At 60.5% G+C, this 57,671-nt stretch carries 50 protein-coding genes and 2 tRNA genes (1 of these 52 only partly in view); 22 read left to right on the top strand and 30 right to left on the bottom strand.

All coding sequences use genetic code 11. The features are described from left to right. Positions 1–222: 222 nt before the first annotated feature. From AACY30_RS07970 to AACY30_RS07960, 3 genes are all read right to left on the bottom strand, one after another. Entirely contained in the window at positions 223–699 is a 477-nt protein-coding gene (locus AACY30_RS07970; protein WP_339417283.1) for an FxsA family protein, read from the bottom strand. Positions 700–765: 66 nt separating this feature from the next. Beyond that, positions 766–1,497: a HugZ family pyridoxamine 5'-phosphate oxidase gene (locus AACY30_RS07965; RefSeq protein ID WP_339540114.1), complete on the bottom strand. Its 732-nt coding sequence runs from the start codon at positions 1,495–1,497 to the stop codon at positions 766–768. 116 nt (positions 1,498–1,613) lie between these two features. After that, positions 1,614–2,621: a DUF481 domain-containing protein gene (locus tag AACY30_RS07960; protein WP_339470078.1), complete on the bottom strand. Its 1,008-nt coding sequence runs from the start codon at positions 2,619–2,621 to the stop codon at positions 1,614–1,616. A 141-nt stretch (positions 2,622–2,762) separates the two neighbouring features. Between AACY30_RS07960 and AACY30_RS07955 the strand changes: the two genes are divergently transcribed. The 4 genes from AACY30_RS07955 (at position 2,763) to AACY30_RS07940 (ending at position 7,602) form a co-directional block, all read left to right on the top strand. Further along, positions 2,763–3,125 (top strand): MGMT family protein, encoded by a 363-nt coding sequence (locus AACY30_RS07955; RefSeq protein ID WP_339540113.1) that lies wholly within the window; start codon positions 2,763–2,765, stop codon positions 3,123–3,125. A 43-nt stretch (positions 3,126–3,168) separates the two neighbouring features. Beyond that, entirely contained in the window at positions 3,169–4,701 is a 1,533-nt protein-coding gene (locus tag AACY30_RS07950) for an AmpG family muropeptide MFS transporter (RefSeq protein ID WP_339470075.1), read from the top strand. A 211-nt stretch (positions 4,702–4,912) separates the two neighbouring features. Then, a complete protein-coding gene (locus AACY30_RS07945) occupies positions 4,913–6,628 on the top strand; it encodes a proline--tRNA ligase (protein WP_339470074.1) in 1,716 nt (571 codons plus the stop codon). 20 nt (positions 6,629–6,648) lie between these two features. Beyond that, positions 6,649–7,602: a hypothetical protein gene (locus AACY30_RS07940; protein WP_339540112.1), complete on the top strand. Its 954-nt coding sequence runs from the start codon at positions 6,649–6,651 to the stop codon at positions 7,600–7,602. 129 nt (positions 7,603–7,731) lie between these two features. On the opposite strand, the gene dinB is transcribed toward AACY30_RS07940, so the two are convergent. Then, positions 7,732–8,790 (bottom strand): DNA polymerase IV, encoded by a 1,059-nt coding sequence (gene dinB, locus AACY30_RS07935; protein ID WP_339470072.1) that lies wholly within the window; start codon positions 8,788–8,790, stop codon positions 7,732–7,734. 278 nt (positions 8,791–9,068) lie between these two features. Here dinB and AACY30_RS07930 point away from each other — a divergent pair. The 4 genes from AACY30_RS07930 (at position 9,069) to AACY30_RS07915 (ending at position 13,624) form a co-directional block, all read left to right on the top strand. Continuing rightward, a tRNA-Met gene (locus AACY30_RS07930) sits at positions 9,069–9,145 on the top strand. A 195-nt stretch (positions 9,146–9,340) separates the two neighbouring features. Continuing rightward, positions 9,341–9,417, top strand: a tRNA-Met gene (locus tag AACY30_RS07925). A 278-nt stretch (positions 9,418–9,695) separates the two neighbouring features. Further along, the gene (gene mprF, locus AACY30_RS07920) at positions 9,696–12,338 is read left to right on the top strand and encodes a bifunctional lysylphosphatidylglycerol flippase/synthetase MprF (RefSeq protein WP_339470071.1); all 2,643 of its coding nucleotides are present in this window, start codon (positions 9,696–9,698) and stop codon (positions 12,336–12,338) included. Then, positions 12,338–13,624 (top strand): virulence factor family protein, encoded by a 1,287-nt coding sequence (locus AACY30_RS07915; RefSeq protein WP_339470070.1) that lies wholly within the window; start codon positions 12,338–12,340, stop codon positions 13,622–13,624. Before mprF ends, AACY30_RS07915 begins: the two co-directional genes overlap by 1 nt. A gap of 153 nt (positions 13,625–13,777) precedes the next feature. Here AACY30_RS07915 and recJ read toward each other — a convergent pair whose 3' ends face one another. Together recJ and AACY30_RS07905 are read right to left on the bottom strand one after the other, a co-directional pair. Next, entirely contained in the window at positions 13,778–15,487 is a 1,710-nt protein-coding gene (gene recJ, locus AACY30_RS07910) for a single-stranded-DNA-specific exonuclease RecJ (protein WP_339470068.1), read from the bottom strand. Between the two features lie 92 nt (positions 15,488–15,579). Beyond that, on the bottom strand, positions 15,580–16,119 hold the full coding sequence (locus tag AACY30_RS07905; RefSeq protein WP_339470067.1) for a YaeQ family protein: 540 nt from the start codon (positions 16,117–16,119) through the stop codon (positions 15,580–15,582). 148 nt (positions 16,120–16,267) lie between these two features. Here AACY30_RS07905 and AACY30_RS07900 point away from each other — a divergent pair, with 148 nt between their 5' ends. Both AACY30_RS07900 and AACY30_RS07895 read left to right on the top strand, forming a co-directional pair. After that, positions 16,268–17,467: a CaiB/BaiF CoA transferase family protein gene (locus tag AACY30_RS07900; protein WP_049711684.1), complete on the top strand. Its 1,200-nt coding sequence runs from the start codon at positions 16,268–16,270 to the stop codon at positions 17,465–17,467. Beyond that, complete coding sequence (locus AACY30_RS07895) at positions 17,467–18,354, top strand: TIGR02285 family protein (protein WP_339470065.1); 888 nt, start codon at positions 17,467–17,469, stop codon at positions 18,352–18,354. Before AACY30_RS07900 ends, AACY30_RS07895 begins: the two co-directional genes overlap by 1 nt. A 170-nt stretch (positions 18,355–18,524) precedes the next feature. Here AACY30_RS07895 and AACY30_RS07890 read toward each other — a convergent pair whose 3' ends face one another. From AACY30_RS07890 to xerD, 5 genes are all read right to left on the bottom strand, one after another. Continuing rightward, positions 18,525–18,809, bottom strand: a complete 285-nt coding sequence (locus AACY30_RS07890) for a DUF3509 domain-containing protein (RefSeq protein WP_339470064.1) — start codon at positions 18,807–18,809, stop codon at positions 18,525–18,527. A 248-nt stretch (positions 18,810–19,057) separates the two neighbouring features. Then, complete coding sequence (thrC, locus tag AACY30_RS07885; RefSeq protein ID WP_339470063.1) at positions 19,058–20,467, bottom strand: threonine synthase; 1,410 nt, start codon at positions 20,465–20,467, stop codon at positions 19,058–19,060. Between the two features lie 103 nt (positions 20,468–20,570). Beyond that, positions 20,571–21,875: a homoserine dehydrogenase gene (locus AACY30_RS07880; RefSeq protein WP_339470061.1), complete on the bottom strand. Its 1,305-nt coding sequence runs from the start codon at positions 21,873–21,875 to the stop codon at positions 20,571–20,573. Positions 21,876–22,004: 129 nt separating this feature from the next. Continuing rightward, entirely contained in the window at positions 22,005–22,736 is a 732-nt protein-coding gene (locus AACY30_RS07875) for a thioredoxin fold domain-containing protein (RefSeq protein WP_064053737.1), read from the bottom strand. A 141-nt stretch (positions 22,737–22,877) separates the two neighbouring features. After that, entirely contained in the window at positions 22,878–23,774 is an 897-nt protein-coding gene (xerD, locus tag AACY30_RS07870; protein WP_339540111.1) for a site-specific tyrosine recombinase XerD, read from the bottom strand. 107 nt (positions 23,775–23,881) lie between these two features. On the opposite strand from xerD, the gene AACY30_RS07865 reads away from it, so the two are divergent. Beyond that, positions 23,882–25,681 carry a cation:proton antiporter gene (locus AACY30_RS07865; protein WP_339417308.1) on the top strand — a complete coding sequence of 600 codons (1,800 nt, stop codon included), beginning with the start codon at positions 23,882–23,884 and terminating at the stop codon, positions 25,679–25,681. Between the two features lie 87 nt (positions 25,682–25,768). Here AACY30_RS07865 and rplS read toward each other — a convergent pair whose 3' ends face one another. From rplS to ffh, 5 genes are all read right to left on the bottom strand, one after another. Beyond that, the gene (gene rplS, locus AACY30_RS07860) at positions 25,769–26,119 is read right to left on the bottom strand and encodes a 50S ribosomal protein L19 (RefSeq protein WP_003175895.1); all 351 of its coding nucleotides are present in this window, start codon (positions 26,117–26,119) and stop codon (positions 25,769–25,771) included. 45 nt (positions 26,120–26,164) lie between these two features. Further along, positions 26,165–26,938 carry a tRNA (guanosine(37)-N1)-methyltransferase TrmD gene (gene trmD / locus AACY30_RS07855; protein ID WP_339417309.1) on the bottom strand — a complete coding sequence of 258 codons (774 nt, stop codon included), beginning with the start codon at positions 26,936–26,938 and terminating at the stop codon, positions 26,165–26,167. Continuing rightward, positions 26,920–27,456: a ribosome maturation factor RimM gene (rimM, locus tag AACY30_RS07850; RefSeq protein ID WP_339417310.1), complete on the bottom strand. Its 537-nt coding sequence runs from the start codon at positions 27,454–27,456 to the stop codon at positions 26,920–26,922. The genes trmD and rimM overlap by 19 nt, the downstream gene beginning before the upstream one ends. Before the next feature lie 5 nt (positions 27,457–27,461). Continuing rightward, the gene (gene rpsP / locus AACY30_RS07845; RefSeq protein WP_003175899.1) at positions 27,462–27,713 is read right to left on the bottom strand and encodes a 30S ribosomal protein S16; all 252 of its coding nucleotides are present in this window, start codon (positions 27,711–27,713) and stop codon (positions 27,462–27,464) included. Positions 27,714–27,964: 251 nt separating this feature from the next. After that, the gene (gene ffh, locus AACY30_RS07840) at positions 27,965–29,341 is read right to left on the bottom strand and encodes a signal recognition particle protein (RefSeq protein ID WP_339417311.1); all 1,377 of its coding nucleotides are present in this window, start codon (positions 29,339–29,341) and stop codon (positions 27,965–27,967) included. A 234-nt stretch (positions 29,342–29,575) separates the two neighbouring features. Here ffh and AACY30_RS07835 point away from each other — a divergent pair, with 234 nt between their 5' ends. The 3 genes from AACY30_RS07835 to AACY30_RS07825 all read left to right on the top strand — a co-directional run bounded on the left by AACY30_RS07835 (position 29,576) and on the right by AACY30_RS07825 (position 33,339). Next, positions 29,576–30,388: a cytochrome C assembly family protein gene (locus tag AACY30_RS07835; RefSeq protein WP_370467834.1), complete on the top strand. Its 813-nt coding sequence runs from the start codon at positions 29,576–29,578 to the stop codon at positions 30,386–30,388. A 12-nt stretch (positions 30,389–30,400) separates the two neighbouring features. Next, positions 30,401–31,642: a transporter associated domain-containing protein gene (locus tag AACY30_RS07830; protein ID WP_339470055.1), complete on the top strand. Its 1,242-nt coding sequence runs from the start codon at positions 30,401–30,403 to the stop codon at positions 31,640–31,642. Positions 31,643–32,028: 386 nt separating this feature from the next. Then, positions 32,029–33,339, top strand: a complete 1,311-nt coding sequence (locus AACY30_RS07825) for an MFS transporter (protein ID WP_339470054.1) — start codon at positions 32,029–32,031, stop codon at positions 33,337–33,339. Positions 33,340–33,445: 106 nt separating this feature from the next. Here the strand turns inward: AACY30_RS07825 and purT are convergent, their stop codons facing one another. From purT to AACY30_RS07800, 5 genes are all read right to left on the bottom strand, one after another. Continuing rightward, positions 33,446–34,627, bottom strand: coding sequence for a formate-dependent phosphoribosylglycinamide formyltransferase (purT, locus tag AACY30_RS07820; RefSeq protein ID WP_314567802.1), 1,182 nt, complete (start codon positions 34,625–34,627; stop codon positions 33,446–33,448). A gap of 70 nt (positions 34,628–34,697) precedes the next feature. Further along, positions 34,698–35,165, bottom strand: coding sequence for a VUT family protein (locus tag AACY30_RS07815; protein WP_339540110.1), 468 nt, complete (start codon positions 35,163–35,165; stop codon positions 34,698–34,700). A gap of 163 nt (positions 35,166–35,328) precedes the next feature. Continuing rightward, the gene (locus AACY30_RS07810; protein ID WP_065874560.1) at positions 35,329–35,544 is read right to left on the bottom strand and encodes a DUF1289 domain-containing protein; all 216 of its coding nucleotides are present in this window, start codon (positions 35,542–35,544) and stop codon (positions 35,329–35,331) included. Further along, positions 35,541–36,065 (bottom strand): gamma carbonic anhydrase family protein, encoded by a 525-nt coding sequence (locus AACY30_RS07805; protein ID WP_339417316.1) that lies wholly within the window; start codon positions 36,063–36,065, stop codon positions 35,541–35,543. The genes AACY30_RS07810 and AACY30_RS07805 overlap by 4 nt, the downstream gene beginning before the upstream one ends. A 36-nt stretch (positions 36,066–36,101) precedes the next feature. Continuing rightward, a complete protein-coding gene (locus AACY30_RS07800; protein WP_339470767.1) occupies positions 36,102–36,704 on the bottom strand; it encodes a CoA pyrophosphatase in 603 nt (200 codons plus the stop codon). A gap of 149 nt (positions 36,705–36,853) precedes the next feature. Here AACY30_RS07800 and AACY30_RS07795 point away from each other — a divergent pair, with 149 nt between their 5' ends. From AACY30_RS07795 to nagE, 7 genes are all read left to right on the top strand, one after another. Next, a complete protein-coding gene (locus AACY30_RS07795) occupies positions 36,854–37,402 on the top strand; it encodes an NUDIX hydrolase (protein WP_339540109.1) in 549 nt (182 codons plus the stop codon). A gap of 20 nt (positions 37,403–37,422) precedes the next feature. Beyond that, positions 37,423–37,926, top strand: coding sequence for a L,D-transpeptidase family protein (locus AACY30_RS07790; protein ID WP_049711666.1), 504 nt, complete (start codon positions 37,423–37,425; stop codon positions 37,924–37,926). 262 nt (positions 37,927–38,188) lie between these two features. Then, entirely contained in the window at positions 38,189–38,947 is a 759-nt protein-coding gene (locus AACY30_RS07785; protein ID WP_339540108.1) for a GntR family transcriptional regulator, read from the top strand. Positions 38,948–38,957: 10 nt separating this feature from the next. Further along, positions 38,958–40,064, top strand: a complete 1,107-nt coding sequence (nagA, locus tag AACY30_RS07780; protein WP_339417321.1) for an N-acetylglucosamine-6-phosphate deacetylase — start codon at positions 38,958–38,960, stop codon at positions 40,062–40,064. Beyond that, positions 40,045–41,067: an SIS domain-containing protein gene (locus tag AACY30_RS07775; protein WP_339540107.1), complete on the top strand. Its 1,023-nt coding sequence runs from the start codon at positions 40,045–40,047 to the stop codon at positions 41,065–41,067. Before nagA ends, AACY30_RS07775 begins: the two co-directional genes overlap by 20 nt. 36 nt (positions 41,068–41,103) lie before the next feature. Then, positions 41,104–43,614: a phosphoenolpyruvate--protein phosphotransferase gene (gene ptsP / locus AACY30_RS07770; protein WP_339540106.1), complete on the top strand. Its 2,511-nt coding sequence runs from the start codon at positions 41,104–41,106 to the stop codon at positions 43,612–43,614. A 25-nt stretch (positions 43,615–43,639) separates the two neighbouring features. Further along, positions 43,640–45,337: an N-acetylglucosamine-specific PTS transporter subunit IIBC gene (gene nagE, locus AACY30_RS07765; RefSeq protein WP_339540105.1), complete on the top strand. Its 1,698-nt coding sequence runs from the start codon at positions 43,640–43,642 to the stop codon at positions 45,335–45,337. Positions 45,338–45,385: 48 nt separating this feature from the next. On the opposite strand, the gene AACY30_RS07760 is transcribed toward nagE, so the two are convergent. From AACY30_RS07760 to purL, 5 genes are all read right to left on the bottom strand, one after another. Next, a complete protein-coding gene (locus tag AACY30_RS07760) occupies positions 45,386–45,649 on the bottom strand; it encodes a DUF6124 family protein (protein WP_339540104.1) in 264 nt (87 codons plus the stop codon). Between the two features lie 358 nt (positions 45,650–46,007). Then, the gene (locus tag AACY30_RS07755; protein WP_010207958.1) at positions 46,008–46,295 is read right to left on the bottom strand and encodes a HigA family addiction module antitoxin; all 288 of its coding nucleotides are present in this window, start codon (positions 46,293–46,295) and stop codon (positions 46,008–46,010) included. A 14-nt stretch (positions 46,296–46,309) separates the two neighbouring features. Further along, positions 46,310–46,588, bottom strand: a complete 279-nt coding sequence (locus AACY30_RS07750; RefSeq protein ID WP_015885715.1) for a type II toxin-antitoxin system RelE/ParE family toxin — start codon at positions 46,586–46,588, stop codon at positions 46,310–46,312. 242 nt (positions 46,589–46,830) lie between these two features. After that, a complete protein-coding gene (locus AACY30_RS07745; RefSeq protein ID WP_339417325.1) occupies positions 46,831–47,142 on the bottom strand; it encodes an NGG1p interacting factor NIF3 in 312 nt (103 codons plus the stop codon). Positions 47,143–47,146: 4 nt separating this feature from the next. After that, positions 47,147–51,043, bottom strand: a complete 3,897-nt coding sequence (gene purL, locus AACY30_RS07740; RefSeq protein ID WP_339540103.1) for a phosphoribosylformylglycinamidine synthase — start codon at positions 51,041–51,043, stop codon at positions 47,147–47,149. 286 nt (positions 51,044–51,329) lie between these two features. Here purL and mltF point away from each other — a divergent pair, with 286 nt between their 5' ends. After that, on the top strand, positions 51,330–52,790 hold the full coding sequence (gene mltF / locus AACY30_RS07735) for a membrane-bound lytic murein transglycosylase MltF (RefSeq protein ID WP_339540102.1): 1,461 nt from the start codon (positions 51,330–51,332) through the stop codon (positions 52,788–52,790). Between the two features lie 152 nt (positions 52,791–52,942). Here the strand turns inward: mltF and AACY30_RS07730 are convergent, their stop codons facing one another. The 4 genes from AACY30_RS07730 to treC form a co-directional block, all read right to left on the bottom strand. Then, positions 52,943–53,224 carry a PTS transporter subunit EIIB gene (locus AACY30_RS07730; protein WP_339470756.1) on the bottom strand — a complete coding sequence of 94 codons (282 nt, stop codon included), beginning with the start codon at positions 53,222–53,224 and terminating at the stop codon, positions 52,943–52,945. A gap of 2 nt (positions 53,225–53,226) precedes the next feature. Further along, complete coding sequence (ptsP, locus tag AACY30_RS07725) at positions 53,227–55,743, bottom strand: phosphoenolpyruvate--protein phosphotransferase (RefSeq protein ID WP_339540101.1); 2,517 nt, start codon at positions 55,741–55,743, stop codon at positions 53,227–53,229. Positions 55,744–55,884: 141 nt separating this feature from the next. Next, positions 55,885–57,105 (bottom strand): maltoporin, encoded by a 1,221-nt coding sequence (locus AACY30_RS07720; RefSeq protein WP_339470753.1) that lies wholly within the window; start codon positions 57,103–57,105, stop codon positions 55,885–55,887. Positions 57,106–57,175: 70 nt separating this feature from the next. Further along, positions 57,176–57,671: the 3' portion of an alpha,alpha-phosphotrehalase gene (gene treC / locus AACY30_RS07715; protein WP_339540100.1), read on the bottom strand. 1,151 nt of this gene lie beyond the right edge of the window; 496 of the gene's 1,647 nt are visible here — the last part of the coding sequence; the start codon falls outside the window, past its right edge; the stop codon is at positions 57,176–57,178.

Genomic DNA, 57,671 nt, shown 5'->3' with positions numbered 1-57,671 from the left:
TCATCGGCCGGTATCAGTACCGGCAGGTTGTATTCCGGCAGTGCCGGTCGCGCCTCGCCAAGCAAGACGCGGAAGTCTGTCTGGTGTCACCACCAGAAACCTTGCGGTGACCGTTACATAAGGGCGCATAAGCTTATTACAAGGGGCCCCGACGGAAATTTTTTGCGTGTGTCGACGGCTCAAAGCAACACGGCACCCTGAGGTGCCGTGCCAGTGAAGCGGTTATTTGCTGTCGCGCTGTTCGAATTCGCCTTCGATCACATCACCTTCACGCCCCAGTGGCTGGCGCGGAGCCGGACCGCCACGGGGTTGCAGGTCATCGGCGAACGCACGCTGGCGAATCGCCGCCTCTTCGGCACGCTGGCGCATCTTGCCGGCCAGCAGCTTGCGAGTGACTGGCAGCAACATCACCAGGCCGACCACATCGCTGATAAAGCCCGGCAGGATCAACAGGCCACCGGCCAGGGCCATCATCAGGCCTTCAAGCATGGTCTGTGCGGGCAGCTCGCCACGATTCAGGCTTTCACGGGCACGCAGTGCCGTGGCCAGGCCGGCGACGCGCAGCACCAATACGCCGAGCATCGAGCCGAGAATGATCAACAGCAGGGCCGGGAAAAAGCCGATCGCACTGCTGACTTGAACGAATACGAACAGCTCCAACACCGGGAACAGCAGAAAGAGCAATAAAAAAGGGCGCATCAAATGGTTCCTCAACGCAAGAATGCCTTGCCAGTCCACTTTAGATGACGTCGCCATTTCGTGAATTCAAGCGTCAGCCGCTTCTTTTTTTGGCCAGACGTCAGCGTGAGCCAGTGAAACCAGAGCTTCGCGCACTTGTGTCGGAGTGTTGCAAGGCTCCGCGAACGGTAACCAATATAAGGATTGGCCGATACGCAGGTGCATGCCTTCGCTGTCGATACCGGCCAACTGCGCAGGCTCGGAGGTCGGCAAACCGGCCAAGTCGACGTAGTGGGCGATGGCCTTGGTGTGATCGCTGTTCATGTGTTCGATCATGTTGCGCTCAGCCGTGCCCGCGAACGGGTTGGCCAGGGTCAACTGGTCGACCCAGTGAATCGCCCCAAAGCCGCCGATGTAACGGTGGCGCACCGGCTTGAGCACCCAGAAGTCGAAGTCGTGGGCTTTGTGGTAGTTGGCCGAATCGGGAAAGTAGCGGTAATAACGCTCGGCCGCTGCCTCTATGGCAGCGCCCTCCTCGAGTTTTACGGCCTCAGCCAGGTAGGTCAGGCGCCCGACGGACTGCACGTCATCCGCCTCACGCTCACCCACCAGCAACGAACACTTAGGGTCTTTTTGCAGGTTGTGGGTGTGCTGGGCAATACGGCTGATGAGGATCAACGGACGGCCCTGCTCATCCAGGCAATACGGCACGACCGAACCGAAAGGGAAACCCGGCATGGCTTTGGACTGTGTGGCGAGAGCCCCACGGTATTCCTTGAGCAACAGCTCTCGGGCGTTCTTGGCAACCTGTGCGCTCAACGTTGACTCCTCGGGTATTCAGCCGCCCATGACTCATGGGAATGGATCTCAACACAAGGTAATCAATCTACGCGCCGGTTGCCAGAGGCGCCCCTGCCGGGATTTGTCGAAGGGTGTTACCAGGCCACGCCGAACCCTGCGGTATAGCGGGTTTTGCTCAGGCTGCTTTCCGAGTCGCCACTGATGACGTCGCGTTCAGCCTTGAGGTTGAGCGAAGCCCACTCGGTAACTTTGTAGCGCAGGCCCATTTCCGCATCCAGGGAGTACTCCGCTGGGCCATCGATAGGTTTGCCCACTTCGCCATTCGTAAAGAATTCAACGGTCTTGCCCACCAGGTAGCGGTTGTAGTTCCACTTCATGGCCAGGGAATAGAAGTTGTCCTTGCCGCCTTCGGCGTATTCGTAATCGGTGCGGTTGACGAGCGACCCCAGGGAGAATGCGCCCAGCTCATCATCCCAGAACTGGTAGCCCGGGCCGGTACCGACGGTACGCTGTCGAGCCAAGTCTTCAACCTTGTCACGCTTGTAAGTCAAGCGTCCCTGCCAGAACCAATGCTCGGTCAGGAAGCGGTCCAGGTCATATTCCAACGCCCAGTTGTCGGTGGTGGTCACGTCGTCCTGGAACTCGCGGTTGTACTGGCCCTGCCCGGTGTGGCGCCATTGGCCATGCCGCGCGGTGGTCTTGAAGTCGATGTCGTAGTCGTTGGTATCTTTTTCGGCGCGCTTGTAGTCCAGGGCCATGTCGACATTGCCCTTCCACACCAAGTCTTCGATCACAGGCTTGGGCTTGAGGATCTGCTGGATGCTTGCCAGCTCGACGGTCTTTGGCGCCTCGCCATTGGCCAGCACCACCTTGCCTTCATCCGCCGGCTTCAGGGACTTGGCCTTTTCGCCGGTGTAGGCATCTTGCTTGACCAGCAGTTCCTGGTCGCTTTCCAGGGTTTTCACCTGTTTCCAGTCCACAGGAATGGCGCCCGCGTAATCGGTCTGGATCAGCAACTTGCCACCGTCGAAGACCTTGATCTTGCCCGTCAGACGGTCACCGTTCTTCAACCAGACGGTATCGGCCATCAGGGGCGTGGAGGCGCTGAAAACAGCGAGGCACAGCAGAGTTCTGGACAACATAAGCGGATTCAGGGCTCGAGGTTGGCGAAAAGAGGGCATTATCGTGTTAGATACGACTGACTCAAGGATTTATATTCAGTTCAATCCTCGATGCCATGCTTACAGACGTTTCTTACAATAAGTCAGCCGATCTCAACGGATATGCCCACAGTGAATCCACCCGCCGAGCCCCCGCAAAGCCCTGCCGAAATGCGCCGCACTGCGCTGTACCTGACCCTGGCGCAAGTGCCCGCAGGGTGCGTGGTCAGCTACGGCGAGCTGGCCCACCTGGCTGGGCTGGGGCGTGCGGCGCGCTGGGTAGGCCGCACCCTGAGTCAACTGCCTGCAGACACCAAACTTCCCTGGCATCGCGTGCTGGGTGCCGGTGGTCGGATAAGTCTGCCAGTGGGCAGTGCCTCGGGTGACGAGCAACGCGCGCGTTTGCGCGAAGAAGGCGTCACGGTCCGCAATAATCGCGTGGATATTCAGCGCCATGGCTGGCGCCCGGTAGAGCACAGCGGTTAGAGTGCGCGCTTTGTTTCCGCAAACCTGAGGCAGACTCCAGCCCATGCCCCGTAAAACCTGGCGCGCCGCGCTCGCTGCCTATGCCAGCCCCTCGACGTTAGTGCTGTTGTTGCTCGGCTTTGCCGCCGGCTTGCCTTACATGTTGGTGTTCTCGACGCTTTCGGTGTGGTTGCGGGAGGCCGGTGTGGCCCGCGAGACCATCGGCTATGCAAGCCTGATTGGTTTGGCGTATGCCTTTAAGTGGGTCTGGTCGCCGCTGCTCGACCAATGGCGCCTGCCGTTGCTCGGTAAACTCGGGCGACGCCGTTCCTGGCTGGTCCTTGCCCAGTCGCTGGTGATCCTCGGATTGATCGGCATGGGCTTTTGCGACCCGCAGAAACATTTGTCCTGGCTGATCGCTATCGCCGTCGTCGTTGCCTTCGCGTCCGCCACCCAGGATATCGCGGTAGACGCCTACCGCCTGGAAATCGCCGATGACAGCCGCCAGGCCGCGTTGGCCGCCAGCTATATGTCCGGCTATCGCATCGCCGCCCTGCTGGCCACGGCAGGTGCACTGTTTTTCGCTGAAGGTTTCGGCTCCACCGGTTTCAACTATAAACACTCGGCCTGGACCGGCACCTATGTGCTGTTCGGCGTATTGATGGTTCCTGCGTTGCTGACCACGCTGTTCATGCGCGAACCCAATGTGCCACTGCGCACCCAGCTGCAGGCCGGGCGCTACAGTTTCGTGCATCAACTGGTCTCGGTATTTGTGCTGATCGTATTGCTGGTGTCGGTGCCCGCGATGTTCACCCAGCTGTTCAATACTGATTTCGCAAGCGTGCTGTTCCACGGTATGAGCCTATGGGACCTGCTGATGGACGACCGTGCCTTCCTGCGCGCCATTCTCTATATCACGCTCACCGCACTGTGCCTCTCGGCCATGGGTCGCCGGGGCCTGGCGCCGGTGCTGACGCCGGTCAACGACTTCATCCTGCGCTACCGCTGGCAAGCTTTACTGCTGCTGGGGCTGATCGCCACCTATCGCATGTCTGACACCGTGATGGGCGTGATGGCCAACGTGTTCTACATCGACCAAGGCTTTACCAAGGACCAGATCGCCGGGGTCAGCAAGATCTTCGGCCTGATCATGACCCTGGTCGGCGCCGGCATGGGCGGCCTGCTGATTGTGCGCTTCGGCATCCTGCCGATCCTGTTTATCGGCGGCGTGTTCTCTGCCGGCACCAACCTGCTGTTCGTGACGCTCGCCGACATGGGCCCGGACCTGCAGATGCTGATTTTCACGATTTCCCTGGATAACTTCAGCTCGGGCATGGCCACATCGGCATTTGTGGCCTACTTGTCGAGCCTGACCAACCTCAAGTTCTCCGCCACCCAATACGCGCTGCTCAGCTCAATCATGCTGTTGCTGCCGCGCTTGATCGGCGGGTATTCGGGGGTGATGGTGGAGAAGTTCGGCTACCATAATTTCTTCCTGATCACCTGCATGCTGGGTGTACCGACATTGCTGCTGATTGCACTGCATTGGTACCAGGAGAATCGGCGGATTCGGTTGAATCCACCCGCTGACGACTGACACACCTCAGTCAATATGGGCGCTGGCTTGCCTGCAATAGCATCACCAGGGTGCAACAGATACACCGCGCCGCTCCCATCGCAGGCAAGCCAGCGCCCACACAAGCACGGTTCCGACAGAAACACCCCGCAACCTGATGCCTGTACTCCGGCGGCAACCGCCCGTACAATCCAGCGTCATTTCAAGTCCAAGCAACCGACAACGGCCTACCATGCGCACCAGTCAATATTTGCTCGCCACACAGAAAGAAACGCCTTCCGATGCGGTCGTAATCAGCCATCAGCTGATGCTGCGCGCCGGCATGATCCGCAAACTGGCCTCGGGCCTGTATACCTGGCTGCCCATGGGCTTGAAGGTGATGCGCAAGGTCGAAGCCATCGTTCGTGAAGAAATGAACGCTGCCGGCTCTCTGGAAGTGTTGATGCCGAGCACCCAACCGGCTGAACTGTGGCAGGAATCCGGGCGCTGGGAAGAGTACGGCCCTGAGTTGCTGCGCTTCAAGGACCGTCATGGCCGCGACTTCTGCGCCGGCCCGACCCATGAAGAAGTGATCACCGACCTGATGCGCAACGAGCTGAGCAGCTATAAACAGCTGCCGCTGAACCTGTATCAGATCCAGACCAAATTCCGTGATGAAATCCGCCCACGCTTCGGCTTGATGCGCGGTCGTGAATTCATCATGAAAGACGCGTATTCGTTCCACGCCGACCAGGCGTCGCTGCAGGTCACTTACGACCGCATGCACCAAGCCTACTGCAACGTGTTCACCCGCCTGGGCCTGAAGTTCCGTGCGGTTGAAGCGGACAACGGTTCCATCGGCGGTGCCGGCTCCCACGAATTCCACGTACTGGCCGAATCCGGCGAAGACGATATCGTGTTCAGCAACGGTTCGGACTACGCAGCAAACATCGAGAAAGCCGAAGCCGTGCCACGGGAAACGTCCCGCCCCGCACCGGCTGAAGAGCTGCGCTTGGTGGATACACCAGAGACCAAGACCATCGCGGCCCTGGTGGAAAAATTCAATCTGCCGATTGAAAAGACCATCAAGACCCTGATCGTGCACGCCGAAGAAGAAGGCAAGCTGATCGCCCTGGTGATCCGTGGCGACCACGAACTCAACGAAATCAAAGCGGCCCAGCAACCTGGCGTGGCCAACCCACTGGTCATGGCCAGTGATGCCGAACTGCGCGACGCCATTGGCGCCGGTGCGGGTTCCCTGGGCCCACTGAACCTGCCGCTGCCAATTATCATCGACCGTTCGGTCGAGCTGATGAGCGACTTCGGTATTGGCGCGAACATCGACGACAAGCATTACTTCGGCGTGAACTGGGAGCGTGACCTGCCGGTTCCGACCGTGGCCGACCTGCGTAACGTGGTCGCTGGTGACCCGAGCCCGGATGGCAAAGGTACCCTGGAGATCAAGCGCGGCATCGAAGTCGGGCACATCTTCCAGCTGGGCAATAAGTACAGCAAGGCGATGAAGTGCGAAGTGCTGGGCGAGAACGGCAAGCCGATCACCCTGGAAATGGGCTGCTACGGCATTGGCGTTTCGCGCGTGGTTGCAGCTGCCATCGAGCAGAACAACGACGAGAAAGGCATCATCTGGAGTGACGCCCTGGCGCCGTTCCAGGTCGCCCTGGTACCGCTGCGCTATGAAACCGAGCAAGTACGCGAAGCCACCGACAAACTGTATGCCGAACTGACGGCCGCTGGTTTTGAAGTGTTGCTGGATGACCGCGACAAGAAAACCAGCCCGGGCATCAAGTTCGCCGACATGGAACTGATTGGCATCCCGCACCGGATCGTGGTCAGCGACCGCGGCCTGGCGGATGGCAATCTGGAATACAAGAGCCGGACCGAAGCCGAAGCCCAACCGTTGCCGGTGGCTGACGTGCTGTCTTTCCTTCAGGCGCGTATTCGTCGCTGAAAACCAGATCAAGAGAAGTCATGTTCAAGCGAAACACCAGAGCCCTGGGGGGCGCCGCCGTGTGCGGCGCCCTGCTGGTCAGCGGCTGCGCCAACCAGATGTCGCAACGCAGTGAGCACGAGGAGCGGGTCGAGCGTAAGTTGCTCGACCACGGCCTGCAGATCGATGTAGGCGACCCCAAAGTGCTGGAGCTGCCTCAACGCCGAGTGCGCATTCACGAGCAAAAGACCTTCGAGGTCACCGAGTTCGAAGTCACCCGTCGTTACGACCGCTACACCCCCTACCAACCCTGGCGCGAACTCTATGAAGTGCCTTTGGGTACGGTCGCCCTGGTCGCGGGTGCGGGGGCTAACGTGGCGAATATCTTCGCCCTCGGCAACCTGCCTACCAGCATGACCCACGACTGGCTGACCTACGGCGTGGACGGCCTCAACCCGTTCATGAACGTGCAATCCCATGGCCGTGCGCAACAGAATCTGGCAGGTATCGATGAAGTCCAGCGCGACAAGCGTGTGGAGTATTCGAGCCTGCCCTGGAGCGAACGCCCGGTGCAGGTTACTGCGGGCAAGCACGTGCATGAGTTGACCACCGACCGCAACGGCGTCTTGCGCCTGAACCTGTTGGACAGCCCGTTTGCCGAGCAGGACCTTAACCGCGTCACGACCTTGAAGATCAGCGTGGAAGATGGCCAGGACGACGTGCATTCGGACTCGACACTGGCGATCAGCAACACGCTGCGCGGCAAGTTGCTGGAAGCCCACGGCCTGATCTACGACGACCTGGAAGACGACGAAGTCAGCCAGTGGGTGCACCGGGTCAAGCGTCTGTCAGAGCTGGGCCTGGAAGAAGAAGCCAGCGAACTGGAACAAAGCCTGATCGAACTGACCCGCAATGATCCCGAGTTGCAGCAGGAATTCCTGCAGGCGCTGACCAAGGATGCGGGGCGGTTGGTGGCGGATCCTGGCGCGCGCTAAGACTTCAAGAATATCGTAGATCTAAATGTGTGCGTGCTTGCTCGCGCATACGGAGTGTCAGTCACCAGATGCATTGACTGATCTACCGCATTCGCGAGCAGGCCCGCTCCCACATAGCGCTCTCGGTTTCTACCAGGAGAACTCGAGCTGTTCGTTGCCGTTGCTTAAATCCAGCAACCGCACCCCAATCCCCAACAACCGCACCGGCTTCGCACCCCGTTTAAACGCCTGGGTCAGCAGCTGTTGATAACTTTCCAAATCCCTCCCCGCCCCCGCCTGCTCCAGTGTCGTCTGGGTAAAGTCATGAAACTTCACTTTAACGAACGGCTTGCCCGCCCGGTAACTGCTGTCTATACGCGCCATACGCCCGGCCAGGGTTTCCATCAGCTCGGGAAGCTTTGCCAGACAGCTTGAAAGATCCGGCAGGTCCACATCGTAGGTATTTTCCACACTGATGGATTGCCGACGGCTATCGTTGTGCACTGCGCGGTCATCAATCCCACGCGCCAGGCTCCACAGTCGCTCGCCAAAGCTGCCAAATTCCCGCACCAGCGCCAGCTTGTTCCACTCACGCAGTTGCAGGCAGTCTTCAATTCCCAGGCGCGCCAGCTTTTCTGCCGTGACTTTGCCCACACCGTGCAATTTGCTCACACGCAACTGCGAGACAAAGTCTTCGACCTGGTCCGGGGTAATCACAAACAATCCATTGGGTTTCTTCCAGTCGCTGGCGATCTTGGCCAGGAATTTATTCGGCGCGACACCAGCGGACACGGTGATGTGCAACTGGTTGGAGACGCGGCGGCGAATGTCCTGGGCGATGCGCGTGGCACTGCCACCAAAATGCGTACAGTCAGACACGTCCAGATAGGCTTCATCCAGCGACAGCGGTTCGATCAGGTCGGTGTAGTCGCGAAAGAGCGTCTGGATTTCCTTCGACGCTTCTTTATAGGCGTCCATGCGTGGCTTGACGATGGTCAGGTCCGGACACAGCTTCAAGGCGTGGCGTGACGACATGGCCGAGCGCACGCCATAGGCCCGCGCCTCATAGTTGCAGGTAGCGATCACCCCGCGCCGGTCCGCCGAGCCACCCACCGCCAGCGGCTTTTGCGCCAGGCTCGGGTCATCGCGCATCTCGATGGCGGCGTAGAAGCAATCACAGTCAACGTGGATGATTTTGCGCTGCGTCATATAAACAGGATGTGAAACTACGGGTGGCCAGTATCGCACTCACACCTGTACATAGCACCAGTAGTTTGATTCTTCCGTTTGAACGGTAGGAAAATTCGCACATGAATTTATTTTCTCAATCGAATCTGGTATTCCGATAGAGCTGAAACCCTTGGCCGGACTGGCTTGCAGCGCTTCCACGTACAGCGGTGGAGAGCTAACCAATTGAACCACAAGCGCTTTTCTTCAGAACACGGGTTGACAAGCTCGCGATCCTCTGTAGAATGCCGACACACAGACGCGGGATGGAGCAGTCTGGTAGCTCGTCGGGCTCATAACCCGAAGGTCGTCGGTTCAAATCCGGCTCCCGCAACCAAACATCAAAAAAGGCTACTCGAAAGAGTGGCCTTTTTTGTGCCTGTCAGTTTTTTGATTGTCTGACAAAAATCCAAGCCTATCGCGCACTTACCGTTATCGGTGACCACTCAGTGGGTTAATTCACACTTATTTGACCGATACATCCATTAACGGTTGACACCCCGCCGTTGGGCTGTAGAATGCCGCCCACAGACGCGGGATGGAGCAGTCTGGTAGCTCGTCGGGCTCATAACCCGAAGGTCGTCGGTTCAAATCCGGCTCCCGCAACCAAACATCAAAAAAGGCTACTCGAAAGAGTGGCCTTTTTTGTATCCGGTAAAAAAGTTCTTTTGAAACAATGGCATGGCATCTTTCATGAAACCGTACACGGTTTGCAGAGTCCATCTCATTGCAAGCTATGCTCAATGCTCAGCGCTTCCCTCTACGACCAATGGCCGCTGTCGCCGCCCCCGGTGATACGCGTTAATATTTGTAATTATTTTGTCCATAGGGATTGGTAACTTGGCTGGATACCTCCATCCTGTCGCGCACAATCCACGAGGTGATTGATGCGCGCCAACTCGTCTGAACCACAAGACACCGTTACAGCAGAACAACCGATCCCTCCCGCTCGTTTGCGCTGGCTGGATCGCGTAAGCAAATACCGGCAACCCATCGGGCTGGCCGTCACACTATTGCTGTTCGCCATCGCGTTGATCGCCTGCCGACACCTGCTGCTGGAGCTGGATCTCTACGCCCTCCACGATTCGATTCTGGAAGTACCCAGGCCCGCCCTGCTCGGTGCGTTTACCGCAGGTGTCGCCGGCTTCGTCATTCTATTAGGCTATGAATTTTCCGGCGCGCGCTACGCGGGGGTACAACTGCCCGCCAAGACCCTGGCCCTGGGTGGCTTTACCGCGTTTGCCATCGGCAATGCGATTGGCTTGTCGATGCTCTCGGGCGGTTCGGTGCGTTACCGTTTATATGCACGCCATGGCATCGGGGCTTCAGAAGTGGCGCACATGACGGTGTTCGCCAGCCTGGCCCTGGGCTGCGCCCTGCCGCCGCTGGCGGCACTGGCCACCTTGAGTAACTTGCCGGCGGCGTCCACTTATCTGCATCTGTCGCAAGGTTTGCTGGGCGGCATTGCCGGCGCCGTGCTGCTGTTGTCGGCCGCGCTGTGCATCGGCATTTATCGTCGTCGCCTGCCGGAGCAACCCTACCCGGATAATCTGCTGGTAAAAGCTGGCCGCCGTACCCTGCGTCTGCCGGGCCGGCGTTTGACCTTCCTGCAACTGATCATCACCGCGCTGGACGTCGCCGCCGCTGCTACCGTCCTTTATCTGTTGCTGCCAGAAGCGCCGCCCTTCGGCCCCTTCCTGTTGGTGTACCTGCTGGCGCTGGCCGCTGGCGTGCTCAGCCATGTACCGGGCGGGGTTGGCGTATTCGAAGCAATTCTGCTCGCAGCCTTCGCCGACAAACTGGGCGCCGCGCCACTGGCCGCTGCCCTGCTGCTGTACCGCATGATCTACGTGGTGCTGCCCCTATTGATCGCCTGTGTGTTCCTGCTGATCAACGAAGCGCAGCGTCTGTTCCAGACCCAGCAAAGCCTGCGGGTCGCCTCGGGGCTGGCAGCGCCAGTACTGGCCGTACTGGTTTTTTTGTCCGGCGTGGTCCTGCTGTTTTCTGGCGCCACGCCCGAAATCGACTCACGCCTGGAAAACATCGGCTTCTTGATTCCCCACCGCCTGATTGACGCCTCGCACTTTGGCGCCAGCCTGATCGGCGTGCTGTGCTTGTTGCTGGCCCAGGGCCTGCGTCGACGCTTGTCGGCCGCCTGGATGCTGACCATGGTGCTGCTGCTGACCGGTGCGTTGCTCTCGCTGCTCAAGGGCTTCGACTGGGAAGAAGCCTGCTTGATGACCATGACCGCGATCCTGCTGGCGATCTTCCGACGCTCGTTCTACCGCGCCAGCCGCCTCACCGAGCTGCCCTTCTCGCCGCTGTACCTGGTGGCAAGCGTGTGCGTGCTAGGGGCTTCGATCTGGCTGCTGCTGTTCGCTTATCAAGACGTGCCTTACAGCCACCAGCTGTGGTGGCAGTTCACCCTGGACGCCAACGCGCCCCGTGGTTTGCGCTCGCTGCTGGGCGCCGCCGTCCTGCTGGTGATCGTCTCCCTGACCTGGCTGTTGCGCACCGCGCGCCCGGTGATCCACCTGCCGACGCCCGACGAACTCGAGCGCGCCAGCAAGATCCTGATGGCCTCGTCCCAACCCGACGGCGGCCTGGCGCTCACCGGCGACAAGGCGCTGCTGTTTCACCCCAATGATGAAGCTTTCCTCATGTACGCCCGTCGCGGGCGCAGCCTGGTAGCCTTGTACGACCCGATTGGCCCGACCCAGCCACGCGCCGAGATGATCTGGCAGTTCCGCGACCTGTGCGACATCCACCACGCGCGCCCGGTGTTCTATCAAGTGCGCGCAGAGAACCTGCCGTACTACATGGACATCGGCCTCACCGCGATCAAACTGGGTGAAGAAGCCCGCGTCGACCTGAAACGCTTTGACCTGGAAGCCAAGGGCAAAGAGATGAAGGACCTGCGCTATACCTGGAACCGCGGCACCCGCGATGGCTTGTCCCTGGAGATCTTTGAACCGGGCACGGCACCGATGGACGCGCTCAAAGTGATCTCGGATGCCTGGCTGACCGGCAAAAACGTGAGGGAAAAAGGCTTTTCCCTGGGACGCTTCAGCGACGACTACCTCAAGCACTTTCGCATTGCGATCATTCGCTTCGAAGGGAACCCGGTGGCCTTCGCCAACTTGCTCGAGACCTACAACCACGACTTGGCCAGTCTCGACCTGATGCGCGCCCATCCTGACGCGCCCAAGCTGACCATGGAATTCATGATGGTCGGCCTGATTCAGCATTATAAGAGTCACGGCTACGCCCGCTTCAGCCTCGGCATGGTGCCGTTGTCGGGCCTGCAACCACGCCGCGGCGCGCCGTTGACCCAACGCCTGGGTTCGATGGTGTTCCGCCGTGGCGAACAACTGTATAACTTCCAAGGTTTGCGCCGCTTCAAAGACAAGTTCCAGCCTGACTGGGAACCCCGTTACATGGCCGTGCCTGCGGGACTTGATCCGCTGGTGGCACTGGCCGATACCGCCGCCCTGATCGCGGGCGGCTTGACTGGATTGGTGAAACGCTGATGATTCGACGTTCCTGGCGGTATGTATTGGCCTCTGTAGTGCTGCTCGCCTTGATCGCAGGCGGCGGCTTTTGGTACTGGAACCGCCCTGCCCCACAGCCGACCCTGGAGCAATTGCCCCAGGCCGATGGATCGGTGATGACCCGCGTGACGCCCAATGGCACGCCGAAAGCCCGTGTGGCTGTGGCCGTAATGGCCGACGAAATCCTGACCGACAGCCAGCTGATCGCTCTGAGCCAAGGCGGCAAGGCGCAGATTGTCCAGGTGATCCTGCCCAAGGACGATTGCAAGCTGCAGGAACAAGCGCTGCAAAGCGCCTTGGTCCAGCTCAAGGGCCCGGCCACCCTGGTCAGCGGCATCGGCCCAGGCGCAGCGCTCGCCTGGCGCTGGCTGGCAACACAGGATGACGACAAGGCCAATGCCATCTCCGTCGGCTTCGCCCTGGTGCAGGAAGGCTGCAAGGACCCACTGCCGAAAACCGCCGCGCACGGCAATTGGCTGGTGGCCTGGAATGACAACCCTGACGATGAAAGCGCCAGTTTCGTACGCGATACACCACGCGCCACCACCAGCATCAGCGACTACGACATTCACTACCCGCAAGTGCTGAACAACGAGCTGCGCAAGCAACTGGTAGGTTCGGACAATGGCGGCCTGGCGATTCCAGTGGTTGAAGTGCCGGCAGGCCAGGCCAAGGACACCGTCACCCTGTTCCTCTCTGGTGATGGCGGCTGGCGTGACCTGGACCGCGACGTGGCCGGCGAAATGGCCAAGATCGGCTACCCCGTCGTCGGCATCGACACGCTGCGCTACTACTGGCAGCACAAGACCCCGGAACAAAGCGCCAAGGACCTCACCGAGCTGATGCAACACTACCGTCAGAAGTGGGGCACCAAGCGCTTTGTGCTGACCGGTTATTCATTCGGTGCCGATGTATTGCCAGCCATCTACAACCGTATGCCCGAAAACGAACAGCAACGGGTCGATGCAATCATCCTGCTGGCGTTCGCACGCACCGGCAGCTTTGAGATTGAAGTGGAAGGCTGGCTGGGTAACGCCGGCAAAGAAGCCGCCACGGGCCCGGAAATGGCCAAGCTGCCGCCTGAGAAAGTGGTGTGCATCTACGGTGCAGAAGAAGTCGACGAGAGCGGCTGCACGGACAAGACTGCCGTGGGTGAAGCGCTGAAGCTGCCAGGTGGGCATCACTTCGATGAGAACTACCCGGCGCTGGCCAAGCGGTTGGTGGATATCATTGTGAAGCATCAGGCCAAGGATAAAGCCGAGTAACTTCAGGCTGTACACGGATTAAAAATGTGGGAGCGGGCTTGCTCGCGAAAGCGGTGGATCAGTCACAGCAACATTGACTGACACTCCGTATTCGCGAGCAAGTCGAAGCGTCGAACCGCCGCTCCCACATTTGCTTTAGGGTGTGACCGATATTTAGCGCGGTTCGATGTGCGCAATCATCAGCTGCACGGTTTCATTCCCACGAAACTCGTTCACATCCAGCTTATAGGCCAGCTCGACCCAACGCACGGTAGGGTTCGGCCAAACGTCACGGTCCACCCCAAACGCAATGCCATCGAGTTTCACCGAGCCGCATTCGCTCTTGAGCACCACTTTCAGGTGCCGCTCCCCCACGACACGCTGCTCCACCAACTGAAACACGCCGTGGAACAACGGCTCGGGAAAGTGTTGCCCCCACGGGCCGGCATGCCGTAAGGCCCGCGCCAGCTCCAGGTGAAACTCTTCCACTGCCAGAGTACCGTCGGTCAACAACCTGCCGGTCAGGTCCTCCTCACACAGTTGCCGACGCACTTCAGCATCAAATGCTTCGGCAAACAGTGGGAAATTGGACTCGGGTAATGTGAGCCCCGCCGCCATGGCGTGGCCGCCGTATTTGGCGATCAGGTTGGGATGCTGGCTTGCGACCACTGCCAGGGCATCACGGATGTGAAAACCCGGCACGGAGCGCCCTGAGCCCTTGAGCAGGCCGTCACCGGCGTCTGCAAAGGCGATGGTCGGGCGGAAGTAACGCTCTTTCATGCGCGACGCGAGAATCCCGATCACGCCTTGGTGCCACTCCGGGTCGAACAGGCACAACCCGTAAGGCATCGACTCCACCGGCAAGTCTTTCAGCTGGGCCAGGGCCTCGCGCTGCATGCCTTGCTCGATGGATTTGCGGTCCTGGTTCATGCCGTCCAGTTGCGCCGCCATTTCCCGTGCGGCGGCGAAGTCGCTGGTGAGCAGGCATTCGATACCCAGACTCATATCGTCCAGGCGCCCAGCGGCATTCAGGCGCGGCCCGAGAATAAAGCCCAGGTCGGTCGAGGTGATGCGTGCAGCGTCGCGCTTGGCCACCTCCAGGATCGCCTTGATACCCGGCCGTGCGCGACCTGCACGGATACGCTCCAGGCCCTGATGCACCAGGATGCGGTTGTTGGCATCCAGGGGCACCACGTCGGCGACGCTGCCCAGAGCGACCAGGTCGAGCAGCTCGCCGATGTTCGGCTGCGGCGTGTTCTCGTACCACCCCAAACTGCGCAGGCGCGCACGCAAGGCCATCAGCACATAAAAGATCACGCCCACGCCGGCCAGGGCCTTGCTCGGGAACTCACAGCCCGGCTGGTTCGGGTTGACGATGGCATCCGCCGCCGGCAACTCATCGCCGGGCAAATGGTGGTCGGTCACCAGCACCTTCAACCCCGCGGCTTTGGCGGCTGCCACGCCTTCGACGCTGGAGATGCCGTTGTCCACGGTGATCAGCAACTGCGGTTCGCGCTGCAGGGCCACGGCGACGATTTCCGGGGTCAGGCCGTAGCCGTATTCGAAACGGTTGGGCACCAGATAGTCGACATGCGCTGCTCCGAGCAAACGCAGGCCCAAGGTACCCACGGTGCTGGCAGTGGCGCCATCGGCGTCGAAGTCACCGACGATCAGGATGCGCTGGCGTTGCTCCAGCGCCGTCACCAGCAAGTCCACGGCCGCGTCGATGCCCTTGAGTTGCTGGTAAGGGATCAACCGCACCAGACTTTTATCCAGCTCGGCTTCCGACTGCACCCCGCGTGCGGCGTAGAGACGGGTCAACAGCGGTGGCAAATCTCCGAGGAACGGCAGGATAGCGGGCAATGGGCGAGGATCGATACGCATGGAGGGTGGGGAATTCTCTATTGGGGGATTATTGGCTGCAAGCTTGTAGCTTCAAGCTTGTAGCTTCAAGCTTGTAGCTTGTAGCTTGCCGCTCAACGCTCACCGACCAGCCATTGCAGTTGCACTTCATGCTGGCCACGGTCGTCGGTGACGAAGATCGTGCCTTCGCTGATCATCACGTCCCACTTGATAACACGGGGCATGTCTTTGGCCAGCACTTCGAGGATTTCCTGGGGCACGGCGGCGATGTGTACGTTTTTCAGGTTGGTCGCCACCGGCACCACCTTGCCTTCCCATACACGCAGGCTACCGTAGGCCAGCAGGCTGGTGCGTTCGGTGCGGCGCGAGCACCAGGTCAGGCGGTCGGCATCGGGTTGGCCGACTTCGATCCAGTGCAAAACCCGATCATCCAGACTTTTTTCCCACAGGGCTGGTTCGTCTACATCTGACAGTCCACGACCAAACGCCAGTTGCTCGTTGTAAAACAGGGCGTAGGCCAACAGACGCACGGTCATGCGCTCTTCGGTTTCCGAAGGGTGTCGGGCGATGGTCTGTTTGACGCTCTCGTACACCGAGCGATCGAGGTCAGTAAGGTTGAGTTCGAATTTGTAGGTCGTGGACGGCTGGGCCATGAACGGACTTCTAGAGACAGGGAAAGGCGGCCAGTCTAACCGATGGCAGGGCCATTCAACGAATCCTGCGCTGCATCATCCTTATCCCTGGGCTGTCCGCCTATGTTAAAAGGCATCACACCACCGCCCTGCGCAGACAAGGATCATCATGTCGTTTAATGCCAAACCGCTTGCCGGCCTGAAAGTTATCGAACTCGGTACCCTGATCGCCGGCCCGTTCGCCTCACGTATCTGCGCCGAATTCGGCGCCGAGGTGATCAAGGTCGAATCGCCGGACGGCGGCGACCCGCTACGCAAGTGGCGCAAGCTGTACGAGGGCACGTCGTTGTGGTGGTTTGTGCAGGCGCGCAACAAGCAGTCGCTGACGCTGAACCTCAAGCACCCGGACGGCCTGGCCATCCTCAAGCAGTTGCTGGCGGACGCCGACATCCTGATCGAGAACTTCCGCCCCGGCGTGCTGGAGAAGCTCGGCCTGAGCTGGGAAACCCTGCACGCACTCAACCCCAAGCTGGTGATGGTGCGTCTCTCCGGCTTTGGCCAGACCGGCCCGATGAAAGACCAGCCAGGGTTTGGCGCGGTGGGCGAATCCATGGGCGGCCTGCGCTATATCACCGGCTTCGAAGACCGCCCACCGGTGCGCACCGGCATTTCCATCGGTGACTCGATTGCCGCGCTGTGGGCGGTGATCGGCGCGCTGATGGCGCTGCGTCATCGCGAAGTCAACGGCGGCGTGGGCCAGGTGGTCGATGTAGCGCTGTATGAAGCCATCTTCGCCATGATGGAAAGCATGATCCCGGAGTTCGATGTGTTCGGCTTTATTCGCGAACGCACCGGCAACATCATGCCCGGTATCACGCCGTCCTCCATCCACACCAGCGCCGACGGCAAGCATGTACAGATCGGCGCCAACGGCGATGCGATCTTCAAGCGCTTTATGTCGGCCATTGGCCGTGAAGATTTGGCCAACGATCCAGAGTTAACCAGCAATGACGGACGCGATGGCCGTCGTGATGAGCTGTATGGCGTAATTGATCGCTGGGTGAATTCGCTGCCACTGGATGAAGTGGTCGCGATATTGAATAAAGCCGAAGTGCCTGCCAGTCGCATCTACAGTGCCGAGGACATGCTCGGCGATCCGCAATTCCTCGCCCGGGAGATGTTCCTCAAGGCCCAGCTTCCCGACGGCAAGGACTTCAAGATGCCTGGCATCGTGCCCAAGTTGTCGGACACGCCAGGTAGCTGCGAATGGGTCGGGCCGCAGCTGGGTGAACATAACAACGTGCTACTCAATAAACTGGGATACGACAGCGCTGCCATTACTCGCTTGCGTGAGGATGGCGCGATTTGATGGTTTACCCTGCTCAGCGCCGGCTACTGCAACTCTGCCTTGTCTGCGCGATAGCGAGCGAATGGCCGCTGTCCGCCCACGCAGAAGAAACACTGACCTGGCTGCTGCGCGACTTACCACCGGTCACCATCTTTGAGGGACCACAGAAGGGCCAAGGGGTGCTGGACAGGTTATTGCCCATACTCAGCGAGCGCCTGCCGGAGTATCGGCACCAGGTGATGCACGTCAATCGTGCCCGGGGTAATCAGATGTTGCGCGACCCCACCACCCTGACGTGCGATCCGTCGCTGCTGTGGACGGCGGAACGGGCCAGGTATGTTGTATTTTCCGCCCAGGCCTTCGTCTCGGTGAGCAACGGGGTGACCATTCGACGCCTCCAGCAGGACGAGCTGGCAGCGTTCATTGATGAGGGCCAATTTGACCTGCAAGCCTTCCTCGGCTCCCCCACCGCACGCATTGGCGCAACCGCCGAACGCAGCTACGGTCCGTTGATCGATGAACAACTCAAGGATGCCGCCCCTCACACACTGGCACTCCATTACGGCAATGACGCCCTGGGCAGCCTGCTGCAAATGCAGCGCCTGGGCCGACTGGAAGCCGTTCTGGGTTACGCGCCGGAGATCCGCTATCACGCCATGCAACAAGGCATTGCCCCTGAAGACCTGATGTTCTACCCCATCAAGGGGTCAGCGCCCTACCAGCGTACGCATATCGGTTGTTCGGCCACACCTGAAGGTCGCCAGGCCATACAGCGAATTGATCGGGCCTTGCGCCATATCCCACAGGAACAGCTACAGGCTTCCTACGCCGAATGGCTGGACCCGGTCATGCGTGAACACTATCTGCAGGACAACCCGAGCTTTTTCCTGGATTCACCCGACCCCTGACAAATCGCAGGCAAAAAGAAACCCCGGAGTGTGGGGAGACACCTCGGGGTTAAACGCGGCCTACAAAGACCCGTACAGCAAGTCACAAACACCGGAGCACAATGTCTGCTCTTGCTGTTACGAACTCTGACCGGCCACCTTGTAGGAAGTTTCCACACTTAAACAATTCTTCATGCAGCGGCAGCGCCACGGGTCTGGGCGGCGTTGCGCAAGGCCGCAATGACTGAGGGTTCCACGCGCCCCTCGGCAATTTTGATGTCGCGCAACAGGCAATCCACTACATCCACCAGCACGCGCTTATCCATCAATTGCGCACGATCAACTTCGCGCTCGACCACGATAGCGCCAGCAGGATTCTTCACGGTCACCAGGCACTCGCCCTGCACACCGGCGGTGGTCAGCGAAACCTGATAAGGGCTCAGCGCTTCTTCTAGCAATAGGCTGATACTTTCCATCTCGATCACCACTCAATAGTTCGGGAACAATCGTTTCAACGGGAGAGCTGCATCTATCCTAAGTGACTGGTTGTGACGTAGGAAAGTTCGCTTTTTCATCTTTTGGGGCCGTCAGGGGCTGACGGATTCCAGCATGCGCTCGCAACATGACAACGAAAAAACGGCCGCACCTACCGGGCCTGCAAGCCATAAAAAACGCCGCTGACCCCAGAGAAGGGAAAGCGGCGTTTTTGCCTGCACGGTTTGCCTTACAGCGGCTTACCACGGTTGCCATGCTGGCTGACAAACGCCTGCACAGCATTCAGGTCATTGGCCAATACAGTGCAACGCTCTTCACGCTCGAACAGGTCAGCCAAGTGCGCCGGTAATTCCAGCGCCTTGCCAACGCCGGCCTTCTCCACCGCTTCCGGGAATTTCACCGGGTGCGCGGTGCCCAGGATCACCATCGGGATATCCAGGCTGCGACGGCATTCGCGGGCGGCCTTCACACCAATGGCAGTGTGCGGGTCCAGCAACTCGCCGGTCTGGGCATAGACTTCTGCGATGGTTTCGCAGGTCTGCGCATCGTCCACAGCCAGGGAGTCGAAGAGCTTGCGGGTTTCGGTCCAACGCTCTTCGTCAACGCTGAAACCGCCACCGCTCTTGAAGGTGTCCATCAAACCCGCGATGGCCGCGCCGTTGCGACCGTGCATGTCAAACAGCAGGCGTTCGAAGTTCGACGACACCATGATGTCCATCGACGGCGACAGCGTGGCGTGCAGGGTTTCCTTGACGTACTGATTGCCGCTCATGAAACGGTGCAGGATGTCGTTGCGGTTGGTGGCGACGATCAACTGGTTGATCGGCAGGCCCATGTTGCGTGCCAGGTAACCGGCAAAAATGTCGCCGAAGTTGCCGGTCGGCACCGAGAACGACACCGAACGCGCCGGGCCGCCCAACTGCAGGGACGCATGGAAGTAATAAACGATCTGGGCCATGATCCGCGCCCAGTTGATCGAGTTCACCGCCACCAGGCGCGTACCTTTCAGGAAGCTCTGGTCAGCAAAGCTGTTCTTGACCATTTCCTGGCAGTCATCGAAGTTGCCTTCAATGGCGATGTTATGGATGTTCTCACCAAAAATGGTGGTCATCTGGCGACGCTGCACTTCCGACACGCGCTTGTGCGGGTGCAGGATGAAGATGTCGACGTTTTCGCAGTGTTTGCAGCCTTCGATGGCAGCCGAGCCGGTATCACCGGAGGTAGCGCCGATGATCACCACGCGTTCGCCGCGCTTCTCCAGCACGTAATCGAGCAGGCGACCCAGCAGTTGCAGGGCAAAGTCCTTGAACGCCAGCGTCGGGCCGTGGAACAGCTCCAGCACCCATTCGTTGCCGTTCAATTGACGCAACGGGGCGATGGCGCTGTGGGAAAACACGCCGTACGTCTCTTCCAGAATCTTCTTAAATTCCGCATCCGGAATGCTGCCGGTGACAAACGGGCGCATCACCCGGAAGGCCAGCTCGTGGTACGGCAGGCCGGCCCAGGAAGCGATTTCTTCCTGGGTGAACCGTGGCAGGTTTTCCGGCACGTACAGGCCGCCGTCAGTGGCAAGACCTGCCAGCAAAACGTCTTCGAAATTCAGGGCCGGTGCCTGGCCGCGGGTGCTGATGTAGCGCATAGGGGCAAACCTTCGGTTTGGGCTTCAAGCTTCAAGTGACAAGCTTCAAGTTAAAGCAGATCTGCTTCTACTTGAAGCTTGTAGCTTGGCGCTTGCAGCTGAATTAATTCAAATGTTCGACGCGGATACGGACTACCGGCCCAACCACGCCCTGGAGAGCTTCGAGCGCTCGGATGGCGTCGTTCATGCGTTGTTCGAGCACACGGTGGGTCAGCAGGATCATCGGCACCTGGCCGTTTTGCTCCTCGACTTCCTTCTGCATGATCGACTCGATGTTGATCCCGCGCTCCGACAGGATGCTGGCGACCTGGGCCAACACGCCCGGATGGTCCTGGGCCTGGATTCGCAGGTAGTAGGCACTTTCGCAGGCTTCGATCGGTAGGATCGGGTGGGCCGACAGCGAGTCCGGCTGGAACGCCAGGTGCGGCACGCGGTTCTCCGGGTCGCTGGTCATGGCGCGGACCACGTCCACCAGGTCAGCGATCACCGACGAAGCCGTTGGCTCCATGCCGGCGCCGGCGCCGTAGAACAGGGTCGAACCGGCGGCGTCACCGTTGACCATCACGGCGTTCATCACGCCATTGACGTTAGCGATCAAGCGATCGGCCGGGATCAGCGTCGGGTGCACACGCAGCTCGATACCGGCCGACGTGCTGCGCGCTACGCCCAGGTGCTTGATACGGTAACCCAGGGCTTCGGCGTAGTTCACGTCAGCAGTGGTCAGCTGGGTGATGCCTTCGGTGTAAGCCTTGTCGAACTGTAGCGGGATACCAAAGGCGATGGACGCCAGGATGGTCAGCTTGTGCGCCGCGTCGATACCTTCCACATCAAAGGTCGGGTCGGCTTCGGCGTAACCCAGGGCCTGGGCCTCGGCCAGCACGTCTTCGAAGGTTCGCCCCTTCTCGCGCATTTCGGTGAGGATGAAGTTACCGGTACCGTTGATGATGCCGGCGACCCAGTTGATACGGTTGGCGGACAGGCCTTCACGGATCGCCTTGATCACCGGGATGCCACCGGCAACAGCGGCTTCGAACGCAACGATCACGCCCTTTTCACGCGCCTTGGCGAAGATTTCGTTGCCGTGCACGGCGATCAGCGCCTTGTTGGCGGTGACCACGTGCTTGCCGTTCTCGATGGCCTTGAGCACCAGTTCGCGGGCCACGGTGTAGCCGCCGACCAGCTCGATGACAATATCGATTTCAGGGTTGGTGGCAACGGCGAAGACATCGTTGGTAATCGCAATACCGGTCGTTGCGAACTGAGGCTTTGGCGAACGCGTGGCAATTTGCGCCACTTCAATCCCACGGCCTGCGCGGCGGGAAATTTCCTCAGCGTTACGCTGAAGTACGTTGAAGGTGCCGCCACCGACGGTCCCTAACCCACAGATGCCTACTTTGACCGGTTTCACTGAAGAACTCCCCATGAAACGGCCGACGCGAGGTCGGCCGTGGAAAACAGCCGCATAACTGCGGCTTTCAATTAATGGCCCGTGGACTTATCCACGGGCCATGATCGTCAAAGGTTCGACGATGCTGGTTTATTTGGCACTCAGCGCCAGTTTGGCAACTTGTGGCGCCGGCTGGTAGCCCGGAATCACTTGGCCGTCAGCCAAAACGATGGCCGGTGTACCGTTCACGCCAATGGACTGCCCCAGCGCGAACTGCTTGGAAACCGGGTTGGCGCACTTGGCGGCTTTGATTTCCTTGCCGTCGACCATCTTGTCCATGGCCGCTTTTTTGTCGGCCGAGCACCATACGGCTTGCAGTTGCTCGTCACCCGGCGAGCCCAGGCCCTGGCGCGGGAACGCTACATAGCGCACTTCCACGCCCAGCTTGTTGAGCGCGGGCACTTCGGCGTGCAGCTTGTGGCAGTACGGGCACGTGGTATCGGTGAACACCGTGATGTGAGTCTTGGTCTCGCCGATCGCCGGGTAGACCACGGTTTCAGCCACAGGGATGCCATTGATCAGCTTGGACACGCCCAGGCGCTCTGCTTTCTCGGTCAGGTTGACCGGTTTGCCGTCCTTCAATTGGAACAGGTAACCCTGGACGATGTACTGGCCGTCGGCACTGGCGTACAGCACGCGGCTGCCCTTGAGCTTGACTTCGTAAAGGCCGGCCATCGGGCTGGCACTGATGCTTTCGATCGGGGTGTCGAGCTGCAGGTTGGCCAAGCTCTTGCGGATGGTCTGCTCGGCAGCGTCATCGGCGACAACAAAGGTGGAAACCAACGCAATGGCTGCGGCGGCAATAATCTGGGTCAAGCGCATGGGAACTCCTGAAGGCAGATGCAGGGACGGGCGCAAGACATGGGTCTGTTAATACAGGTCTGAGCCGTCCCCTTTGCTAACCGGCAAAGCCTACCACAGTTGGGCCGCAGGGCAGCCCGTGGCGGGATAAATTGGCGGTTTTCAGCCTCTCGGGTGGTGCTTGGCGTGCATTTCCTGCAAACGTGCGCGCGCCACGTGGGTGTAGATCTGGGTGGTGGATAAGTCGCTGTGGCCGAGCAGCATTTGCACCACGCGCAAATCCGCACCGTGGTTGAGCAAATGGGTGGCGAAGGCATGGCGCAACGTGTGGGGCGACAGGGACTTGCTGATCCCGGCGACCTTGGCCTGATGCTTGATGCGGTGCCAGAAGGTCTGGCGGGTCATCTGTTCACCGCGCAGGCTGGGGAACAACACATCACTGGGGCGTCCGCCAAGCAGTTCGCTTCGGGCATCACGCATATAGCGCTCGACCCACACTATCGCCTCCTCCCCCATGGGTACCAACCGCTCCTTGCTGCCCTTGCCCATCACCCGCAATACCCCCTGGCGCAGGTTCACTTGCTCCAGGGTCAGGCTGATCAGCTCGGTTACCCGCAGGCCGCAAGCGTACAAAACCTCGAGCATGGCGCGGTCGCGCTGGCCGATGGCTTCGCTGAGGTCGGGGGCAGCGAGCAAGGCCTCCACGTCATTTTCCGACAAAGACTTAGGAAGCGGCCTACCTAATTGTGGCATGTCGACTTGTAGAGTCGGATCGGCTGCGATCAGCTTTTCGCGCAGTAAATAGCGATAAAAGCCACGCACACCCGAGAGAAATCTCGCAGTAGAACGTGGCTTGTAGTGTTGCTCCAGACGCCAGGCTAAGTGATCGAGGATCAGCTCGCGTCCGGCATTGGTCAGCTCGAGGTTTTTCGCCTGCAACCAGCCGTTGAACAGGGCCAGGTCACTGCGGTAAGCCTGGCGTGTGTTGTCCGACAAGCCTTTTTCCAGCCAAAGGGCGTCGAGGAAACGGTCGATAAGAGGATGATCAATGGCGGGCATGGGCACTCAAGTGACGCGGCACGGGGCTTTGCGGCAATTAATTAGTGAACTGTGATTAGGGTCACTAGTCTTTCATAGCCCGCTACTTCAAGGAACAGGGAGCTTTAATGAACGAACAACAGATTTTGTTGGCCTTTGGCGGCATTGGCGTGGCCGCACTCGGCTGCCAATGGCTGGCCTGGCGCCTGAAACTGCCGGCAATTCTGTTCCTCTTGCTGAGCGGGATTCTGGCCGGGCCGGTACTGGGCTGGCTCGACCCGCAGGAAATGTTCGGCCCCTTGCTGATGCCACTGGTGTCGTTGGCAGTGGCGCTGATCCTGTTTGAGGGCAGCCTGACGCTGCACCTGTCGGAATGGAAGGAGATTGGCAGCGTCGTCCACCGCCTGGTGACCCTCGGCGCACTTTCGACTTGGGCGGTAATCACGCTGGCAACCCACTGGCTGCTGGGTTTCGACTGGATGCTGGCGCTGCTGTTCGGCACGCTGACGTTGGTGACGGGCCCGACGGTGATCGTCCCGATGCTACGCGTGGTGCGCCCCAAAGCCTCCATCGCCAACATCCTGCGCTGGGAAGGTATCGTCATCGACCCGATTGGTGCACTGCTGGCCGTGGTGGTCTACAGCTTCATCATCAGCCGCGCTTCCGGTGATGGCTTGAGCCATAGCCTGCTGACTTTCGGCGGCGTGATTGCCTGCGGTAGCCTGTTCGGGGTCGCCGGCGGCTGGCTGCTGGGGCAGATCATGCGTCGACAGTGGTTGCCGGAATACCTGCACAACCTGGCGACCCTGGCCGGGGTGCTGGGCGTATTCATCGCCGCCAATGAAGTCATGCACGAGTCAGGCCTGTTGGCGGTAACGCTGATGGGCATGTGGATGGCCAACATGAAAGGCGTGGATGTGCGACACATCCTGCACTTCAAGGAAAACCTCAGCGTACTGCTGATCTCCGGCTTGTTTATCCTGCTGGCGGCACGCCTGGACCTGAATGCATTGATTGCCCTGGGGCCCTTCGTCCTGATCCTGTTGCTGATCATTCAGTTTATTGCACGCCCCCTCAATGTCGCGCTGTCGACCGCCGGTTCGAAGCTGAACTGGCGGGAACGCGCACTGCTGGCTTGGATTGCGCCCCGTGGGATTGTGGCCGCAGCGGTGTCGGCGATATTTGCGATTCGCCTGGATGAAGCCGGTCACGAAGGTGCATTGCTGCTGGTGCCGCTGACCTTTGCGGTGATCATCGGCACCGTGGTACTGCAAAGCGCCACCGCCCGCCCCCTGGCCCGCCTGCTGAAAGTCGCCGAGCCTGCGCCCAGTGGCTTTCTGATCGTCGGTGCAAATGGCCCGGCGCGCATCCTGGGCAAGGCTCTACAGCAATTGGGCAGCCGCGTGCTGTTGACCGACTCCAGCTGGGAAAACATCCGCGCCAGTCGCATGGAGGGGCTACCGACCTACTTCGGCAACCCGGCCTCGCAGCATGCCGAATCGCACCTGGACCTTGTGGGGCTCGGACATTTGCTGGCACTTTCGCCCTCGGGTGAACTGAATACCCTGGCCGCCATGCGCTTTCGCCACGACTTCGGGCATCGCCTGTTCACCCTGACCAGCAGCCAGGAGAGCCGTCGCACGGACAAGCACCGGGCCAGTCATGAACACCGCGGGCACCTGCTGGGCAGCCAACCCTTGAGCTATACCAAGCTCGCCAGCCTGCTGGGGCAAGGCGCCGAGCTGTACACCACCCACCTGACCGATGGGTTTGGATGGAATGACTACCAGGCACTGCATGGTGAACGGGCGATCCTGTTGTTTGCCCGTGACAACAGTGGCTGGGTGCATGTGGTAACACCAGAGAGCGGTTTGAAACCAGTGGCGGGATGGGCGTTATTGGCAGTCATCCAGCCAGGGCAGTCCTAGCCTCAACTGCCACCCTGCGATCCACACAAATCGCAGGCACAAAAAAGCAGCCCGTAGGCTGCTTTTTTCTGCATCGGGAAGCTGGACTTAAGCCAGTTTTTCCTTGATGCGAGCTGCTTTACCGGACAGGTCACGCAGGTAGTACAGCTTGGCTTTACGTACGTCACCGCGACGCTTGACGGCCATGCTGTCGATTTGCGGGCTGTAGGTCTGGAAAGTACGCTCTACGCCAACACCGTTGGAGATTTTACGAACAGTGAAAGCACTGTTCACACCACGGTTACGCTTGGCGATTACCACGCCTTCGAACGCTTGCAGACGCGAACGGTCGCCTTCCTTCACTTTCACCTGAACGACAATAGTGTCGCCCGGGGCAAAGGTAGGGATCTCTTTGGTCATCTGCTCTGCTTCGAGTGCAAGGATGATTTTGTTAGTCATGCTGTGCTCCTAAGGTAAGTCAATGGACCTACCATCGATACGTTGTTAACTATCGTCCCGCGCGAGGATGTATTCCTCGAGCAGCTTCTTCTCTTCTCCAGAAAGCGAGCGGCTATCCAGAAGATCGGCGCGTCGTTCATAGGTCCGACCAAGGGACTGCTGTAAACGCCAACGCCGGATGTGTGCGTGATTGCCACTTAGCAATACGTCGGGAACACGCTGATCCGCATACACCTCCGGTCGGGTGTAGTGCGGGCAATCCAGCAAACCGTCCGTGAAGGAATCTTCCTCCGCGGAGTCCGCATGCCCTAAAGCTCCAGGCAGCAGTCGTGTAACCGCATCTATCAGGACCATCGCCGGCAGCTCGCCGCCAGACAGGACATAGTCCCCAATCGACCACTCTTCATCGACATGAGCGTCAATAAAACGCTCGTCAATGCCTTCATAGCGACCGGCAATCAGGATCAGTGCTTCCTCATTCGCCAGTTCGCGGACCCCAGCCTGTTTCAGCTGACGGCCTTGAGGGGACAGGTAAATTACCTTCGCCTTCTCCCCGGCGGCGGCCTTGGCCTGAGCCAACGCGTCTTCCAGGGGCTTGATCTTCATCACCATGCCTGGGCCACCGCCAAATGGGCGGTCATCCACAGTGTGATGTCGATCCGTCGTGTAGTCTCGCGGGTTCCAACAGGTAAGCTGCAACAGCCCCTGTTTCACCGCCCGACTGGTGATGCCGTACTCGCTGATAGCGGAAAACATCTCGGGAAACAAACTGATCACTTCAATGCGCAGATTAGCCACGCTTAGAAGTCCGCATCCCATTCCACCTTCATCTCGCCCGCCGCCAGGTCAATGGCCAACACGCATTGCTCTGTATAGGGCAACAAGCGTTCGCGATCATCCAGGCTGCCAGCGCAAGGCTTGACCACCATTACATCGTTGGCGCCGGTTTCCAGAAGATGATCGATTTTCCCGAACAATTGCCCGAGTTGATCAATAACCTTCAGACCTTCCAGCTGGTACCAGTAGTACTCGCCGTCGGTCAATTCAGGGAACAGGTTGCGCGGCACGCAGATCTCATAACCGGCTAGAAGACGAGCTTCTTCACGATCATCAAGACCCTTGAGCTTTGCGACCAGGAACTTATCGCTCCCGCGTCCACTGACCAGCTCGACCTGTTTCACACTACCTTCGCGCTTGAGCGTCCAGGTTTTGTACTGCAACAGGTTTTCAGTCGGATCAGTAAAGGAATACACCTTCACTTCGCCGCGAACGCCATGAACAGAGTAAATCTTGCCGATAACGATCAAATCATCAGCAACAGCTGGCGTCGCGCTCATATTGCTCAGGCTGCGGCCTTAGCCGAGTCCTTCAACAACTTTGCAACGCGCTCGGATGGCTGTGCACCAACGCTCAGCCAGTAGGCTACGCGCTCTTGGTTCACGGACAGACGAACTTCTTGACCACGAGCAACAGGGTTGAAGAAACCAACCTGTTCCTTGTGCGAACCGTCGCGCGGGTTGCGGCTGTCGGTTACGGTCAAGTGGTAAAACGGGCGCTTTTTGGAGCCGCCAAGGGCAAGACGGATTGTTAGCATGTGAACATCGTTCCTGTAGTCGGTGCTGCAAATCTAAATGCACAGCGGGCATAGGTGCCCGAAAGGCCGCATATTCTAAGGAATATCCGGACTTTTGCAAATGTCTTTTTCTGGCGCCTATCAGCGTGCCATTCAGATCTGCTATAGAGCCGTCGATTAAAACGGCAGGTCAGCCCCCGCCAATAGCGGGTTTGCTGGAGATCCCACGTCCCTGTGGGTCGGAGCGCAAGCCGGGCTTGCGCTCGAATACTTTACATTTTCGGCATACCGCCGCCGGGCAACATACCGCCCATGCCGCGCATCATCTTGGCCATACCGCCCTTGGCGGAGAATTTCTTCATCATCTTCTGCATCTGCTTGTGTTGCTTGATCAAGCGACCGATGTCCTGCACCTGGGTGCCGGAACCCATGGCGATCCGACGCTTGCGCGAACCGCTGATCAGCTCAGGGTCGCGGCGCTCGGCCGGGGTCATGGAGTTGATGATGGCTTCCATCTGCTTGAACTGCTTCTCTGCCGCACCCTGGGCATTGCCCATTTGCGCCAGGTTGACACCGCCGATGTTCGGCAGCTTGTCCATCAGGCCGCCAAGGCCGCCCATGTTCTTCATCTGTTGCAGCTGGTCGCGGAAGTCTTCGAGGTCGAAGCCCTTGCCCTTCTTCAGCTTCTTGGCCAGTTTATCGGCCTTGTCCTTGTCGAGCGTGGCTTCGGCCTGCTCGATCAGGCTGAGCACGTCGCCCATGCCAAGGATTCGCGAGGCAATACGCTCGGGGTGGAACGGCTCGAGCGCTTCGCTCTTCTCGCCCATACCGATGAACTTGATCGGCTTGCCGGTGATGGCACGTACCGACAACGCGGCACCGCCACGCGCGTCACCGTCGACCTTGGTCAGGATCACGCCGGTCAGCGGCAGTGCGTCACCAAAAGCCTTGGCGGTGTTGGCCGCATCCTGGCCGGTCATGGCATCGACCACGAACAGCGTCTCGACCGGGTTGATCGCAGCGTGCAACGCTTTGATCTCGCCCATCATCTCTTCATCGATGTGCAGGCGACCGGCGGTATCGACGATGACCACGTCGATGAATTTCAGCTTGGCTTCTTTAATAGCTGCGTTGGCGATGTCGACCGGCTTCTGGCTCAGGTCAGACGGGAAGAAGGTCACGCCTACTTCGCTGGCAAGCATTTCCAACTGCTTGATGGCCGCCGGACGGTACACGTCGGCCGACACCACCATGACGGACTTTTTCTTGCGCTCTTTAAGGAAGCGCGCCAGCTTGCCGGCGGTGGTGGTTTTACCCGCACCCTGCAGACCGGCCATCAATACGACGGCCGGCGGCACGGCGCTGAGGTTCAAGTCTTCGTTGGCCGCGCCCATCAGGCTTTCGAGCTCGGCCTGGACGACCTTCACAAAGGCCTGGCCCGGCGTGAGGCTGCGGGACACTTCGGTGCCTACCGCGCGCTCTTTGACCGAGTTGACGAAGTCCTTCACCACCGGCAAAGCCACGTCGGCTTCCAGCAACGCCATGCGCACTTCACGCAAGGTGTCTTTAATATTGTCCTCGGTCAGCTTGGCCTTGCCGGTGACATGGCGCAGCGTCTGCGAGAGACGGTCAGTCAGGTTTTCAAACATGCGCGATCCTTTCAGGCCCTATTCAACGAAGTGCATCGGTAGACCGAGGTAATGGCGGCCCAGGCTGCGGTAAATCGCTATTTGAAACAGCGCTCGGCGAGCCTGCGGCGTGGGCAGGTCGCGGATTATAGCGAAGACTGCCGCCATGCACACCCGCTGTCTGGCCTGAGAGTCTTTCGTGTTACGCAGGGGTATGCCAAACTCAGCGCCTTTCGGGCTTGCCTATCAGGATTTATGCTCCCTTTGCCACCCAGTTTGCTACCCAGCCTCGCCGCCGCCATTTTGTATGCCGCTGCGACTCTTTATCAGGGCACTCGTCTGGCCCAAGGCACCAAGGCGGATAAACGCCTGCTGGTCGGCCTTGGCGTCCTAGCCCTGCTGGCTCACGCTGCCAGTCTTTTTAGCCACCTGATGACCCCAGTCGGCCTGGGCCTGGATTTTTTCAGCGCCGCCAGCCTGATTGCGGCGGCCGTCATCGCACTGACCTTGCTGGCCTGTTATCGGATTCCCGTCGAGAACCTGCTGGTGCTGCTATTCCCACTGGGCATGCTGACCGTGTTGCTGGCGCAATTCGCGCCCACTGGCACGGTGCAGGTGATTGATGAAGAGCCGGGCATCCTCGCGCACATCCTGCTTTCCATCCTGGCCTACGGTATGTTCACCATTGCCGTCTTCCAATCCCTGCTCCTGCTGCTGCAGGACCACCAGCTCAAGCACAAGCACCCCTCGGGGCTGATCAAGAACTTCCCGCCGCTGCAAACCATGGAAAGCCTGCTGTTCGGCTTCCTCTGGGCCGGCTGGACGCTGTTGTCGCTGTCGCTGATTTCCGGCTGGCTGTTCGTCGAAAACCTGTTCGCCCAGCACTTGGTGCACAAGACCCTGCTGGCGTGCCTGGCGTGGGTGGTGTTCAGCGTGTTGCTGTGGGGCCGCAACCGCCTCGGTTGGCGCGGGCACAAGGCGATCCGCTGGACCCTGGCTGGTTTCTGCCTGCTGATGCTGGCCTATTTCGGCAGCAAGCTGGTTCGCGAATACATCCTGCACATCTGACGGGCTGCGATCATGGACAACTTGCCGCTGGAGCCGATGCTCGCAGTAATCGCCTTGCTGGTGTTATGGGCCGCGCTGTTTACCGCCATCGAAGCCGCGCAACAACACTTGCTGGCCTTGCGCCCGGGTACACGCCAGGGTGACAAGGCTGCCGCCCGCCTGAGCTTCCCGCGTAACAGCCTGATCCTGTGCAACAGCCTGTGTCGCGCCGCAGTGGTCATCCTCTGCACGCTGCTGGCGATCTATGCCTGGGCGCAGAACGGCCCCTGGCTCGGCTGGCTGATCTCCTGCTCGATCCTGCTGATACTCGCCGACTACCTGCCCCGTGCCCTCGCCGTTCGTTATCCGCAAGCGGTGCTGGGCTTTGGCAATACGCTTTTGGGCATGCCGCTGAAAATCCTTTACCCCCTTGCCTGGCTGCTCAATGGCATCAGCCTGTTACTGTTGCGTCCATTCGCACGTCAATCCGGCGTGGTGAAAAAGAGCGATGAACCGCTGCCCGACCACGACCACGACGAAACGGAACCGGAAGCCGACGAAGACCAGCGCCCCGGCATGCCCGGCATTCACGCCCTGGACAACATCACGGTCAACGACATCCTGGTACCGCGCAGCGAAGTGGACGGCATCAACCTGGATGACTCGGCCGAAGAAATCATCGAGCAACTGCGCACCTCCGAGCGTACGCGCCTGCCGGTGTTTCACAGTGATATCAACCAGGTCCAGGCGGTGCTCAACACGCGGCAGATCCAGCACCTGCTGCCCGACGCCAGCCTGACCAAGGAAGCGTTGCTCGCCGCCTGCCACGAACCCTATTTCGTTCCCGAAAGTACGCCGCTGCAACTGCAACTGCTGAACTTTCACAAGCAGCAGCGACGCCTGGGCATGGTGGTAGACGAGTACGGCGAAGTGCTGGGCATTGTCACCCTGGAAGATATCCTCGAAGAAATCGTCGGCGAATTCGAGAGCGAACAGAGTACCGACAACCCGCATATCGAAGCGCAACCGGATGGCCGCTATATCATCGATGGCGCCGCCTCGATCCGCGAACTGAACAAAAGCCTGAACTGGCACCTGCCCAGCGACGGCCCCAAGACGCTTAATGGCCTGGTGACCGAAGCACTGGAAACCATCCCAGACTGCGCGGTGTGCCTGAAAATCGGGCGCTATCGCCTGGAAATCCTCGAGACCGAGGACAACCGCGTGAGCAAGGTACTGATCTGGCATACCAGCAGGATGCCGGTGGCTGCCTGAATCAACTCGTTCCCTGTGGGAGCTGGCTTGTCGGATCGCCGCACCGCTGCGATAAAATCACTTCGGTTTCACTGAATGACCGATGTGCCTGCGTCGCAGCGGTGCGACGACTCGACAAGCCAGCTCCCACGTAGACCCCACTCCAAACCTTAGATCCTCGCCCCCCCCCTTGTTGTATCCGCAAACCCCTTCCTATAATCCCTGCGGCTTACCAGAGCCCCGCCAGACCGTGTGCTACCCGCACCCAACGCGTCCAGGCACCGCTTCATCCTGTCTGACCGGTGTTCGCTCCCATCCCGAGCCGCCCCGCGCACTACCCTGATCCATGGGTGTTCGACCAATAATAATCCGCGTTCAAACGCGCAACGACCATCAGGGATACTGCCATGAGCACCATCTATAACGAGGCCGCGCCCGCCGCCCCGACCAACTCGACTGCACGGGTTGCCACCGCGAGCATTGTCGGCACCGCCATCGAGTTCTACGATTTCTATATCTACGCCACGGCTGCTGCGCTGGTGATCGGCCCGGTGTTCTTCCCGCAGACCTCGGGCACCGCGCAGATGCTGGCGTCGTTCCTGACCTTTGGCATCGCCTTTATCGCCCGCCCGCTGGGCTCGGCGCTGTTCGGCCACTTCGGCGACCGCATCGGCCGCAAATCCACACTGGTGGCGTCCTTGCTGCTGATGGGCGTGTGCACCACGCTGATCGGCTTATTGCCCGGTTATGACAGCATCGGGGCCTGGGCGCCGATCCTGTTGTGCGTACTGCGTTTCGGCCAGGGCCTTGGCCTGGGCGGGGAATGGGGCGGCGCGGCACTGCTGGCGACCGAGAATGCGCCCAAGGGCAAACGCGCATGGTTCGGCATGTTTCCGCAGCTTGGGCCATCCATCGGGTTCCTGGCGGCCAACGGCTTGTTCCTGATCCTGGCCATGAGCCTGAACGACGAGCAATTTCGCAGCTGGGGCTGGCGCATTCCGTTCATCCTCAGCGCCGCGTTAGTGATGGTTGGCCTGTACGCACGGCTGAAGCTGCATGAAACCCCGGTATTCGCCAACGCCGTGGCCAAAGAAGCACCAATAAAAGTGCCGCTGGTGGAACTGTTCAGCCAGCATTGGCTGCCCGTACTGCTGGGCGCCATGTCCATGGTGGTGTGCTATGCGCTGTTCTATATCACCACGGCGTTTTCCCTAAGCTACGGCGTTTCGACCTTGGGCTACAGCCGTGAGACCTTCCTTGGCTTGTTGTGCTTCGCCGTGCTGTTCATGGGCCTGGCCACGCCGCTGGCAGCCCTGGCGAGTGATCGTTACGGGCGCAGGCCGGTGCTGATCGTCGGTGCGATCCTGGCGATCCTGTCGGGCTTCACCATGGAGCCGCTGCTGACCCACGGCTCGACCTGGGCGGTGGCGCTGTTCCTGGCCTTGGAGCTGTTCCTGATGGGCGTGACCTTCGCGCCGATGGGCGCCATGCTGCCGGAGTTGTTCCCAACGCGCGTGCGTTATACCGGCGCGTCGGCGGCGTATAACCTGGGTGGGATCGTTGGGGCTTCAGCGGCACCGTTCTTCGCGACCAAGCTGGTGGCGATGGGTGGGCTGAGTTATGTCGGTGGGTATGTGTCGGCGGCAGCGTTGCTCAGTTTGATTGCTGTGCTGTGCCTGAAAGAGACGCGGGATAATGACTTGAACAAGGTCGCCTGATAAACCCCCTTCGCGAGCAAGCCCGCTCCCACAGTTTGACCGCATTTATCCAATAGGAACGCGGTCGAATGCAGGAGCGGGCTTGCTCGCGAAAGGCGCGCCTCGATTACAGCTCGACTACAACGGCTTTGGAAGCACGGGTAGCCTTCGCCCGAGCCGCTTCAATCGATTCATCCCGCGCCAACGCCACACCCATCCGACGCTGCCCCTTCACTTCCGGTTTGCCAAACAGGCGCAACGCCGTGTCCGGTTCGCTCAACGCAGCGCCAAGGTTGGCGAACGCCGTCTGGGTCGACTGCCCTTCCACCAGGATCACCGCCGAAGCCGAAGGCCCGAACTGACGGATCAACGGAATCGGCAACCCCAGGATTGCGCGAGCGTGCAGCGCGAACTGCGACAAGTCCTGGGAAATCAGGGTTACCAAGCCCGTGTCATGCGGACGCGGCGATACTTCGCTGAACCACACCTGATCACCCTTGATGAACAACTCCACGCCAAACAGGCCACGGCCACCCAGGGACTCGGTCACGGCCTTTGCAACGCGCTCGGATTCGGCCAGCGCAATCGGGCTCATGGCCTGTGGCTGCCAGGATTCCTGGTAGTCGCCCTTCTCCTGACGATGGCCAACCGGTGCGCAGAACGTGGTGCCACCGACGTGACGCACCGTCAGCAAGGTGATTTCGTAGTCAAAGTCGATAAAGCCTTCGATGATCACCCGGCCTTTACCGGCTCGCCCGCCTTCTTGGGCGTAATCCCAGGCTTTCTGCACGTCGTCAGCGCTGCGCAACAGGCTCTGGCCCTTGCCCGACGAACTCATCACCGGCTTGACCACACAAGGGAAGCCCAGGTCTTGCACGGCCTTGCTGTAGTCTTCGAAGGTATCGGCGAAGTGGTACGGCGAGGTCGGCAGGTCCAGCTCTTCGGCGGCCAGGCGACGGATGCCTTCACGGTTCATGGTCAGCGAGGTAGCGCGCGCGGTCGGGATCACGGTGAAGCCTTCGGCTTCCAGCTCGACCAAGGTGGCAGTGGCGATGGCTTCGATTTCCGGCACGATGAAGTGCGGCTTCTCGGCTTCGATCACGGCACGCAGAGCGGCACCGTCGAGCATGTTGATGACGTGGCTACGGTGCGCCACCTGCATGGCCGGCGCGTTGGCGTAGCGATCCACGGCAATCACTTCAACGCCCAGGCGCTGCAGTTCGATTACCACTTCCTTGCCCAGCTCACCGCAGCCACACAGCAAAACGCGGGTCGCGGTTGGCGACAATGGAGTTCCGATTCGGGTCATCTCAGGTCCTCAGGGGGAGCGGATCATGGGGAGAAAGGCCGGCATTTTACATGAACTGTAAAAATTGGCCTCAGTTGGCGACGGCACGCTTGCGGATCCGCCACGCCATGATCAGCCACACCACCGTGACGCCGGCAAATTTCGACACCAGTGCGGTGCCCGCTACCGCGGGAGTGAGCGCGCCGATCAGGCCGAAAAAGATAAAGGTGTCGAGGGGAATGCTCAGCGCCGAACTGATCCACAGGCGGTCGTGGAGCGGGCGCTTGGTGATGCTGAACACCAGCCAGTCGATGCACTCGGAGACCGCAAACGCTGTGGCACTGGCCAGTGCGATAGAAGGGTCGGAGGTGATATACGACAGCCCCAGCGCCGCCAGCATGGCGAGGATTGCGCCGTGACCGAAGCGGGTTTGCACCATGTCGCGCAGGATAAACACCAGGCCACCCCAGGCGGACCAGATGACATCCAGGTGCGGGGCGGTGGAAAAGGCGAAGTTGATCAGCACGACACTGCTGATATAGGCGATCAGGAAGAGCATTGGGGGGGGCCTGTGGGTGATGCCGCACAGGGTACTTCACAATTGGAAAGATGTCGTCTGGGAGGGCCTCATCGCAGGCAAGCCAGCTCCCACATTCGACCGCGTTTAACCTGTTGGAACGCGGTCAAAATGTGGGAGCTGGCTTGCCTGCGATAGCGGTCTATCAGCCGCCAGGTTTCCCGGAAACCATAAACACCAACCCACCCGCCACCGCCCGCTCATGGCACAACCCCAACACCACCCGGCGCTCGGCATTGTCCATGCGGCTCCACCGCGTAATCTCATCTACCGTGCGCTGGCAGCCAGTACAAATATCGTCGTCATCCAATGCGCAAATGCTCACGCACGGCGACGCGACAGGGCGTTCACTCGGGTTCATTCTTCCTGCTCAACCAAGTCACGCGCATAACGCTGCGAGTTATGCACATAGTGCGCAGCGCTGGCTTCAAGCATGCGTTTTTGCGCGTCGGTCAACGCCCGCACCACCTTGCCTGGCGACCCCATCACCAGCGAACCATCAGGAATTTCCTTGCCCTCGCCGATCAGCGAGTTGGCGCCGATGATGCAGTGCTTGCCGATCTTCGCGCCGTTGAGGATCACCGCGTTAATGCCGATCAGGCTGTAATCATCCACCGTGCAACCGTGCAGCATGGCGTTATGACCAATGGTCACGCCGGTGCCCAGGGTCAGCGGGTAGCCCATGTCGGTGTGCATTACGCTACCATCCTGCACATTGCTGTTCTTGCCGATCAGGATCAGTTCGTTGTCGCCGCGCAACACCGCGTTGAACCAGACGTTGGCGCCCTCCTCCAGCTTGACCTTGCCCACCAGCGTGGCATTCGGTGCCACCCAGCTCTGTGGATGAGTCTCGACGCGGGCGTCGCCCAGGCGATATTTCATGATTTTCCCTCACGGCGTTGCCATTCAAACGATGGCTTAGATATTGATGAAGCTCTTGGGTGGCTGGTGCAGGCTGATGTTGGCGTCGTCATAGAGCAAATTGATCAGCTCGACGATCATGATCGCCGTCAGCCCCCAGATCTTGTATTCGCCAAACCGATAGCTGGGTACGTACCAACTGCGGCCCTGGTAATCGATTCGGTGGGTATGTTCGCGCGGGTCCTGTCGGAAAAAGTCCAAAGGCACGCTGAAAACAGCGGCAATCTCGGCATCATTGGCCAGGTATTCGACGTAATCGGGGATGACGCCTACATAAGGCGTGACCCGAATGCCGTGCAGGGAGATCAAAGGGCTCAGCGGGCCGATCACTTCGACCAGCCCAGGCGGCAGGCCGATTTCTTCTTCGGCCTCGCGCAGCGCGGTGAAGATCAGGTCCGGGTCTTCGGGGTCGCGGCGCCCGCCGGGAAAGGCCACTTCGCCACCATGGGTCGACAGGCCACTGGCGCGCAGGGTCAGGATCAGCTCAGGTTCGTCACTGCGGGTAATCGGCACCAGCACCGCGGCCTCGGGGAAACGCCCGTCAGTTTCCAGCATGTGGGGGGTGTGATTGCTTACCCGGCGAAGTAGCTCGTCCAGCATGAGTCATCTCGGTCTGTTGCCTACCTTGCATCATGCACCAAAGCTCGCGGGTGCCCAAGCCCAAAACCCGCGTAGTGTCGCTAAACGACAACTTGTTGCAGCGCCCTGCCCGTCACGCCAAGATAGACGCACTTTCCAGGAACCCCAGCATGAATTTCTGCAGCCAGTGCGGTAAACCGGTTTCCCAGCGCATCCCCGAAGGCGACGGCCGCCTGCGCTTTGTGTGTGATCACTGCCAAACCATTCACTATCAGAACCCCAACATCGTTGCCGGCACGGTGCCGGTGTGGGGCGAAAAAGTGCTGCTGTGCCGCCGCGCCATCGAGCCGCGCCTGGGTTACTGGACCCTGCCCGCCGGGTTCATGGAAAACGGCGAGACCGTCGAACAGGCCGCCGCCCGCGAAACCCTGGAAGAAGCCTGCGCGCGCGTGCACAACATGGCCATTTACACGCTGATTGACGTGCCGCATATCAACCAGGTGCATATCTTCTACCGCGCCGACCTGCTCGACCTGGACTTTGCCGCAGGCCCCGAAAGCCTGGAAGTGCAGTTGTTCGACGAAGCCGACATCCCCTGGTCCGAGCTGGCTTTCCGCACGGTCGGGCGGACCCTGGAATACTTTTTCGCTGACCGCCGACAGCAATACTTCCCGGTGCGCAGCGAGGCTGTACCGCCGCTGGGCAAGTCCGCCCCATGACACTAGGGATACCCGTTTCAATGCGTTGGTTGCTTGCTCTTATCTGCCTGTCGTTCGCGACCCTGTCGTCGGCCTCCACCGTAGAAACCCTGGGCGGCAAAACCGTCGAAAAAGTCCTGGTGCTCAAGTCCGCCCATCAGTTGCAACTGATCAACGACGGCAAGCCCATCAAGACCTACCGCATTTCCTTGGGCAAGAACCCCAAGGGCCACAAGCTGATCGAGGGCGACCGCCGCACACCAGAGGGCCTCTACTGGCTCGACTGGCGCAAGACCAGCGACCGCTTCAACCTGGCCATGCACATCTCCTACCCGAATATCAGCGACGCCGCCCGCGCTCGCCGCGAAGGCGTGAAGCCGGGCAGCATGATCATGATCCACGGCACCCCCGACACCGAGGATTACCCGGAACAGTGGTTTCACACCCTGGACTGGACCGACGGCTGCATCGGCATGCGCAACGTGGATATGCGTGAAGTGTGGAACCTGGTCAAAGACGGCACCCTGATCGAGATTCGTCCGTAATCTCGTACCGTTCGTAAAATAATTCAAAAAAAATTCCTGCCCCAGGCAGCGCCTGCCGGTGAATACCAGTTCACCAGGCCGGGCTGCACAGTTCTGCGCGCGATACAGACCTCTCTAATACCACTTGATACCAGGCCCCATTGCAGAGCCCTTAAACCATTGCTTGCACCGTTTTGGCTGCATTGACATGGTATTTAAGTGGTATTAATTTTCGGCCATTACCGGGCGACAACACTCCAATAACGCATCGGAAACCTGACAGATGAATCCCATCCTGGCCCTGCGCCCTGACGATAAACAACCCACGCCGCTGTACCTGCAATTGGCGCGCAAACTGGAAGCGGCGATCCATGCCGGCCAGTGGACGTCGGAACAGGCACTGCCGTCGGAACGCGTGCTCAGCGAGCAACTGAGCATCTCGCGAGTGACCGCTCGCAAAGCGCTGGAAGTGTTGTTTGCCCAAGGACTGATCCGCCGCAATCAAGGCTCCGGCACCTTTATTTCGCCACGCTTGGAACAGCCGCTGTCACGCTTGTCGGGGTTCAGCGAGATGTTGCGGCTCAAGGGCTTTGTGCCCACTTCCCAATGGCTGGAGCGCGAAATTACCCAGCCGACCCACGAAGAACTGATTCGCCTGGGGTTGTCGCCCGCCGACAAAGTGGCGCGCCTCAAGCGTTTGCGTAAGGCCGACGACACGGTGATGGCAATTGAAATGACCACCCTGCCCGCCTCGGTGCTGCCGCATCCGCAAGCCATTGGCAATTCGCTGTACGAATACCTGGAAGGCATCGGCAAACCTGTGGTGCGTGCCCTGCAGCACATCCAGGCGATCAACGCCTCGGATGAGTTCGCCAAGCTGGTGGGCATCGCCCCCGGCACCGCCATGCTGCTGATGATCCGGGTGGGCTACACCGCCGATAACACGCCCATCGAGATTACCGACACCTACTGCCGCAACGACTACTACGACTTCGTCGCAGAGCTGCGCCGCCATGATTACTCCGCTGAACTGCGACTCTAGAGAACTGCCCATGTCCGAAGACAATATCCTCACGCCCGCCGGCTGGATTCGCGGCCGGCTGGTGCACGAACACGGCAAGGTAACCGCCATTGACGGCGTGCCCTGCGACCCAGCGGAAAACGATTTGCCTTACCTGCTGCCTGGCTTTATCGACCTGCACGTGCACGGCGGTGGCGGCAAAGACATCATGGAAGGCTTGGAGGCCTTCGAGACGATTACCCGCACACACGTGCGTTTTGGTACGACCTCGCTGCTGGCTACCACCATGACTGCACCGGTCGACGAGATTTCCAGCGTGCTCGGCCAACTCGGCAGCTTCTGCGAGCAGCGCCCGACAGGCAGCGCCCGCGTACTCGGTGTGCATTTGGAAGGGCCCTACATCAATCCGGGAAAACTCGGCGCCCAACCCAATTTCGCCCACACCGCGTTGATGGCAGAAGTGGAAGCCTACCTGCGCCTGGCGCCGATCCGCGTGATCACCATCGCCCCGGAAATCGCCGGGCACGACGCTCTGATCCGCGCCCTCAGCGAACGCGGTGTGCGCATGCAGATCGGCCACACACTCGGCAGCTATGAAGAAGGTGTTGCAGCCCTTGCCGCCGGTGCCACCAGCTTCACCCATTTGTACAACGCCATGAGCCCGCTGCATCACCGCGAGCCCGGCATCGTCGGCGCGGCCCTGGCTCACGCGAAATATGCAGAACTGATCCCGGACCTGCTCCACGTGCACCCCGGCGCCATGCGCGTGGCGCTGCGTTCGATCCCGTGCCTGTATTGCGTCACCGATTCCACCGCCGCCGCCGGCATGCCCGATGGCGAGTACAAGCTGGGCAGCCACACCGTGACCAAATGCCTGGGTGGCGTGCGCCTGGCCGACGGCACCCTGGCCGGCAGCACGCTGACCATGGACCAGGCGCTGCGCAACCTGGTGAAAATCGGCCTGCCCATCAGCGAAGCCTCACAACGCCTGTCGCAATTTCCTGCGGACTACCTGGGCCTGGAAGAACGCGGCCGCCTGCAAACCGGCAGCTTTGCCGACTGCGTACGCCTGGACCGCTCCCTGATACTCACCGACGTAATGGTCGAAGGAGAAACCATTGACTTCAAAAATGCTTGAAGAGGCCCTGGCCTCCTGCGACGCCGTCGCCGCCCAACTGCAACGCCTGGACCCGGCGCTGGAAGAAATCGCCGGCCGCCTGCGCCGTCAGCCGCCACACGTGGCGATGACCATCGCGCGTGGCAGCTCGGACCATGCCGCCAGCTTCTTCGCCTACTTGGCCATGCAGCATGTGGGCATTCCGGTGGCGTCATTGCCCATGTCGGTGGTGACCTTGCTGCAGGCGCCGATGAAAGTCAGCGGCCAGGTGGTGTTTGGTTTCTCCCAGTCGGGCCAGAGCCCGGACCTGGTCAACAGCCTGCGCCTGCTGCGCAAGCGCGGCGCCTTGAGCATTTCGCTGGTCAACGCCGAAGACTCGCCGCTGGAAGCCGCCTGCGAGTTTCATATACCGCTGTGTGCAGGCCCGGAACAGAGCGTGGCCGCGACCAAGAGTTTTATCGCCACCCTCAGCGCCATTGCGCGATTGATCGGCCACTGGAACGGCGACGCCGAGCTGCTGCAAGCCTGTCGCGCCCTGCCCGATGACCTGCGCGCCGCCGCCCAACAGGACTGGAGCATCGCCATCGATGCCCTGCGCGACTGCCAGCAACTGATGGTCATCGGCCGAGGCGCCGGTTTTGCCATCGCCCAGGAAGCCGCGCTCAAGCTCAAGGAAACCTCGGCGATCCAGGCCGAAGCCTTCAGCAGCGCCGAGGTGCGTCACGGCCCGATGGCCCTGATTGGCGACAACTACCCATTGCTGGTTTTTGCCCCACGCGGTGCCGAGCAAGCCGGCCTGTTGAGCCTGGCCGCCGATATGCGCCAGCGCGGTGCACGCGTTTTGCTGGCCGCGCCGGACGATATCGCCGAGCGCGACCTGCCCCTGAGCCGCGCCGAACACCCAAGTCTGGACCCGATCCTGGCGATCCAGAGCTTTTACGTCATGGCTGCGGGTTTAGCCGAAGCCCGGGGCATGAATCCCGACCAGCCACGCCACCTGAGCAAAGTCACTCGCACTCACTGAGTCGATTGCCGTGTTTTCCTGATGAGTACCGTGCCGATGTCCAAGAACAATAATGATCTGACCCTCAGCGCTCCCCTCACCGGGCCGGTGCTGGCCCTGGGCAACGTTCCCGACGAAGTGTTCGCCAGCGGCGCGATGGGCGACGGCATTGCCATCGACCCGCTGAACGATTGCCTGCACGCACCGTGTGACGGGGTGATCATCCATGTCGCCCGCACCGGGCATGCGCTGACCATTCGCGCCGATAACGGCGCCGAAGTGTTGATGCATGTGGGCATCGACACGGTCGAGCTGAAGGGCGAAGGCTTTGCCTTGTTGGTGAAGGACGGCGCGCGGGTCAGCAAGGGCCAGGCGTTGGTGCAGTTTGACCTGGACCGCATTGCGCGCCAGTGCAAGAGCCTGGTCAGCCTGATCATCCTGACCAATGGCGAGCGCTTCGAGTTGCGCGCGGTAGCGGGGAAAACGGTCAAGGTCGGCGAGCCGCTGGTGCAGATCGTGGCGCGTTCGGCGGCGTCGGCTCAAGCGCCTGTGGATAACTCGGAAGCTGAAGCCAGCGCTAACGTGCGCATCACCCATCGGGGCGGTTTGCATGCGCGCCCGGCGGCATTAGTGCGCAAGGCCGCCCAGGGTTTCAGCAGCCAGGCACAGCTGCAGTTCGGCGATAAGTCGGCGTCGTGCGACAGCCTGATTGGCTTGATGGGTTTGGGCATTGGCGAGGGTGACGAAGTCCGTGTGAGCTGTCGCGGCAAGGATGCAGAGGCCGCGTTGCAGGCGTTGGTCGCGGCCTTGTCCGCTGCTATCAAAGAAGAACACCACGCCCCTGCCATCGTCGCGCCACGCCGGGCAAATACCGAAGTCGGCGTGTTGCAAGGCGTGTGTGCTGCGCCGGGGTTGGTCTGCGGGCCGCTGTTCCGCCTGACCGGCATCGAACTGCCAGCCGACACCGGCAACCATTCTGCCGACGAACAACTGCAACACCTGGACGCTGCGCTGGAGCAAGTGCGCAGTGAAATCCGCACGACACTGGAGCACGCCCGCCAGCGTAAGAACGTCGAGGAAGAGGACATCTTCGCGGCGCATCTCGCCTTGCTGGAAGACCCGACACTGCTGGAAGCGGCCACCGGCGCCATCGAAAACGGCAGCGCCGCTACCCACGCCTGGCGCAATGCGATCCAGGCGCAATGCGCGGTGTTGCTGGCCTTGGGCAAACCCCTGTTCGCCGAACGTTCAAATGATCTACGGGATTTGCAACAACGCGTATTGCGCGCACTGCTGGGGGAAGCCTGGCACTTCGAATTGCCTGCAGGTGCGATCGTCAGCGCCCATGAGTTGACGCCGTCGGACCTGCTGCAATTGAGTGCCCAGGAGGCTGCCGGCATCTGCATGGCCGAAGGCGGCGCCACGTCCCATGTGGCAATCCTGGCCCGTGGCAAAGGCTTGCCGTGTGTGGTGGCGCTGGGCGCCGACGTGCTCGACGTGCCCCAAGGCCAGCGCGTGGTACTCGACGCCGTCAATGGCCGTCTGGAATTGGAGCCCACCGAAGCGCGTCACGCCGAAGTGCACCAGATTCGTAACGCACAGAACCTGCGTCGCCAACAGCAACAGGCCCAAGCCCAGGAGCCGGCGCGCTCCCGCGATGGCGTGACCATTGAAGTCGCGGCCAATGTCGCCTCCAGTGCCGAAGCCCAGGTGGCCTTTGAAAACGGCGCTGATGGCGTCGGCCTGCTGCGCACCGAATTTCTCTTCGTCGACCGCTGCACCGCGCCGGATGAGCAGGAACAACGTCACGCCTATCAGGCAGTGCTGGATGCCATGGGCGACAAGTCCGTGATCATCCGCACCATCGATGTGGGTGGCGACAAGCAGCTCGACTACTTGCCACTACCTGTCGAAGCTAACCCGGTGCTGGGCCTGCGCGGTATTCGCCTGGCTCAGGTCCGCCCCGACGTGCTCGACCAGCAATTGCGTGCCCTGCTGCAAGTAAGCCCGCTGGCGCGGTGCCGCATCCTGCTGCCGATGGTCAGCGAAGTGGATGAGCTGCTGCACATCCGCCAGCGCCTGGATGAACTGTGCGTAGAGCTGGAACTGACCCAACGCCCCGAACTCGGTGTGATGATCGAAGTGCCCGCCGCCGCACTGATGGCCGACCAGTTGGCCAAGCACGCAGACTTCCTGTCCATCGGCACCAATGACCTGTCCCAGTACACCCTGGCGATGGACCGCGACCACGCCGGCCTCGCCGCGCGGGTCGACGCGTTGCACCCGGCGCTGTTGCGGCTGATCGCCCAGACCTGTGCAGGGGCTGCGAAACACGGGCGCTGGGTGGGTGTATGTGGCGCCCTCGCCTCCGACCCGCTGGCTACGCCGGTGCTGATCGGCCTGGGCGTCAGCGAACTGTCGGTGAGCCCGCCGCAGATCGGCGAAATCAAGGACCGCGTCCGCCACCTGGACGCGGCGCAATGCCGGCAATTAAGCCAAGGCCTGCTCGACCTGAGCTGCGCAAAGGCCGTTCGCCAAGCCTGTCAACACCACTGGCCGTTGAGCTGATAACAACAACAAAAGGAGACACGCCATGTACCAACATTTCATCGAAGGCCTGCAACGCCTGGGCCGTGCACTCATGTTGCCGATTGCGATCCTGCCGATTGCCGGCCTGCTGCTGCGCCTGGGCGACACCGACCTGCTGAACATCGCGGTGATGCACGACGCCGGGCAGGCGATCTTCGCCAACCTGGCACTGATCTTCGCCATCGGCATCGCCGTGGGTTTCGCCCGCGACAACAACGGCACAGCGGGGTTGGCCGGGGCGATTGGTTACCTGGTGATGGTCTCCACGCTCAAGGTGATGGACACGTCCATCAACATGGGCATGCTCGCCGGTATCGCCAGCGGCTTGATGGCGGGCGGGCTGTATAACCGCTTCAAGGACATCAAGCTGCCGGAGTACCTGGCGTTCTTTGGTGGGCGGCGGTTTGTGCCGATTGTTACCGGGTTCAGCGCGGTCGGGCTGGGGGTGATCTTTGGTTTGATCTGGCCGCCGATCCAGCAAGGCATCAACAGCTTTGGCGTGCTGCTGATGGAAAGCGGCAGCATTGGCGCCTTCGTGTTTGGCGTGTTTAACCGCCTGCTGATCGTCACTGGCCTGCACCATATCCTCAACAATATGGCGTGGTTTGTGTTTGGCACCTTTACCGATCCGGCGACCGGTGCGGTAGTGACCGGCGACCTCACCCGCTACTTCGCGGGCGACCCGAAAGGCGGCCAGTTCATGACCGGCATGTTCCCGGTGATGCTGTTCGGCCTACCTGCCGCGTGCCTGGCGATGTACCGCAATGCACTGCCGGAACGACGCAAGGTGATGGGCGGGATTTTCCTGTCGATGGCGCTGACCTCCTTCTTGACCGGGGTGACCGAGCCGATTGAATTTGCGTTCATGTTTCTTGCGCCGTTTCTGTACCTGATTCACGCCGTGCTGACGGGCTTGTCGATGGCTGTCACCAATATGCTGAATATCCACCTGGGGTTTACCTTCTCCGGTGGGTTTATCGACATGGTGCTGGGTTGGGGCAAGTCCACCAATGGTTGGTTGGTGTTCCCGGTTGGGCTGGCTTATGCGGTGATTTACTACAGCGTGTTCAACTACTGCATTCGTCGCTTCAACCTGAAGACACCGGGCCGGGAAGATATCCAGGTGGTCCAGGCTGAGGTAATGACGGATAACCAGCGGGCCAGTGCCTACATCCGTGCGTTGGGCGGTTCGGCCAATCTGTTGAGTGTCGGCGCCTGTACGACGCGCCTGCGTTTGGACATGGTTGATCGCACCAAGGCGGTGGACTCGGAGCTCAAAGCACTGGGCGCCATGGCCGTAGTTCGGCCGGGGAACGGCGGGAGTTTGCAGGTGGTGGTCGGGCCGATGGCGGATAGCATTGCTGATGAGATTCGCTTGGCGATGCCGTCGTTTGTTGCCAGTGCACCGGTGACGGCTGCGCCTGTGGATAAGCCGGTGACGGTGAATGTGCAGGAGGCCGAGAAATGGCTGAGCGCGTTGGGTGGCCGCGGGAATGTGCGGGAGTTGGAAGCGGTGGCGATGACCCGGTTGCGGGTAGAGCTGGGGGATGATTCGGGGTTGTCTGAAGCTGATCTCACTGCGCTGGGTTGCCAAGGCGTCAGCCAGCTGGAAAGCGGTGTTTGGCACCTGTTGATTGGTGACAAGGCTTTAGGGTTAGGCGAGGCATTGGAGCGGTTGGTTACCCGTCCAATCAACGCCTGACCACTCTGTGGCGAGGGAGCTTGCTCCCTCGCCACAGAGTGGGTGGGGTCAGTTGCTGATCGGTACTTCCTGTAGGTCCAACACCCGATCGACCATCAACTGGATACCTTCCACCATCCGATGAATCCCCAGCACTGCATCTCGCTGCGGGCCGTCGACATCAAAAGCCAGATTGCCCGCCAGTGCCTGCACGGATGCCGGGTCTTGGGAAGCATTGGCGAGTAGGGTTTCGCTGTTCAGGTTGGGTAGTACGGTGAAGAGTTGGTCGGTGGGCTGAGAATCAGATGGAGGATTTGGACTGTTTTTGATCATGGTAAAACTCCTAACAAAAAGTGGGAGCTACCGACATCACTTGCAGATGATGGGTGGCAGCTGTGTACGGGTCTGCAAGACCGAGTTGTTAGGAACCTCGGCAGACCCGAGGGTCTCCCGCACACAGCCACCATGACTCAATAACCGCTGTATGAAAGCGGCATGATTATAGGTGCGCTGTTCAGCACTAACAAATTATCGGCGGGCTTGCAGTCCCGGTCACTGAATTGGCAGCGACTGGCAAAGGTTAGTGAGGTGAGTTCCGAGGGACAACCTGAAAGGCTCGTGGGAAATCTCCGAGAGCTCAAGATATCGCAGGCAACGAAAACCCGGCCAAAGCCGGGCTCTTTAATCTCGGTTACTCAATCCGAGCAAACCGCTCAATAACAGGCTGTTCTCTATGCTCTGCCTGCCACAGGTCATAACTGCTCTGCATTGAGAGCCACATCTGGGCCTTGCTGATGCCTGCGCGCTCAAGCCGCACAGCTAGATCAGGGCTAACAGGCGCATGCCCATGAAGAATTCTTGAAAAGGTTTCCCTAGCGAAACCCAGGCGTCGAGCAACTTCAGTGATCGTCATTCCAAGCCCGGGAATGACATCCTCAAGCAGTATTTCCCCTGGGTGAGGAGGATTGTGCATACCCATAAACAGACCCCTTCTCAGTGGTAATCCAGATAGTCGACCAGCTCGACTTGATCGTCATACATACGAAAAATGATGCGCCAGTTACCACTGATGCTCACTGACCAGTAGTCGACAAGATCTCCCTTCAAGCGATGGAAGCGCCAACCTGGCAGTTCCAGATCACTCCAATGAATCGCGCTATCTAAAATCAGCAAGACACGGCGCAAGCGATTCACGTGGTTGGCATTGATCCCTTTCGTTGAGCCCGTTTCATAAAAGATGCGAAGGCCTTTATGTTTCCAACTAACGATCACGGCGCGATTGTGACGTTATACATCACGCCCTGCAATAGCCGCATATCAGTTCTGGTCGTCAGACTCATAACATTCCACCACTGAGAAAATGCAAAGCAGGGAGGCTAGGGAGAGGAGTTCCGAGGGACAACCTGAAAGGCTTGTGGGAAAGATCTGAGGCGCCTGCGATGAGGCCCCACAGACAACAAGAAACCCGCTGACCATACTGGCCCAGCGGGTTTCTTGTTTTTGCAGCGTGCGAGTTAAAAATCCGCCAACTGCCACACCTCATACGCCGGTGTCTCATACGGGTGGCTAAGCTTGAGTGCAGCCACGACCGCCGCAATCAATTCATCCGCCACCACGAGCTCAACCTTCCATTCCTCAACCACTTCAACCTGGCCCACCTGCCCAATAAACGGCTGGCTGCCGTCCATTGCGCGAAATTGACCCTGGCCCAGCACTTGCCAGGCGCAGCTGTCGTAGCTGCCGATGCGCCCGCCGCCGGCTGCGAAGACGGCGGCTTTCACCGTCTCCACATGGCTGTCGGGCACGAAGAAGGCGAGCTTGTACACCGTCTTAGTTCACCCACGCGCGTGCGTTGCGGAACATGCGCATCCAGGCGCCGTCTTCGCTCCACTCCTCCGGGCGCCACGAGTTTTGCACGGCGCGGAAGACACGCTCCGGGTGCGGCATCATGATGGTCACGCGACCGTCGCGGCTGGTGAGGCCGGTGATCCCGCGCGGCGAGCCGTTCGGGTTGGCCGGGTAGGTCTCGGTGACCTTGCCGTGGTTGTCGACGAAACGCAGCGCCACGGTGCCGGACAGGTCGGCTGCGAGCAGGGCTTCTTCGCTGGCGAACTCGGCATGGCCTTCACCGTGGGCGATGGCGATGGGCATGCGCGAACCGGCCATGCCTTGCAGGAAGATCGAGTTGGATTCCTGCACCTGCACCATGGCAACACGGGCTTCGAACTGCTCGGAACGGTTGCGCACAAAGTGCGGCCAGAACTCACTGCCCGGAATCAGTTCGCTGAGGTTAGACATCATCTGGCAACCGTTGCACACACCCAGGGTGAAGCTGTCGTTGCGCTCGAAGAAACCCTGGAACGCGTCGCGGGCACGGCTGTTGAACAGGGCCGATTTGGCCCAGCCTTCACCGGCACCCAACACGTCGCCGTAGGAGAAGCCGCCGCAGGCGACGAGGCCCTTGAACTCATTGAGGTCAACGCGACCGGCGAGAATGTCGCTCATGTGCACGTCGATCGCATTGAAGCCGGCGCGGTCGAACGCGGCCGCCATTTCCACCTGGCCGTTGACGCCCTGCTCACGCAGAACCGCAACGTGTGGACGAATGCCTTTCTTGATGTAAGGCGCGGCGATGTCCTGGTTGACGTCGAAGCTGAGCTTGGTGCTCAGGCCCGGGTTGTCTTCTTCCAGGATCAGGTCGAACTCCTGCTCAGCGCACTCGACGTTGTCACGCAGACGCTGGATCTGGAAGCTGGTCTCGGCCCACTGGCGTTGCAGCAAGCGGCGCTGGCCGGCAAACACGGTGTCGCCGTTGAAAGATATGTTGATCTCGCCGTTGTTGATCGGCTGGCCGATCACTGCCACGCAGTCGTCCAGGCCGGCGGCGCTGAATTGGGCGAGTACGTCTGGGGTCGCGTCCTGGCGCACCTGGATCACGGCGCCCAGCTCTTCGTTGAACAGGATGCCGTTGATTTCAGACGCATCCTCGGCAACGCTGTCGAGCACGATGTTCAGGCCGCAGTGACCGGCGAAAGCCATTTCCACGACGCTGGTCAGCAAGCCGCCATCGGAACGGTCGTGGTAGGCCAGCAGGTGGCCGTCGGCATTCAGGCCCTGGATCACGGCGAAGAAGGCTTTGAGGTCTTCGGCGTCGTCGACATCCGGCGCGTGCTTGCCGAGCTTGCCATGGGTCTGTGCCAGGATCGACGCGCCCATGCGGTTCTGGCCACGGCCGAGGTCGATCAGGATCAGGTCGGTGGTGCCCTTGTCCATGCGCAGTTGCGGGGTCAGGGTGTGGCGGATGTCGGTGACCGGTGCAAAACCGGTAACGATCAGCGACAGCGGCGAGGTGACGCTCTTGTCGGTGCCGTCTTCGTTCCAGCGGGTGGCCATGGACATGGAGTCCTTGCCTACCGGAATGGTGATGCCCAGCTCCGGGCACAGCTCCATGCCGACTGCTTTAACCGTGTCATACAGGCGTGCATCTTCACCCGGGTGACCGGCAGCGGACATCCAGTTGGCCGACAGTTTGATGTCGGACAATTTACCGATACGCGAAGCCGCGATGTTGGTGAGGGTTTCACCAATCGCCATGCGGCCCGACGCCGGAGCGTCCAGCAGGGCCAGCGGCGTACGCTCGCCCATGGCCATGGCTTCACCGGTGTAGACGTCGAAGCTGGTGGCGGTGACGGCAACGTCTGCCACCGGAACCTGCCACGGGCCGACCATTTGGTCACGGGCAACCAGGCCAGTGATGGTGCGGTCGCCGATGGTGATCAGGAAGCTTTTGCTCGCCACGGCTGGGTGGTGCAGCACGCGTTCGATGCTGTCGGCCAGCTCCAGGGGGCTTGGGTCGAAATCATCGCCCAGCTCGGCTTCACGCACGGCCGAACGGTGCATGCGCGGGGCTTTGCCCAGCAGCACTTCGAGCGGCATGTCCACCGGGCTGTTGCCGAAGTGGCTGTCGGTGACGGTCAGTTGCGGCTCGGCCGTGGCTTCGCCGACCACGGCAAACGGGCAACGCTCGCGTTCGCAGATGGCCTGGAAGCGCGCGAAGTCTTCAGGGCCAACGGCCAGAACGTAGCGTTCCTGGGATTCGTTGCTCCAGATTTCGTGCGGGGCCATGCCCGGTTCGTCGTTTGGAATGTTGCGCAGTTCGAAACGGCCGCCACGGTCGCCATCGTTGACCAGTTCGGGGAAGGCGTTGGACAAACCACCGGCGCCGACGTCGTGGATGAAGCTGATCGGGTTCTTGTCACCTAACTGCCAGCAACGGTCGATGACTTCCTGGCACCGGCGCTCCATCTCTGGGTTCTCGCGCTGTACCGAAGCGAAGTCCAGGTCCGCCGAGCTGGTGCCGGTGGCCATGGAGGACGCTGCACCGCCGCCCAGGCCGATCAACATCGCCGGGCCGCCGAGGACGATCAGCTTGGAGCCGACCAGGATCTCGCCTTTCTTGACGTGTTCTTCACGGATGTTGCCCATGCCGCCGGCCAACATGATCGGCTTGTGGTAGCCGCGCACTTCATCGCCACGCGGGGTGGTGATGGACTGTTCGAAGGTACGGAAATAACCGGTCAACGCCGGACGACCGAATTCGTTGTTGAACGCGGCGCCGCCCAGCGGGCCTTCGATCATGATGTCGAGTGCGGTCACGATGCGCTCAGGCTTGCCGTACGGCACTTCCCACGGCTGTTCGAAGCCGGGGATCTGCAGGTTGGACACGGTGAAACCGGTGAGGCCAGCCTTGGGCTTGGCGCCACGGCCGGTAGCACCTTCGTCGCGGATTTCGCCGCCGGAACCGGTGGCTGCGCCAGGGAACGGGGCAATCGCGGTCGGGTGGTTGTGGGTTTCAACCTTCATCAGGATGTGCACCGGCTCCTGCACCGCGCCGTACTGGCGGGTCTCAGGGTCCGGGAAGAAACGGCCGGCAACAGAGCCGACGATGACCGAGGCGTTGTCCTTATAAGCCGACAGAACGCCTTCGCTGTGCATCACGTAGGTGTTCTTGATCATGCCGAACAGGCTTTTTTCCTGGCTCTCGCCGTCGATGTCCCAACTGGCGTTGAAGATCTTGTGACGACAGTGCTCGGAGTTGGCCTGGGCAAACATCATCAGTTCGATGTCGTGAGGGTTGCGCTTCAAGCCGTTGAAGGCGTTGACCAGGTAGTCGATCTCGTCTTCGGCCAGGGCCAGGCCCAACTCGCTGTTGGCCTTCTCAAGGGCGGCGCGGCCACCGCCGAGCACGTCAATCGCGGTCAGCGGCTTGGGCTCGGCGTGGCTGAACAGGCCGGCAGCCTGTTCCATCTGGCTGACGATGATCTGGGTCATGCGGTCGTGCAGGCTGCTGGCGATCAACTCGGCGTCGGCATCGCTGAACTGGCCTGCGACATAGAAGGCAATACCACGCTCCAGGCGCTGGATTTTTTCCAGGCCACAGTTACGGGCGATATCGCTGGCCTTGCTCGACCAGGGCGAAATGGTGCCGAACCGTGGCAGAACCAGAAACAAGCGGCCATTGGGCTCTTGAACGGGAACGCTCGGGCCGTACTTCAGAAGGCGTGCGAGCACTTGCTGTTCGTCGGCGGCCAACACGCCGGTAACGTCGGCGAAGTGAGCAAATTCAGCATACAGGCCTGTAACCGCTGGAACCTTCTGGCTCAGTTGCTCAAGGAGTTTGCTGTGGCGAAAGGCAGAAAGGGCAGGAGCGCCGCGCAGGATCAACATCTTCGGGACAGCCTCGGGAAGGGGTGTGCTTTGAGGCCGTGCATTCTAGCGTAAACCGCCGCCAACGGCACCCGAAACGCTACCGGTGGCGACTGCCAGACGTCAGTTGGCCGGATTGCACCGCTTTTGAGGGGGCGTCCGGGGTATTCCGCGCAGTTATTTTAACCGTCACAATCCCTCGCCAAGCCCCGTTTCTGCGGGCTACAGCACAGTTTTGCACGCGCTAGCAGACAAGTCCCGCGCTGTCGAGATATGGCGCCGTGAGCCGTTTGCGTATACTGCGCAGATGTTCTCCCCAACTGCTTTGCGCCCGCGATGCGCCAAATGGCTTATCGCAACCGGACTCTTCCTGATGCTCAGCGCCTGTGTTGATAAGCCCAGCACGCTCGAGCGAATCAAGGAGGATGGCGTATTGCGGGTGATCACCCGAAACAGTCCGGCCACGTATTTCCAGGACCGCAACGGTGAAACCGGTTTCGAATACGAACTGGTCAAACGCTTTGCCGACGACCTGGGGGTAAAGCTGGAGATCGAGACCGCCGACAACCTGGATGACCTGTTTGGCCAGTTGGGCAAGCCCAACGGCCCGGTCCTCGCTGCCGCAGGCCTGGTCAGCAGCGAACAGCGCCGGACGCAGGTGCGTTTCTCCCACCCTTATTTAGAAGTCACCCCACAGATCATCTACCGCAATGGCCAGTCCCGCCCGACGAACGCGGCAGACCTGGTGGGCAAGAAGATCATGGTGCTCAAGGGCAGCACCCACGCCGAACAACTGGCGGCGCTCAAGAAGCAGAATCCTGCGATTGAATACGAAGAGTCCGACGCCGTTGAAGTCGTCGACCTGCTGCGCATGGTGGACGAGGGGCAAATCGACCTGACCCTGGTGGACTCCAACGAAGTCGCCATGAACCAGGTGTACTTCCCCAACGTGCGCGTGGCCTTCGACCTGGGCGATCCCAGCAATCAGAGCTGGGCCGTGGCGGCGGGTGAAGACAACAGCCTGCTCAACGAGATCAACAGTTACCTGGACAAGGTCGAGAAGAACGGCACCCTGCAGCGTCTCAAAGACCGCTATTACGGGCACGTCGATGTACTCGGCTACGTAGGCGCCTACACCTTTGCCCAGCATCTGCAGCAGCGGTTGCCCAAGTATGAGAAAAACTTCCGGGCCTATGCCAAGAAAGAGAAGGTCGATTGGCGCCTGTTGGCAGCCATTGGCTATCAAGAATCGCTGTGGCAACCGGCCGTCACCTCCAAGACCGGCGTGCGCGGCCTGATGATGCTGACCCAGAACACCGCCCAGGCGATGGGCGTGTCCAACCGCCTGGACCCCAAGCAAAGCATCATGGGCGGCGCCAAGTACCTGGCCAAGATCAAGGATGAACTGGACAACAGCATCGCCGAGCCGGATCGCACCTGGTTTGCCCTCGCCGCCTACAACGTGGGCAGCGGCCATCTGGAAGATGCGCGCACGCTGGCCAAGCGCGAAGGTTTGAACCCGAACAAGTGGCTGGATGTGAAGAAGATGCTGCCGCGCCTGTCGCAAAAGCAGTGGTACAGCAAGACGCGCTACGGTTATGCGCGCGGTGGTGAGCCGGTGCATTTTGTGGCGAACATCCGGCGGTATTACGACATTCTGACTTGGGTGACGCAGCCGCAGTTGGAAGGTAACCAGATGGTTGAGGGCAACCTGCACGTGCCAGGTGTGGATAAGACCAAGCCGCCGGAAGATAACTCGCCGTTGTAAGACACGCTATTCAACACGCTGCAAAACCCTGTGGGAGCGGCGGTGCGACGATTCGACTTGCCCGCGATGGCGGCCTGGCAGTCGAAATACCCGCAGCCTGACACACCGCTATCGCGGGCAAGCCCGGCTCCCACATTGATCTGCGTTGATCTCTAGACCGAGCCCAGCCCGGTAAGCAGGTGCACGACCCCACCCGCCAACACCATCACCCCAGGCACACCCGCAGCCTTTAACGCTGCAGCATCCACTTTCGCAGCATCCTGCAACTGCACCCGCACCCGCGTCAGCGCCACCCGCTGCTGCGACTTGAGATTATCCGCGCCGCCCAACGCCCGCAGCACATCAGCCGACAACAAACCCGGCGCCGCTGCCGTCTCGGCAATCAAATCCGGCGTGAGGGCCTTCCAGAACGCCTGCTGCAATTTCTTGAACATGCTCAAAGCTCCACAACAGGTGAGGTTTCAACGGTAGCCGCGTGATATTGGCGCAATGCCTCACGCACCTGACCGGCTTCTTCCAGGCCGAGCACCTGGCGGGCAATGATCTGGCAGCCAGCCAGGTCCAGCTCGCGCACGGTGGCCTTGATGGTGGGGATCAACGGCACGCTGACCGACAACTCATCCACACCCAGCCCGATCAGCACCGGCACCGCCAGCGCTTCGGACGCCAGTGCACCGCACACGCCGACCCACTTGCCATGAGCATGCGCGGCCTTGACCGTGGTGGCGATCAAGCGCAACACCGCCGGGTGGAAGCTGTCGGCCTGGCCGGCCAGGCGCGGATGGTCGCGGTCCATGGCGAGGGTGTATTGGGTCAAATCGTTGGTGCCGATAGAAAAGAAATCCACATGGGGCGCGAACACGTCCGCCATCAAGGCGGCAGACGGTACTTCAATCATGATCCCCAGCTTCGGCAGTTCAGTGAGCCCGAGCGCCAGCGCTTCCTCTTCGAGGATCTTACGGGCTAGGCGCAACTCCGACAGCAGGCTGACCATCGGCAACATGATATGCAACCGCGCAAAACCGGCACTGGCGAGGATCGCGCGGAACTGTTCGCGCAGCAACTCCGGGCGCTCCAGGCACAGGCGGATGCCGCGCAAACCGAGGAATGGGTTGGTCTCGGCGTCCATGGGCACATAGGTCAACGGTTTGTCGCCACCAACGTCGAGGGTGCGCACCACAAGGTTGCGCTCGGTGCCCAGGGCACGGGCGATCGCGGTGTAAGTCGCCGCTTGCTCGTCGGGGCTCGGCGCGCGGTTGCGGTCCAGGTAGAGAAATTCCGAGCGCAACAGGCCGACGCCTTCCCCGCCGAGGTTCAAGGACTGTTCCACCTGCGTCAACGAAGCCACGTTGGCGGTGACTTCGACGTGATGGCCGTCGCGGGTGGTTGCCGGTAGAGACGCGTGCGCCACGTCGCGCTGATGGCGCAGCGCCTGTTGCTTGCGCGCCGCCTCCAACTGTTCGATCTCGGCCAGGTTCGGCTCAAGGTGCAGCTCGCCTTTGTCGGCGTCGAGCAGGACCTGTGTGCCATTGGCCAACGCCAGCACTTGGGCCGACACACCGCAAATCGCTGGTAAACCCAGGGCGCGGGCGAGGATCGCGACGTGGCTGGTTGCGCCGCCGCCGACCGTGACGAAACCCAGCACCTTGCGTGTATCCAGGCTGGCGGTCTGCGACGGCGTCAGTTGTTCAGCGATCAGGATCGCGCGTTCCGGCAAGTCCCAGGCGCTGTCTTGAATGCCGAGGATCAGTTTCAGCACGCGCTGGCCGACGTCGGCCAGGTCTGCCGCACGTTCGGCAAGCAGAGCATTGCCTGAGCCCTGGAACACGCTGGCCGTCGCGACTGTGGCACTGTTCCAGGCAAATACGGCGCTCTTGCCGTCAGCCAGCAGGCTGTGGGCTTGTTCCAGCAAGGTTGGGTCTTCGAGCAGTTCCTGATGTGCCCGGAAGATCTCTGCCTGGGCACTGCCGGCGGCCTTGTCTTGCAGAGCTTGCAGCGCTTCGGTTGCAGCCAGCAGGCCACGCGCCAGGGCAGCACGTTCAGCGGTTTCACCCGTGCCGTGTTCAATGATAGCCAGCTCAGGCTCGGTCACTTGAACGACCTGGCCAAACGCCGAACCCGGTGACGCACACACGCCCCGCAGCAACGTTGCCGACAATACCGCCGCGACCGGCTCAGCAACGGTCGCAACCGCCTCCCCACAGCCTTCAGCCAACAAGGCCACCAGCGCGTTGATCGCCGCCTCGGCCTCCTCCCCTGCCGCGCTCACTTGCACGGTGTCGCCCTGCACGGTTTGCAACGCCATGATCGCTACTAGCGACTTCGCATTGGCGCACTGGGTTTGCTTGTGCAGGTAGATGCTCGCATTGAAACCCTTCGCCGCCTGGGCGAGCACCGCCGCAGGGCGGGCGTGCAAACCGTTGGCGTTGGGCAAGGTCAGCGGTTTGGAGAACAGCGCATCGCCGTCCTCCTCGTCCAGCGTTTCAACAGTTTCACTTGGGGATAACTGCAACAACGGCTGGCCGACCGCCACAAGACCGTTCGCCAACAGGGTAAACGGCTCGCCGCTGACCACCAGCATCAAGGTCAGCAAACTGCGCGCATTGAGCGCCACATAATCGGCATCGAATTCGATCAGCGCTTGCCCGGCCTCCACCCGCTGGCCTTCCTGCACCTGCCGAGTGAAGCCCTGGCCTGCCAGGTTCACGGTGTCCAGGCCGATATGCATCAGCACTTGGACGCCGTTGTCGTCGGTGATGCTGACGGCATGCCCACTGTCCTGGATATTACTGATCACCCCGGCCAGTGGCGCGCAGAGGGTCTGCGACGTGGGGTCGATGCACAGGCCGTCGCCGATCAAGCGGCTGGAGAATACCGGGTCGGGCACCTTGTCCAACGCCAGCAGCACACCCGACAAGGGCGCCAGCAGTTCCAGGGGTTGAGTTGTGATCATGGCTTCACCTGCTGTTTTGTTCTGTAAATATCATTGGCTGGATGCAAAAATTTGGAGTAACGACGATCAAAATGTGGGAGCGGCGGTACGACGATTCGACTTGCTCGCTCCCACATGTCTAGTCCGTGTGCACCCGTCTAGTTATTTCCACCAATATTCAACTTGCACACCAACGTTCGCCCCATGCCGCGCCGTGCCGTAGGAGCCGGTGTCTGACAACGCCGACCCCGCCGCCAATTCATTCGCCGCGCGCTTGGCCGCTTCGTTCCACGTTGCATAGGTGTAGTACAAGCGCACTTGCGGCCGCGCCCAGAAATCCGGGCCTTTGGGCGACCAGGTTGGTGCGAAGGTAAATTTGCTCAGCTTGCGCGTGCCGCCGCTGGCGTCAACCTGATCATGCCCAAGCTCGGTGACCAGCTTGAACTGCTCGCTGATGGCGTACGCCGGGCGCACACCGAGGGACATCCAGGTCTGATCCTGGCTGCCGGGACGAATGTCCTTCTGGTACACCGCCTCGATCTGCCCACCGAAACGCGGAGTCACCTGCCAGTCGAAAAACTCCACGGCGCGGTAACTTTTGCTGCTCTTATCCAGGAAGGTATTGCCGGTGTAACCCAGGCCAGTGCCTGGGCCTTCGCCATACTGCAAGGCAAGCTTGTTCTTGCCGCCCAGGAAAGGTTTTTGCACGTGCTGCGCGGTGATCGCCCAGCCGCTGTTGGTGTCACGCCCGCCCGCTTTTTCGATGTAGCTCAAGCCCAGCTCCAGCTCGCCGCCAGGGTTGGTCTTGAAGCCTGCGACGTTGAAGTCGTGACGGGTGGCGTATTCCTTCTGGTACAGGTTGTCCTTGCGGGAAATCGCGTAGCTGTACTTGAGGTCGCCGATCAGTACGTCCTCGATCCCCCCGCCCGTGGCGCTCTGGTTCCAGTAGTAGAAGTCGGAGATATGAATGTCGTTACGCTTGTAGTAACGCCGACCGGCCCACAGCGAGCCGCCATTGAGGCTGGGCAGGTTGGACCACTGCGCATACATCTGCGGCATGCGCGCGGTGCCGTTGTTCTCGCCCTGGAACTTCAGTTCACGGTCGTACTTGTTGTAGAGCGACGCCATGGCATCGACGCTGAGCACAGAGCCGTCGTCGAGGGTAACCAGGTCCTGGCGCAACTCCAGTTCGCCATACTGCTCGCATTCGTTACCCAGGCGGTACTTGGTTTGCGCGCCCGGCAGTTGGAAACATTGCTGTGGGCCGCTGCCCGTTGAAGTCCCCGCGCCACTGCGCACGTAACCGGCAAATTCCAAGGCTTGAGCGCCAATAGGCAGGCTTAAACAAGACGCAACGAGGCCCAGCTTTATTGTTGTTTTCATAAAGCACTCCGATATTTTTATTATGTTTTTTCAAAGCGCCCCGTGCTCCCACACGGGGTTACAACGAGTCTCAGTCCTTGAGGTGCAGCACAAACGATTCGTAAGGACGCAGCGCCACCGTGGCGGTACGTTGCGGGCAGTCGGGGTAGTTGCTGATCAGCAGGCGTTGTTCACTTGCAGGGTTGATCACGGTGTCCGGCAGTTGGATGTCGCAGGGCGTGCCGTAGAAGTTGTTCAGCACCAGCAGGCGCTCGCCATGGCCTTCGCGCAGGTACGCCCAGACCTGTAAGTGGTCTTGCAGCAGTTGACGGTAAACACCTTCTTGGATCAGAGGCTCATGCCGGCGCAAGGCAATCAGCACACGGTAGTGATGCAGCACTGAATCCGGGTCATCCAGCTGGCTTTCGACATTGATTGTTGAAGCATTTTCCGGAATACCGATCCAGGGCTCGCCGGCGCTGAAACCCGCATTTTTCGCCGCATTCCACTGCATCGGCGTGCGACCGTTGTCCCGCGACTTCTGCATGATCGCCGCCATGCTCGACGTCTCGGACTCGCCAGCATCG

The organism is Pseudomonas sp. RA_5y_Pfl1_P24, assembly GCF_963970945.1.
Lineage (GTDB): Bacteria > Pseudomonadota > Gammaproteobacteria > Pseudomonadales > Pseudomonadaceae > Aquipseudomonas > Aquipseudomonas tritici.
The sequence above is the reverse complement of the archived record's forward strand: the minus strand, read 5'-3'. Positions and strand labels throughout refer to the sequence as shown.

Coding starts and splice junctions, on each gene's coding strand:
- purT (WP_314567802.1), bottom strand. CDS start 34,627: ATGACCCGAATCGGAACTCCATTGTCGCCAACCGCGACCCGCGTTTTG.
- AACY30_RS07730 (WP_339470756.1), bottom strand. CDS start 53,224: ATGTTCAAGAAATTGCAGCAGGCGTTCTGGAAGGCCCTCACGCCGGAT.
- AACY30_RS07970 (WP_339417283.1), bottom strand. CDS start 699: ATGCGCCCTTTTTTATTGCTCTTTCTGCTGTTCCCGGTGTTGGAGCTG.
- nagE (WP_339540105.1), top strand. CDS start 43,640: ATGTACCAACATTTCATCGAAGGCCTGCAACGCCTGGGCCGTGCACTC.
- AACY30_RS07865 (WP_339417308.1), top strand. CDS start 23,882: ATGAACGAACAACAGATTTTGTTGGCCTTTGGCGGCATTGGCGTGGCC.
- AACY30_RS07950 (WP_339470075.1), top strand. CDS start 3,169: ATGCCCCGTAAAACCTGGCGCGCCGCGCTCGCTGCCTATGCCAGCCCC.
- AACY30_RS07815 (WP_339540110.1), bottom strand. CDS start 35,165: ATGCTCTTCCTGATCGCCTATATCAGCAGTGTCGTGCTGATCAACTTC.
- ffh (WP_339417311.1), bottom strand. CDS start 29,341: ATGTTTGAAAACCTGACTGACCGTCTCTCGCAGACGCTGCGCCATGTC.
- AACY30_RS07960 (WP_339470078.1), bottom strand. CDS start 2,621: ATGTTGTCCAGAACTCTGCTGTGCCTCGCTGTTTTCAGCGCCTCCACG.
- AACY30_RS07805 (WP_339417316.1), bottom strand. CDS start 36,065: ATGAAATATCGCCTGGGCGACGCCCGCGTCGAGACTCATCCACAGAGC.
- AACY30_RS07720 (WP_339470753.1), bottom strand. CDS start 57,105: ATGAAAACAACAATAAAGCTGGGCCTCGTTGCGTCTTGTTTAAGCCTG.
- rpsP (WP_003175899.1), bottom strand. CDS start 27,713: ATGCTAACAATCCGTCTTGCCCTTGGCGGCTCCAAAAAGCGCCCGTTT.
- thrC (WP_339470063.1), bottom strand. CDS start 20,467: ATGCGCTACATCAGCACCCGCGGCCAGGCACCGGCCCTGAATTTCGAA.
- AACY30_RS07790 (WP_049711666.1), top strand. CDS start 37,423: ATGCGTTGGTTGCTTGCTCTTATCTGCCTGTCGTTCGCGACCCTGTCG.
- recJ (WP_339470068.1), bottom strand. CDS start 15,487: ATGCGTATCGATCCTCGCCCATTGCCCGCTATCCTGCCGTTCCTCGGA.
- rplS (WP_003175895.1), bottom strand. CDS start 26,119: ATGACTAACAAAATCATCCTTGCACTCGAAGCAGAGCAGATGACCAAA.
- AACY30_RS07940 (WP_339540112.1), top strand. CDS start 6,649: ATGTTCAAGCGAAACACCAGAGCCCTGGGGGGCGCCGCCGTGTGCGGC.
- dinB (WP_339470072.1), bottom strand. CDS start 8,790: ATGACGCAGCGCAAAATCATCCACGTTGACTGTGATTGCTTCTACGCC.
- AACY30_RS07835 (WP_370467834.1), top strand. CDS start 29,576: ATGCTCCCTTTGCCACCCAGTTTGCTACCCAGCCTCGCCGCCGCCATT.
- AACY30_RS07900 (WP_049711684.1), top strand. CDS start 16,268: ATGTCGTTTAATGCCAAACCGCTTGCCGGCCTGAAAGTTATCGAACTC.
- AACY30_RS07755 (WP_010207958.1), bottom strand. CDS start 46,295: ATGGGTATGCACAATCCTCCTCACCCAGGGGAAATACTGCTTGAGGAT.
- AACY30_RS07760 (WP_339540104.1), bottom strand. CDS start 45,649: ATGATCAAAAACAGTCCAAATCCTCCATCTGATTCTCAGCCCACCGAC.
- trmD (WP_339417309.1), bottom strand. CDS start 26,938: ATGGGATGCGGACTTCTAAGCGTGGCTAATCTGCGCATTGAAGTGATC.
- purL (WP_339540103.1), bottom strand. CDS start 51,043: ATGTTGATCCTGCGCGGCGCTCCTGCCCTTTCTGCCTTTCGCCACAGC.
- ptsP (WP_339540106.1), top strand. CDS start 41,104: ATGTCCAAGAACAATAATGATCTGACCCTCAGCGCTCCCCTCACCGGG.
- AACY30_RS07825 (WP_339470054.1), top strand. CDS start 32,029: ATGAGCACCATCTATAACGAGGCCGCGCCCGCCGCCCCGACCAACTCG.
- rimM (WP_339417310.1), bottom strand. CDS start 27,456: ATGAGCGCGACGCCAGCTGTTGCTGATGATTTGATCGTTATCGGCAAG.
- AACY30_RS07955 (WP_339540113.1), top strand. CDS start 2,763: ATGCCCACAGTGAATCCACCCGCCGAGCCCCCGCAAAGCCCTGCCGAA.
- mprF (WP_339470071.1), top strand. CDS start 9,696: ATGCGCGCCAACTCGTCTGAACCACAAGACACCGTTACAGCAGAACAA.
- AACY30_RS07800 (WP_339470767.1), bottom strand. CDS start 36,704: ATGCTGGACGAGCTACTTCGCCGGGTAAGCAATCACACCCCCCACATG.
- nagA (WP_339417321.1), top strand. CDS start 38,958: ATGTCCGAAGACAATATCCTCACGCCCGCCGGCTGGATTCGCGGCCGG.
- AACY30_RS07785 (WP_339540108.1), top strand. CDS start 38,189: ATGAATCCCATCCTGGCCCTGCGCCCTGACGATAAACAACCCACGCCG.
- AACY30_RS07905 (WP_339470067.1), bottom strand. CDS start 16,119: ATGGCCCAGCCGTCCACGACCTACAAATTCGAACTCAACCTTACTGAC.
- AACY30_RS07875 (WP_064053737.1), bottom strand. CDS start 22,736: ATGCGCTTGACCCAGATTATTGCCGCCGCAGCCATTGCGTTGGTTTCC.
- AACY30_RS07895 (WP_339470065.1), top strand. CDS start 17,467: ATGGTTTACCCTGCTCAGCGCCGGCTACTGCAACTCTGCCTTGTCTGC.
- AACY30_RS07795 (WP_339540109.1), top strand. CDS start 36,854: ATGAATTTCTGCAGCCAGTGCGGTAAACCGGTTTCCCAGCGCATCCCC.
- AACY30_RS07945 (WP_339470074.1), top strand. CDS start 4,913: ATGCGCACCAGTCAATATTTGCTCGCCACACAGAAAGAAACGCCTTCC.
- AACY30_RS07830 (WP_339470055.1), top strand. CDS start 30,401: ATGGACAACTTGCCGCTGGAGCCGATGCTCGCAGTAATCGCCTTGCTG.
- xerD (WP_339540111.1), bottom strand. CDS start 23,774: ATGCCCGCCATTGATCATCCTCTTATCGACCGTTTCCTCGACGCCCTT.
- AACY30_RS07890 (WP_339470064.1), bottom strand. CDS start 18,809: ATGGAAAGTATCAGCCTATTGCTAGAAGAAGCGCTGAGCCCTTATCAG.
- mltF (WP_339540102.1), top strand. CDS start 51,330: ATGTTCTCCCCAACTGCTTTGCGCCCGCGATGCGCCAAATGGCTTATC.
- AACY30_RS07810 (WP_065874560.1), bottom strand. CDS start 35,544: ATGAACCCGAGTGAACGCCCTGTCGCGTCGCCGTGCGTGAGCATTTGC.
- AACY30_RS07915 (WP_339470070.1), top strand. CDS start 12,338: ATGATTCGACGTTCCTGGCGGTATGTATTGGCCTCTGTAGTGCTGCTC.
- ptsP (WP_339540101.1), bottom strand. CDS start 55,743: ATGATCACAACTCAACCCCTGGAACTGCTGGCGCCCTTGTCGGGTGTG.